Below are 54,809 nucleotides of genomic sequence, written 5' to 3'. Positions count from 1 at the left end.
GTCTCGCCGGCTTTCCGCAACTCTATCTGTTGGACCCTGATCTCAACACGATTGAAGTGAACGCGGCGCCGATGCCGACAGAAACTTGGGGTTCCATCTCTACCGCTACCGAATTGAGCTCGACGTAATCATCCGAGCCATCTGGTCAGATGTCCACGTTGGCGCCGTGAGCCGACAAGGGCGTGGAGGAGCCAGTGCCCGCTCCGCGGGACGGAACTGCCGTTGGCGACTGCGCCCAGTGCTATTGTTTGCCTCCATCTACGGCGGGGCGATTTATCGGATTGTTTCGGCGGTTTCCGGACCGAACGTGTTCTTGATTTCGGAGACGAGGTCGGCAGGGAAACCACCCTCTTTGGCGTGACGATATATGTCTTCAGCGCTGTTCGCTTCGTGAATACAATACAGCTTGTCACCAGCGGCATAGGTGTGATGCCAGACATATGGAACGCCAAGCCCATCGACCACTGAATTCGATTTGGCCGAGATTTTGCACAGCTCTTCACGGCTCAGCTTTTCGGCTCCGGGAACATTTCTTTCGACTATAAATTTGGGCACGTGGGTCTCCTTTGTGTCGAGGGGTTCGATTTTTGTGGCGATGTCGCGCCTTGCGGGTCAGGTTCAGAGGGCTCGCGTTACGCGGCCACCTTGGGAAGGGCATGACTGTTCATTGACTTTTTGTATGCCGGCCGTTCGGAAGCTGACGTGTAAACGACTGTGATCTTCGGATGTGTTGAGAACAGCCTCTCCCTGTCCGCGGGCCATTCAGTGAGCATTGAAAGATAGTAATCCAGTGCTGAAAACCCACTTTTCAGGAACGTTTTCTGACCCGAAATACCGTCTTCCATCAGGTCGAAAAAAATGTTCAGATCGGCCAATCCCTTCTCTTCCACCTCAGCGATGGCAGCATCGGACCTGGCATATCTCTCCGGGTGGTTCCAACGAGAAACGGTTGGATATCCGGTGGAGGTCATCACGTTCAACCAAAACAAAAATTCTGGTCTATCCGCGTCTGTCGACTGCGGCGACAGGCGGGCTTTCGGAAAAGTCTCGCAAAGATAAGTCACAATTGCGCCAGTCTCACCAATGGTTTTTCCATTTGGAAGTGTGAGAGCGGGCACGCGCCCCGTCGGGTTGATGTCGAGGTAAGCGGGCTTCTTGTGGTCGCCGGAACTCATGTCCACGTGGCGCTGCTCAAACTCTGCCTCAACCTCGTGCAGCAGTGCCTGCGCGACAATTGAACCCGCCATGTATTCCCAATGAAGAACGTACATTATGCGCCTTCTCCTATAGAATTTCTTTTCCGCATTCACTGTTCAAAGTCATATTTTAACCATAAATGGCTCGCTTGCACGTCAGAATATCCTTGGAGGAACTAAAGCTTTAATTTAATGGTGCCGAATGTTTTTAACTCATCTGAACGCCTTGCGAGCACTCGAAGCGACACTTCGCCTTGGCAGCTTTTCCGAAGCGGCAACTGAACTTGGCGTAACGCCGGCCGCTGTTGGACAGCGCGTTAGGACATTGGAGGAATACCTTGGCAGGGAGCTCTTCATTCGAACTCCATCCGGACTCAAGGCGCAAGAAGATGTACGAAATGTCGAAACGCTTCTAACAAATAGCTTCTCTGGTTTGGCTGCGGCGCTGAACGAGCTGAAGAACCGTAATCCTGGATCACGCATTTCCGTCACCTTGCCTGCGTCTTTTGTTGAGAACTGGCTGACTTCATTGATCTCAGAGTTCTACCAACGTCACGCGTCAGTCGATATGCGTTTGGATGCCTCCAACCGGGATGTTGACCTCGCGACCGAAAATTTCGATTTTGCGGTGCGCTATGGCGCGCCTCCAGGGGATCAACTGGAAGGGGTTGTATTGTTCGGTGACTATGTTCTTCCAGTCTGCTCTCCAGAGTTCGCCCGACAGCACGCCATTAATCCTTTTTCTCGTTCATTGAAGAACATCCCTTTAATCCATGTAACCGATCGGACCAAGGATCCTAGCTGGGTCGGTTTCGACGGTTGGGGCCAAGCATTCGGCTTCGATGAAGAGCATCTCGGCCAAGGCGTGCATTTTTCAAAAGTCAGTTCCGGACTGCAAGCGGCGATAGCTGGGCAAGGTCTTGTCCTGTGTGGACTGGTTGAAGCCTTCAATTCAATACGCTCTGGCCTGTTGGTCGCGCCATTCGGGCCAAAAATGAGCTGCAAGACAGACGGGATGTACAGGTTGCTTTGGGTGCGAGACCACCCCATGGGCAAGATACAGCGGGATTTCAGGGAGTGGCTTCTGGAGAAAGCTGCGGTACTTAAAAACGAAAGCGAAAGTTTTCTGAACGGCGGCTTCGAATGATTAAATGGTGATAGACCGCTCTGGGCTCAAGGCGGTCATCTGACTCTTTTTATCGGATGACTGGATCACGATGGATACTCCGGCGTCGCTTCCGGTCCGTGCTTCCGGTCCAGCATCGCCTCTACGATGTCTGGCGCCAACAGGGTGAGCCGTCGGCCGCGCGTCATTTAGGACAGCGCAATCCCCTCGCGCTCGGCCAGTTCGAGGATGGTGGCAAAGTCCCCAGATTCCATCATGGACCAGTTTGGTGACAGGGTTGCGCGTTTGTGCGGCGCCTTCCGGCATCTGAGTCGCCTTCAGCCCGCCACGCATTACGAAGTGGAACTGATAGTAAAGCGGGCGACTTTCGGTCGGCCGGAGGTACATATTCTTTCTCGGCATCCCTCAAACCCCCTGCCACACATTCGCCTTGCGTTCCCCGTATGTCCGGCGATCTGCCACACAAAACGGGGTAACGGAAAAGCCGCGAATGTTTTTTATTTCAGTTGGTTAGGGCAAATCAGTGCAGCGATTTGCGCATTGGGTATCCCAGGATCCACCTGCCGCGTCGGGCCGGTCCCGCCGGTTGCCAGCCGCGCCTGTCATAGAACGCGCGCGCGGTTGCCGTGCTGGTCAGCACCCCATCGTTGGCCCCCAGCGCGCGCAACCTTTCCTCCAGCCCGGCCAGCATTGCCGTGCTGGCCCCGGTGCCGCGAAAGCCTGGATCGACATAGTTCAGCGTGATGCGCCCGGTCCCGCCTGCGGGGTCGAGATCCGACAGCGCGCCGACAGCGGCCGTCTGACCGGCCCGGATCAAAATCCAGAACTCCGATCCCTCCACTGTCATCTGGTCGCGCAACCCCCCGGGCGTCTTGTTGGCGGACCACCGCGCGATGGCCTCCTTGTCGCCGCCATGATCGGCGCCGCACAGGTCCGAGATCGACCGAACCAGCACCTGCGACATGTCGAACACGTCAAACGGTGTCGCCCGCCGCAGGATGTCCTCCGTTCGAGCCGGGGAAAACGCCTGGGATATCCCGCGCTTGTTTTGGATCATTCCGAATGCTGCGGCGCGTGGCGCGACGGGGCCAGATATGGCCGCGTGACGTCCTTCAATGTCACGTCCAGCGCCTCGACCGACAGCCGGATCGCCCCGTCCCCGGCAACGGTCAACAAGACCTCGCCGGCACAATCGTCACCAGGCTCGAAGGAGACCGACAACAGCGACAGGATCATGTCCTTGTCGGTGCGGTCGATACCCTGGCTCGCCACGCCCAGAACATTGTCGAACACCAAAATCGACTGCACCCGCTCATAACCGCGCCCGCGCCGCTCGGCCTTGTCGCGATCCTCCCACCGGAACCGGTTCAGTAACAGGGCAAACCGCCGGTCCGAGGCCCGCCATGTCATCTCGGTCACCGGCAGCACGGCATCCTGCACCAGCGACGAAATGATCTTGAGATCGTCGGAATCCTCTGCCCCCAGGTTCAGCGGGGCCTCCCTGCCATCTTCAAAACTTGCGTCCACCATTCGTTCCTGATCCGTTCGATTCTCGCACCCGAGGATTCGAGCCCGTCCAACACATGTTCATATCACCGGTCCCGATGATAGACCCTGCCACCCTGTGTCCCACCTGTTTCGGCCCACCTCGCAGCATCCCGCGCCCTGTCCCAGACCACCCAGCTATCCCGGCCTAGTCCGTGTCCTCTGCCTTTTCTTCCTCCGACGACGACCGGGCCCGCGCCTGTGCCTTGCGCCGCGCCAGATTCGCCTTGAGCGCCGCCTTGAGCCGGTCCTCGCGGGTCTCTTTGCCGCGTTTCGCCTTCGGGTGGGATTTTTCCTCTGCCATGGCCTTTCTCTACAGGAGGCTAAAAAAACCGTCCAGATGCCCTTGCGCGCCGTTTCGTTTGAGTCTAATCACCCGCTCACCCCGCTGCCGTAGCTCAGGGGTAGAGCACTCCCTTGGTAAGGGAGAGGTCGAGAGTTCAAATCTCTCCGGCAGCACCACTTAACACATTGAAAATAAATTTAAAAATTAAACTTTACCCTGTGGATAACTCTGGGAGAATCTGTGGATAAGTGTGCGATTTGCACCTATTTGCACCCATTTTCACCCAAACGTGGTGCAAAATCCGTGCAAGTTATCTTCGATTCTACCTCAAAATTTTTTGATTAGTAGCCTTGCATCGTAGCGTTTTCCGTTTTCCGTTTTCCGCTTGCTAGTGGCTGAAACTACTACGTCCAACCTCGTTCTTTTGTTGCCGCAGCAAATTCCTTTCTAAAAAATGATGTGGAACGTATTGCAAGGCTTGTGTGAAAGACGGTCAACGCAGCTTACTCGGCCTGACCTGCCCTACGAAACAGTGCTCCCTGAGGTAGCCATCGAGGCGTTCGAGCGTGAATTCGTGTTTGTCCATCCACTCGTTGACCTTTTCGCCGGGGTGATACTCCGTCGCGCTGAATTCGATATTGTGCTGACGCAGAAAAACGATTGCGCACAAAAACCCCGTCCTTTTGTTGGCATCAACAAACCCGTGGCTAGTGGAGATGCCGTGCCAATAGTAGGCGGCGATCAAGATGATGTCGGCTTCTTCCTGATAGTCTGCTGCGAGGGCGGGGCGACCTATCGCACCTAGAAGATCGTCCCTTTTTGAAAGACCCTCTAGGCCTCCAGTTCTCAGGGCAACTCTGTCATGGATTCTGATCACGTCTTCCTCGGTGAGGTAGTCTACCTCACCTAGTTCTCGCACCAATGGAAATGGCATTAGGCGAGAAGTCTCATCGTGCCCTTGAACCTCTTTTCAACTTCATCAGCGATATCGTCGATTGCCCTACGACGTTCTTCTGGGTTCATCTTGTCAGAAGAAGGAGCCACGATTTCAAAGTCGATTTGGGGAAGGGATTTGGACATGACAGAATGGTCGTACCCAACACGCTTGTAGGTCACGAAACGCATTTTATTCTTAGATTTTCTGGACTGTGCCATATCAGTTCGTCCTTTTCCCTACTGCCAAGATAGTGGAGCTAGTCCTTACAATCAATCAACGAACGCTTGAAAATCCTATTTGTGGCTCCCGGCGACCTCTTGTGCACTCTGCTTCGGTTTCCCCTAAAGAATCTCTGCGCCTCGTTTGTGCCGGGTTAGATTTCAGCGAACAGCTGACATACATATTGAAATGCAACGCACTTTTTTGTGTGCTTCGATCGCTTTTGGTTCCTCGCGCACAAGTCGTTCACTTGCTGCCTAAAGCCTGCACTAGCCAAGAATACCATACAGCAACCTGTGAAAATTGCGTGCAATCACTCATTTAACTCCCAATAAGGAGCTGATTTTAAAGGAAAATATGAAATTTCCGTTGCCCTTGGTAAGGGAGAGGTCGAGAGTTCAAATCTCTCCGGCAGCACCATCAACCCACCTTGAAATCTAACAAGAAGCCGCGACGCGCGTTTAGTGCGCCTGATTTTTTCGACACGAATGGGCATGCTTGCGGTTGTGACAACGGTGGGTGGTCAGATTCAGTCGGAACAGGTCGCTTTGCAGGATAGGCTTTTGCGGCGAAAGCGCGCAAAGCCCGGCACGCAGGCAGACCTGGCGGTAGGCAAACGGCTGCGGACAGGTGGCCGGGGTCGCTTGCCGCCACTGAATATCTCGCCAAATCCAAAGGAAAATCCTATCGTGAGCCAACACCACAACAACTTTGGCAAAGGGTGGTAAGGAAAGAGATGTGAGACCCGACACCCGGTACGCACTCAGCGGAGATCTTAGCATCGCCTACCAGGTTTTTGGCGAAGGTGACGAGGATCTTGTCCTCGTTCCGGGCTGGGTTTCAAATGTCGATCTGTTCTGGGATGAGCCGGTCGTTGCGCGCTTTCTCACCGAACTCTCAAGCTTTTGTCGCGTCATTCTGTTCGACAAACGCGGTACCGGTCTTTCGGACCGGGGTTCTGGCGCCGCCACCCTCGAAGAACGGATGGATGATGTCCGGGCCGTCATGGATGCGGTCGGCTCGCAAGGCGCCACGATCTTTGGCTATTCCGAAGGCGGCCCGATGAGCGTGTTGTTCGCCGCCACCTATCCGGACCGCACCCGCGCGCTGGTTCTGGCGGGCAGTTACGCCAACCGGCGCGCGCGCGCGAATTACCCCCAAGGCGTGTCCGAGGCCGATTTCTCCATTCTGGTCGAGAGCGTTCGCGCAAATTGGGGCACCCCGCTGGACATCGAGCGGCGCATTCCCAGCCTTGCGGATAACCCCAGGTTCCGCAATTGGTGGGCCCGGTTTCTGCGCGGCGGCGCCTCGCCCGCGGCGGCCCTGGCTTTGCTACGGATGAACCTTGATATCGACGTGCGGCCGATCCTTGCTTCGGTGCAGGCGCCCAGTTTGATTCTGCACGCGGTACGGGATCGGGTCGTTGCCTGTTCGAACGGGCGCTATCTGGCCGCGAACATCCCGAATGCCCGGATGGTCGAGATCGACGCCGACGATCATGTTCCCTTCACCGAGACCTCGGAACGCGTCTTGTCCGAGATCCGGCAATTCGTCACCGGGCAGGCGAGACGCCAGATCGAGGAACGGGTTCTGGGAACCATCATGTTCACCGACATCGTCGGGTCGACCAGCCTCGCACACAAGGTCGGAGACAGGGACTGGACCGACACGCTGGCAGCGCATCATGACGAGGTCAGAAACCAGCTTGAAATCTTTGGTGGGCGCGAGGTCAAGACCACCGGCGACGGGTTTCTTGCGATGTTCGACGGCCCGGCACGGGCGGTCCGCTGCGGGCATTCCATTCAATCCGCCGTGGAGGCGATCGGCCTCAAGGTCCGCATCGGCCTGCATACCGGCGAGTGCACCATCTCAGGCGATGACGTCGCCGGAATAGCGGTACACATCGCGGCCCGCATCGGTGGCATGGCCGAAGCCGGACAGGTCCTTGTGTCACAAACCGTGCGCGATCTGGTGGCCGGGTCCGGCCTGATCTTCGACAATCTGGGCGTGCAGGAGTTGCGGGGCGTTGACGGCCAGTGGTCGATCTGCGCCGCAAGATCGAAGTAGGCCCGGACCGGGCAACCGGTGCGGAATGGCCTCTCAGGGCCTGTACAAAACGGTCAATCCCCCCTTGGAGCCCGGTACAAAACGGTCAAAATGCCGGTTTGCCTCAGTCCTCGAAGGTGGTCTTGTGAGCAGGAAAGACCATGCGCAGATGCGCCATGGTCAGGCGCAACCCTTCCTCGATCGAGAAGCTTTCGGGGGTCAGGTACAATTTTTGCCAGAACCCGTCGGTCAGTGAATCGATGCAGAACGCCACGTCGCGCGCCTCGGTTTCCGAGGCATTCGGTAACAGTTCGCGGCACAATTCATAGAGCGCCGCCCCCCGCTGGACATCGAAATCCCGCGCACTTTCGGCATAGCGCGGGCGGAAACTCGCCTCGCCCCAGAACGAGAACCAGACCGCCAGCGCTTCGCGGTTGCACACCACCGGCGAGAAGTCGGCGCGGATCAGTGCCGCCAGCCGTTCCGCCGGCTCGGCTCCGGCCTCTGCCACCGCGTTGCGCCAGGTGTCGGCATAGATCGAATACTGGTACTCCAGCGCGGCGGCCAACAACATGTCTTTGCTTTTAAAATAAAAAACAGCGACGCCTTGGGACAGTCCAGCCGCATTCGCAACCGTTGCCAGCGTGGTTCGGGACAACCCGTTCTCAACGACCGAACGCAGGGTTGCCTCGATCAACTGCTTGCGGCGGCGGTCGGCATTGTCCTTGCGTTCCTTGCGTTGCCGGGGCGGCGGCGGGGCTTTTGTGGTCATCCTGGCGGCTCCCGGTTTTCCATGTCGCATCTCTATCCTGTCCGTTCGCATGAATAAAGTAGCCTAAAATTTATTTGAGCGCTCAAAAAACTTTACGAAACCCGCGCGCCGGGGTATTCCTTAATCAACAAGAGGGAGCACGCGATGGGGCGTCACGACCGATATGATGCAATAATCGCCGGGGCAGGCCACAATGGCCTGACCACGGCCTGCTACCTGGCCAAGGCCGGGCTCAAGGTTCTGGTGGTCGAGAAAAACGACTGGATCGGCGGCGCCGCCGTCAGCCGCTCGCTGCACCCCGGCTGGACCTATTCGAACTGTTCCTATGTCTGTTCTTTGTTGCGGCGCGAGATCGTGCGCGACCTTGAATTGCCGCGCTTCGGGCTTCAGGTCATCCCTTACGAGGGCGGCGCGACCTTTACCCCCGATGGCGACTATTTCGCCTATTATTCCGGTCACGATGCCCTGCGGCGCGAGATCGCCCGGCACGAACCGCGCGATGTAGATGCCTATGAGCGGTTCAGCCAGACGGTGATGCGGCAATGCCGGTTCATCCGGCCATTCCTGCTCAGAACCGCGCCCGATCCGGCGCGGATGCGTCCGCGTGATATTTCAGAGCTGGCCTATCTGGTGCGCAAGGTGCACGGGCTGGGCGCGCGCGAGATCGGCGAGACGCTGCGGTTCTGGACCATGTCGATCGGCGATTTCCTGGACGAGCATTTCGAGAATGACCTGATCAAGGCGCATCTGGCCGGATCGGGGATCATAGGAACCGGGCTGGGTGTCTATTCGCCAGGGTCCGCCTATGTGCTGCTGCATCATTATATGGGGGATGTCGACGGAACCATCGGCGCCTGGGGGTTTGCCCGGGGTGGCATGGGGTCGATCAGCCGCGCGCTGGGATTGGCGTTTGAAGAGGCGGGCGGCACCATCGTGACCGGCTCAGGTATCGACAAGTTCCTGACCAAGGGCGGCAAGGTAACCGGTGTCGCGCTGGAAAACGGCGATACCTACGAGGCGCCGGTTGTCGCCTCGAACATGGATGTCAAGCGGACCTTCCTGGAACACACCGACCGCGACGACCTGCCGGGCGATTTCCTGCGCGCGGTCGAGCGGTTCAAGATCCGGGGGTCGTCGGGCAAGCTGAACATCGCGCTGGATCGCATGCCCGAGTTTCCGGCCGCACCCGCCGGTGCGCCGTTCCTGCGGGGCGACATGCATTGTTCGACCTCACTGGCCGAGCTTGAGCGTGCCTATGACGACTGGAAGGACGGCCGCTGGTCGCAAAGCCCCTATTTCGACATGCTGATCCCCAGTCAGATCGACCCGACCATGGCGCCGCCGGGCAGCCATATGATGACCGTCTTTGTGCAATACGCGCCCTATGATCTTGAGGTCGACGGCGTGCGCGACGCCGCCAACTGGACCGAGGAACGCCGCCGCGCCTTTGCCGATTGCGTGTTGGACAAGATGTCGATTGCCTGCCCCGACATCAAAGAGCGCGTGCAGCACGTAGAAATCCGCTCGCCGCTGGAGATCGAAAACGAGGTCGGGCTGACCGAAGGCAATATCTTCCAGGGCGAGTTGACCTTTGACCAGTTGCTCTTCAACCGGCCGGTGCCGGGCTATGCCGACTATCGCTCGCCGATCCGGGGTCTCTATCTGGTGGGATCGTCCGCGCATCCCGGTGGTGGGGTCATGGCCGCACCCGGGGCGAACGCCGCGCGCGAAATCCTGATCGACCTGGGCCGCCGCAGCGGGCTGCCGGCCGAAGCCGCGTGAGGAGGCGAGCGATGGAACAGTTCGATGCGATCGTGATCGGGGCGGGGCACAATGGCCTGACGGCGGCGGCGGTTCTGGCGGGCAAGGGCAAAAAGGTCCTTGTGCTGGAGCGCAGTACCTCGCTGGGCGGCATGATGGCGACAGGAACGCTGAGCGGAGTTCAGCTGCCCCGTCTGGCCCATCTTCTTTACAACCTGAATCCGGCCGTGGTCGGGGATCTGGGTCTGAAACTGGATGCAAAACCTGTGCCCACGGTTGCCTTGTCCGAGGATGGTCGGCACGTGGTGATGGATGGAGCCGAGGTCCGGTTCGCCGATGGCACAGCACATCCGGATGCCGCGGCCTTTGCGACCTTGTACCAAAGGCTTGTACGGTTTGGTACCTTGCTGGGCCAGCTTGCACAGGCGGCGCCGCCGGACCTGTCCGGGTCGCTGAGTCTGGCACAGGCGGGTGAACTGGGCGCGCTGGCGCGTCTTGGTTTGCGGTTGCGTCTGATGGGCAAGGCCGAGATGCGCGAGTTCCTGCGGATCGTCCTGTCCAACGCGCAGGATCTGATCTTGGACGAATTGGCTGACGGGCCGCTGGCCGGTGCGCTGGCGGCGGATGCGGTGCGCGGGGCCTGGGCGGGGCCGTCGGCGCCGGGAACGGTGTTTTCGCTGATCTACCGTTTGGCGCAGGGCGGTGGCGCCGCCCTGCCCTCGGGCGGGATGGATGCGGTTGTGTCCGCGTTTGCCGGATCGGCAGAGACCCGGGGCGCCACCATCCGGACCGGCGCCGCCGTCCAGCGGATCGTCGTCGAAGGTGATCGGGTCACGGGCGTCGAGCTGGCCGATGGCACACGGGTATCGGCGACGATGGTCTTGTCGACGGCGGGTGCGGCGCAAAGCATGCTGCTGGCCGGTCACGAGAGCTATGATATCGAGGCAGTCCGCAGGTTGCGCAACTTCCGCACCAAGGGGACGGCTGCCAAGGTGAACCTGGTTCTGAGTGGTGCGCCCGAGTTCAGCGGTCTTTCACGTGAACAGGCATCCGGGCGTCTGTTGATCGCACCGTCTGTTCGGGCGGTTGAGAGGGCCTTCAACCCGGTAAAATATGGCGAAACTTCCAAAGCACCGGTCATCGAGACGGTGGTGCCGACGCTGACCGCGCCGGATGCGTCCGGCAAACATGTTGTCTCGGCGGTTGTTCAATATGTCCCTTATGCCCCCGACGGCGGCTGGACCGGTACCGCGCGCCAGATTGTGATCGATCAAGTCGTCGGCGCCCTGGACCGGTTCGCGCCGGGACTTGCCGGTATGGTCGCGGCCAGCGAATTGCTGACACCTGGCGATATCGAGTCTGAGACCGGTGCGCCGGGTGGGCATTGGCATCATGGCGAGATGAGTTTCGATCAGCTCCTGTCGGTGCGCCCTGCCAATGGGCTGGCCCAATACCGCTTCGGCCCGGCGGGACTGTACCTTGCAGGGGCGGCGGCGCACCCGGGTGGCGATGTCACGGGCGCACCGGGCCGGAACGCCGCGCTGAAGGCACTGAAGGAGATGGCGGCATGAAGGATACACGCCACGATTTTTCGCCCGAACATGTCCCGCTGGGCCTGATCCCGACGCCGTTCCAACCCCGGCTGGAGCTGTTAAGCCGGACCAAGGACTGGATGAATTGGGCGGGTTACATCTCGCCCGCCGTGCTGGACACGATGGAGTTCGAGTATTTCGCGATCCGAAATCAAGCGACGCTGTTCGATATCTCGCCCATGCACAAATACCGGATCTCGGGTCCCGAGGCGCTGGCGATGCTTAACCGGCTTGTGACCCGCGATGTGCGGAAACTGGCGCCGGGGCGCGTCGCCTATGTGATGTGGTGCGACGAGGATGGCATGGTGATCGACGACGGAACACTCTTCCGGCTGTCGGAAACCGAGTTCCGCCTGTGTTGCCAGGAACCGCAGTTCTCGTGGCTGTTGGATGCGGCCTGGGGCTATGATGCTCAGATCGAGGACGAGTCTCACAATGTTGCGGGTCTGTCGTTACAAGGGCCGACCTCGGCCTCGGTGTTGCGCGGCGCCGGGTTCGAGATTGACACTCTCCGCCCGTTTGACCTGGCCGAGGTCGAGCCGGGGTTGGTGATCTCTCGTACCGGGTTTACCGGCGATCTTGGATATGAACTGTGGATCTCGCCGGACCGCGCATTGGCACTGTGGGATCGGCTGTGGGATGCGGGGCAGACCTGGGGCATTCGCGCCATCGGCTATCACGCGCTGAACATGGCCCGCATCGAAGCCGGGTTCATTGCCGCTGGTGTTGAGTTTCAACCGATCCATCATACGTTGCGACTGCATCGCGGGCGAACGCCCTTGGAACTGGGTTTTGCCTGGCTGGTCGATTTCGACAAGGGGCATTTCAACGGTCGCCGCGCGCTGGTGGCTCAAGCCGAGTGTGGCCCACGTTCCATGATCGTCAAGCTCGACATCGGCGGTTTCAAACCGGCTGCGGACGCGCTGATCTATCACCGAAAGAAACGCGAAGTCGGACATGTCACCTCGGCCATGTGGTCACCAACGCTCAAGCGCAATGTCGCGCTGGCCGAGATCCGCACGCCCTTTGGTACCGACAAAACCAACGACCTCTGGGTCGAAATCTATCTCAATCAGGAAGGCGTCTGGCAGCGCCGCATGGCGGGCGCGACCGTTTTGTCGCAGCCGTTCTTCCGCAACCCCCGCGCCCGGGCGACGCCGCCGGCCGCATTTTGAAGAAGCAAGAAGAGCAAATCATGTCTGGAGCTCATTTGAAACCCATCAGCAACAGCCCCTCGGTCGAAGATCTGCACGAGTGGGACCGCCTGCACAACCTCAAACCGTGGTCGATGATGAACACATGGCGCGAGGAAGACGGGCAGATCATCGACCGGGGTGATGGCATCTATATGTGGGACAGCCACGGCCGCCGGATGATCGACGGCCCGGGTGGCATGTGGTGTGTGCAGATCGGCCATGGACGGCAGGAAATGGCGGATGCCATCGCCGACCAGGTGATGAAACTCGCCTATTCCTCTCCTTTCTCGACAGGAACTGAACCAGCCGCGATCCTGGCGCGCAAGCTGGCCGAATTTGCGCCGGGTGACCTGAATACCGTGTTCTTTACCACCGGTGGGTCGACGGCCGTTGATACGGCGCTGCGCGCGATGCATTTCCTGAACAACCGGCGTGGCATGCCGGACAAGAAGATCGTGATCTCGCGCGAACGCGCCTATCACGGGTCGACCTACCTGTCAGCGACCGTATCCGGCAAGGAACGCAATCGCACCCGGTTCGACAAGGAAAACCGGCTGGTGCATTTCCTTCCCGATGTCGACCCTTATCGCCGCCCCGAGGGTATGAGCATCGAGGCGTTCTGTGATCAGAAGGTCGATGATCTGGAACAGGCGATTCTGGAGCTTGGTCCGGAAAACGTGGGCGCCTTCATCGCGGAACCGATCCTGTGTTCCGGCGGTGTGATCGTGCCGCCACCGGGATATCACAAGCGCACGCTGGAGGTCTGCCGCAAGCATGACGTGCTCTATATCTCTGACGAAGTAGTGACCGGTTTTGGCCGCCTGGGGCATTGGTTCGCGTCCGAACCCGTGTTCGACGTTGTGCCCGACATGATCACCTGCGCCAAGGGCCTGACCTCAGGCTACCTGCCGCTTGGCGCCTGCATCATTTCGGACCGGATCATGGAACAGATGACCGGTCCCGAGGAGGTTCTGTTCTCGAACGGGTATACCTATTCGGCGCATCCCGTCAGCTGCGCCGCCGCGCTGAAGAATATCGAGATCATGGAGCGCGAGGATATCCTGGGCCACGTGCGCGAGGTCACGCCCTATTTCCAGGAACGGCTGCGCAGTTTCGAGAATTTCCCGATCGTGGGCGATCTGCGTGGTATGGGTCTGCTGGGTTGCATCGAGGGTAAGGCGGCCGAAGGCCGGTCTTCGTTGGCTCAGGACAGCGATTTCGGCACCCGGTTGGACACGATCTGTGAAGAGAACGGTCTGCTGCTGCGACCGCTTATCAACATGGCTGTATTCTCGCCGCCATTGATCATCTCGAAACCTCAGATTGACACCATGTTCGACATCATCGAGGGCGCGCTGGAACAGGTTTCGCGAGAAATGGGGATTGATGGTTGATCCGCTTGGATTTCGCTTTTGCTCGGACTGCTCAAAAAGCTTGTCTGGGCGCCGCATCGCCCCATTAAGTCGGGGGTGCGGGTGCTTGGCATGCGATTCGGGGCACACCCGAATGAGGTCGTAGAGAAGAATACAAAAGGACCAAAACAGGGAGAAAACTGATGAAACACCTCAGAAATGCATTGCTGGTTTCGGCCAGTTTGGTGGCAGGAGCCGCTTATTCCGGAGACGCCGAACTGATCGTGTTCGACTGGGCCGGTTATGAAGATCCCGAGTTTTACGTCGACTTCACCGAGAAACACGGTGACGCTCCGACTTTTGCCTTCTTCTCGGACGAGGAAGAAGCCTTTCAGAAACTGCGGGCCGGTTTCAAAGCGGATGCGGCGCATCCCTGTTCCCAGTCGGTACCGAAATGGATGGAAGCCGGATTGCTGGCACCCATCGACACGTCCAGGATCACAGAATGGGACAACCTGGAACCCGGGTTCCGGGATATCAAGGCATATTGGAAGGACGGCAAGCCCTATTTCGTTCCGGTCGATTGGGGCAACACCGCCATGACGTATAACACCGAGCTTCTCAAACCCGAGGATGTGCAATCGTTGAAAGCCTTTGCCGATCCCAAACATGCGGGCCGCGTGTCTATCGGCGACAGCGTCGACGATGCCTATGCCCTGGCATTTTTGGCAACCGGTGTGAACGACTGGACCAATGTGACCGACGCGCAGATTGATGCCGCTTCGGATTTCCTGCGGCAGGTTCACCAGAACTTGCGGGCCTATTGGAGCAGCGGATCGGAACTGGCGCAGATGATGCAGAGTGGCGAGGTTTACCTTGCCTGGGCGTGGAACGAGACCTTTGCGACCATGAGTGCCGAGGGCCACCCGATCGCGATGAAGCGAGACACAGACGAAGGGTCGTCGAGCTGGGTTTGCGGATACTCTAAACTGGCAGATGCGCCGGGCAGCGAAGACAAGTTCTATGATTTCGTGAACGCCTGGCTGGCGCCAAGGACTGCTGATTATATCGTGTCGGCCTGGGGTTACGGACATTCCAATGCCAAAGCAATGGACAAGATGAATGTCGAAGATCTGGCCGCTGTCGGCCTGGAAACCTCGGACAATCTTCGGGCCGGTACGCTGTGGCAGGCACCTACAAGCCCGGAAGTGCGGGAACGTCTGATCGCCGATTTTGAGAAAATCAAAGCCGGCTTCTGACCTTTCCAAGCTGAAAAGAGGCCGCCCGGACAGTTTTCGGGCGGCCTTTGTTCATGCAATCGTGCGAAGGTAGGTTTCAACAAACCACTGGGTGTAGCTTTCCATCGGGGCAAAGGGGCCGGGTTCGTAGAACCGCGAATTCACTCCTTCCTGGTTCTTTTCGATGATCAGTTTGTCGCTTTCGGTGGTAACATCCCACAGCCAGGTCAAGCGATCCTTGTCATAATCGCGCCCTTCGACCGCGTCCTCGTGCACCAGCCAGATGATCTCCTGAATCGAGTTGTCCTTGTCCACGGGAACAAAGCGATAAAGAACGGCGTGATCGGCATAGACCAGCATCGGGTTCAGGATGCCGACATAGATGTCCGACGCCGCGTCATCCCACCCGGTGAGATCCCCCAGCAAGGGAGCCAGGGGCTTGCCGTCTTCGCTGCCGGTTTGGTATCCGTCGAACAAGGCATACCGGCGATAGTAGGTGTCGATCGACCCTGCCGGTTTGTTCGGCCCGGTCGCGTCAAGCAGTTCCGCCGGGGCACCTGTTTCCGCCGCTCTTGCGCCGACTTCGGCATTCAGGGGTTCGTGCAATCGGTCGGGCAGATGGATCACGTGGCTGCGCGAGAACTCGGGATGGGCCGATGTGCAGTGGTAGCACTCGTTGTAATTCTCAACGAGCAGCTTCCAGTTGGCGGCCACCGGATAAGAGGCCCGCGCCGCGATCTTTGTTCGGGCCAGACCAAAGGGGGCAACCATCGGTTCCAGCAACGTGCGGGTGGTCGAGAAATCCTCGGGCGTGTCCGACAAGGACACGTAGATCAGCCCGTGGAAGACCTCGACCGAGAACCGCTTCAACCCCAGATCGGCCTTCTTCGTTTCTGCTCCCATCAGGCGGGCTGAGAACAGGCTGCCATCCAGGTTATAGACCCAGGCATGATAAGGGCATGAAAAGCGGCTGACATTCCCGCGGGGCTCCAGACAGACGCGCGATCCGCGGTGGCGGCAGACGTTTGCAAGGGCGTGGAACGCCCCTTCGCGGTCACGGACCACGATCACGCTTTCACCCAATAGGTCGAACAACAGATAGTCGCCCGGATCCGGCAATTCGCTGATGTGCCCGGCAAGATGCCATTCCCGCAAAAAGACGCGTTCGACATCACGCTGGAAGACGGCGTCAGAGGTGTAAAAGGGCTGCTCCAGTGCGTAGCCGGGACTGTATGCCGCGATCAGATCGGTGACCTCATCCTGCCACGGAGTAAGATGCAGTGAGGGTTTTCCAGTCATGCTGAACCTCCTTTGTAGCGGGACGTTGGAAATCTGCCATCGTTTCAGCGAAAAACGATGATGGAGTCGGTAGCGAAACCGACACGCGCGGTCTCGCCCGGGCGCAGGACCGCCCGGCCTGCCGTGTTGCGCATGGAAATCGTGACCGGCGTTTCCAGACTGTTCAGCCTGACCGAATAATAGGTCATGTCGCCGTAATAGGATGTCTCGGTCACTTCGCCTTCGACGATGCGCTCGGCACTTGGGGCGCCGTCGATCAGGATGGTCATCATCTCGGGCCGCACGCCCACGCGGTGTATATCCTCGGGTTTCATGCCCTTGGGCAGGCCCGAGCGGGGAATGTCGATCTTTCCCAATGCCTGGACGTCGAGCGAAACATGGGTATCGGTCGATCCTGTGGCCTGTGCCCCGAGAAAGTTCATCACCCCGATAAAGGACGCAACCCTTTGATTTACTGGGCGGCGGTAGAGCTCTTCTGGCGTAGCCAGCTGCTCGATCTGCCCGTCAAACATCACGGCGATGCGGTCGGACATGATCAGGGCCTCCTCCTGGTCATGAGTCACCAGGATAAAGGTGATGCCGACCGAACGCTGCAACTGTCGCAGTTCCAGCTGCATCTGATCGCGCAGTTTCTTGTCGAGCGCGGACAGAGGCTCGTCCAGCAGAACGACCTTGGGCTTCATGATCAGCGCGCGGGCAAGGGCGACCCGCTGGCGTTGACCACCCGAGAGCGTATGGGCTGCGCGCGGGCCGTATCCGCCAAGATCGACCATCTCCAGCGCCTGTTCCACTTCGCGCTTGTATTCGGCCTTTGGCAGGCGGCGTTTCTTAAGCCCGTAGCCAACATTGTCGGCCACGCTGAGATGTGGAAAGATCGCATAACTCTGGAACACCATGTTGGTGGGCCGGTGGTTGGCCGCGATCCCTGCCATCGGTTTGTCATCTATGGTGATGGTTCCGGTCGTTGGGTCCTCGAACCCTGCGATCATCCGGAGAAGGGTCGTCTTGCCGCAGCCCGAGGGACCCAACAGCGAGAAGAACTCGCCCTCGCGAATGGTTGCCGTGATCCCCTTGAGGGCCTGGACGGAACCGAAACTCTTTGTGACGCCGTCCAGGTCGATGATCGTGCGTGCGTGCGGTTTTTCTGTATCGAGCATTTTCAGATCAGCCCTTCGGTTGTCGAGGCATCAAGACCGCGGCGTGTGGCCGAACGGCGGCGGAAGAATTCGGCAAGGATGAGCAGGACCACGGTCAGAGCCAGAAGGATGGTCCCCAGCGCCATGATGCTGGGCAGTTTTGCCGGAAAGCGCAGCTGGCTCCAGATGTACACGGGCAGGGTGACCTCGGTGCCGGTCAGGAAGAAGGCGATGATGAATTCGTCCAGCGAGATCGTGAAAGTGATCAGCAGACTTGAGATCACACCCGGCATGACCAGCGGAAATGTCACGCGGCGGAAGGTGCCCCAATGCGTCTCCCCAAGATCGAAAGACGCCTCCTCCATGCTTGGATCAAGGCCGCGAAAGGCGGAACTGAGGACTGCGATCGAAAACGGCGTGCAGATCAGGACATGTCCGAGAACGACCGTCCACAATGACAGGCTGAGGCCAAGCTGGATAAGAACGATCAGCAGTGACACAGCGATGATGATTTCGGGCAGGACGAGGGGAAGCATGACCAACCCCATGATCCCCCGTTGAAAGGGGAACGTGTACCGGGCGACGGCACGGGCGGCGAAAAGCCCCAGAACCGTACTGATGATCGCGGTTGAGACCGAAACAAGCATGCTGTTCCGGACCGCATTGTGCAGCGCCTCGGTCGTCCACAGGACCCCGAACCATTCTGTCGTGAAGCCGTTTAGCGGAAAGGCGATGATGGTAGAGCTGTTAAAGGCGAAGATGGGCAGCAGAACAACCGGTGCATAAAGAAACACCATGTAAGCGACCGCATAAAGGTTCAGCCAGTTCAATTTATTTCGACGGTTCGACATGGTCAGTCTGCGCCTCCGCGCCCGATATTGCGTGTCGCGAAGAAGATCAGCAGGCTGATCCCGCCAACGATGAACATCGAGGATACGGCAAGCGCTGCTCCGAGCGGGGCGTTGTTCGCCTTGCCGAACTGCACCTGGATCATGTTCGAGATCATCAGCCCCTCAGTTCCACCAACCAGGCGCGGGGTGATGTAATCGCCCACGGTCGGGATCAGGACGATGATGGTGGCCGCGACGACACCGGGCATCGCCAGCGGCAATGTCACGCGAAAGAAGCTGCGTACCGGCCCGTCGCCAAGATCCTTGGCCGCTTCCAGCAACGAACGGTCGATCCGCTCCAACGCCACAAAGATCGGCAGGATCGCAAAGGGAGCCCAGGCATGGGCGAGCGTGATCACCACGGCGTTCGCGTTGTAGAGGATGAAGGAAAGCGGCTCGTCGATCAGACCAAGCCCAAGCAGCGCCGAATTCAGAACCCCGTTGTACCCCAGGATCACCTTCCACAAGAACACCCGCAGCAGGTAACTGGTCCAGAACGGCACGGTGATCAGGAAAAGCCACAGCGCCTTGCGCTGGTGGACGTGAAACGAGACGTGATAGGCGATGGGAAAGGCCAGCAGCACTGTCACAACGGTGACAATCAACGATATCCTGAGTGACCGCAGCATGAGTTCGCGATACAGCGGGTCGGTCCAGGCTTCGCGGTAATTGGCCAGGGTGATGGTTGTGTCGAGATCCAGATAGTTCTGGGTCCAGAAGCTGAAGGTCACCACCATCGCGAGCGGAGCGGCGAGGAGCAGAAGAGCGTAGGCAAATGGTGGGCCGACGAGTATTAGGCCTTGCCTTTGGTCACGGTCGATCAGTTGCGCAACTCCCTGTTTGTCGGCCCGGCCTTTTTCCGGGGCCCGGTTCCGACAGATTATCGTGTTTCCTTATGTCGGCAATTCCCAGGATTGCCCGGCCTTCGCCCGCAAGACATCATTGCGTTCCTTCAATGTCCCGGGCTCGGGCTCTGCCTCTGTCAGCACGGGAAAGACGTCTCGCAAGTGGTCATGATAACTCATGACCCCACGCTCGAGATCCGACAAAAGAACGCCGTCATACGCAGATGAAAACGCGGCCTCCCAGGTCCATTTCGTCAGCATCTCGTCCTCGCGAGATGTGATGCGGTCGATCCGGCCGGAGAGATACCGTGCCGCGCGCATGCGGCGGTCTTCTTCCGGATGACGATACACAGCCCCGCGCTGGATGGTTCGGCCAACTTCGACCGGGATTTCCTGATAGAAGTAGATCGAGTCCGGGTAGAGCCCGAAAACGAAGTTCGGGAACACACCGATATACAACCATGCTCGCTTGTGATCGGAATCCAGCTCCGGAACATTTGGCAGGATCTTCTTGTAGTTCCGAACGCTCCAGAGACGGCCGTCACCCGCCCGGAAGCCGGAAAAGGAGCGCGAAGTCCCTTTACAGAAAGGCTCGTCAAAGTAGTTTCGGCCGAACAGGTCATCGAGCCCGGGATGCGCCATCGGAACATGATAACCTTCGTTGTCCACGTCTCGAATGCATTTCCAGTTAACTTCGACTTCGGTCGACCAGGCGCCATTTCCGTCTGGCACCATCCGGTCCATCCTGTACTGGGCCAGTTCCTGATCCCACCGGCCAAGCAGCTCTGACACCGAGGGCTGCGGCCCGGGTTGAAAACGTACAAAGACGAACCCGTTCCAGACTTCGAACTCCAAGGGTTTCAGGCCCCATTCGACCGGGTCTAGGTCGGGCAGGCTGTCGGGTTGCGCGGGACTTCTTAGGGTGCCGTCCAAATTGTAGACCCAGCCGTGAAACGGACAGACGATCGAATTGCGGCAATTCCCGTGTTCGTCACCCAGTACCCGACTGCCGCGATGGCGGCACAGATTGTGAAAGGCGCGAACGGTGCCTTCGGAATCTCGCACAATCAGCGCGCGGTCTCCCACAATATCGCAGGTAAAGAAATCGCCCGGATCGGGAATGTCGTTGACGTGGCAGATCACCTGCCAATGACGGCGGAACAGGTCCTCTTTTTCCTGCTCCAGCAAGTCCTGGCTGAAGTATCCCCAGGCCGGCAATCCGCTGCGATCCCGAGCGGTCTCGGCGCCTTGTTGCGGATATTGAGTGCGCCCCGTTGTCATGTCCCTGTCCATTATTTTTTTGAGCGGTTAAATAAATTTTAGTCTAGACTTGCCGTGCAGGCAAGATGAAAGCTGGTGCCAAATGGCGAGCAACGGCTAGATTTGCCGCAGATCAGAAAAGGATCAGAGACATGGCGCAGACGGCGAAAGATGTCGAAAACCCGGATTACGACGAACACGCGATTGCGTTTCTTGAGCTATTGTGGGGCAAAGGTCATCTGTCGCCGGGCGGCACGGATGAGGTGGATCGTATCGTCGCCGATATAGATTTTGACCGTCTGCGGGTGCTGGATATCGGATGCGGATCAGGTGGCAACGCCTTGCATCTGGCGCGAACAAGGTCGTTGAAACACATCACCGGCTTCGATGTTGAAGGTCCGGTGGTCCAAGTTGCGACGCGACGCGCGACAGAGGAGGGGCTTGCCGATCGCACGAGTTTTGTCCGGGCCGATCCCGGACCTTTGCCTTTTGATGATGACGCTTTCGATCTGGTGTTTTCCAAGGACTCGCTGCTGCACGTCCCCGACAAGGATGCGCTTGCCGCCGAGATCCATCGCGTTCTGGCCCCGGGTGGGCAGGTGGCTGTCGGGGACTGGATGATCGGTCATGACGGGCCCATGTCAGCCGAAATGGCAGCCTATGTCGCGGCTGAGGATCTAGGTTTTGCCATGGGTTCCCCGGACCGCTACCGCGCTGCCATGGAGGGTGCGGGGTTCACCGAGGTACGGGTTGTTTCCCGCAACCCGTGGTATCTTGAGCGCGCAAAGGCTGAGTTAAGAGAGCTGAAGGATACCCGCTACGCGGAATTCTGCGCTGCTTGCGGCAAGGATTACATCGACTATCAGATCAACACCTGGACATTGATGATCAGGGTTCTTGAAACGGGCGAGCATTGCCCGTCGCATCTGTTTGCAAGGAAACCATGATGCATTTTGCCTAACCCGCCGAGTGGCAGGACTATCTAAACCGCCACCCCGAGACGCGCTATCTCGACACCGTTGTCATTGACTTGTGTGGCAACGCGATCGGGAAAAGACTTCCGGTCACGCAGGTGGCCGGGATCCTTGGTCGAGGCACTCCGGTGTGCGGTGCGATGCAACTGGTCGATGTCATGGGCAATACGGCCGACCCGATGGGGCATGGCTTCTCAGACGGGGACCCCGATGGTTTGGCGCGCCCGCTTGCCAGTGGTTTCATGCCAATTCCGTGGTCCAATGGCGCCGGGGCGCAGGCGCTCTGCGTCATGTGCGACCCGGAAACGGCATTGCCATACTTGTATGAGCCGAGGGCTGTTCTGGACACAGTCGCCAAGCGTTTCGCAAGCCTGGGGGTAAAGCCCGTTCTGGCGCTGGAATTGGAATTCTATCTGATCGACCAGAAACGCGGTCAATTTAGCGAGCCTTTGCCTGCTGCTTCGCCTTTTGGCGGTCGGCGCGAAGGGAAGGGTCAGGTCTTTTCGCTGGCCAAACTAGAGGAGTTCGCGCCGGTTCTGGGTGCAATCGAAGCGGCGGCGCAGGTGCAGGGTCTGCCGGTCACGACCATCATCAGCGAATACGGCGCTGGCCAGTTCGAGATCAACCTGGCGCATGTCAGCGATCCGCTGGCCGCCGCCGACCATGCCGCACTGTTGCGCCGGGTCGTCCGGGGTGCGGCGCGCGCCGCCGGATACGATGCAACATTCATGTCCAAGCCGTTTGCCGGTCAGACCGGCAGCGGACTGCACCTCCATCTCAGCCTGACCGACGGTGAGGGCAATATATTCGATCCAGCGCGTGCCGATGGCGACGCACGTCTGGGTCACGCGGTCGCCGGATTGCAGGCGACAATGGCCTAAGGGATGGCCATCTTCGCACCAAACCTCAATGTCTATCGCCGGTTTGAGCCCGACGCATTCACCCCGGTCACCCGCGACTGGGGCGAGAACAACCGCTCGGTGGCCTTTCGGCTGCCAGTGGTGAATTCGGGTTCTGACCGCCGCCTTGAACATCGCGTTGCTGGGGCCGAGGCGAATCCCTATTTAGTGACAGCCGCGGTTTTGGCGGGGGTCCACCATGGATTGACTCAAGCGCTGGATCCAGGACCAAAAGCGAGCGGGAACGCGGGCTCGGGAATGGAAGAAAGCCTGCCTTTGACTTTGTGGGATGCCTTGGCTGCCCCGCGCACAGCAACGGTTCTGTCTGATTACCTGCGTGCGAAGTACCTGGAGATCTATGCGGCAGTCAAAGATGCCGAGTTCGCCTCATTTCGCGAAGAGATCTCGCCCCGCGAATACGATTGGTATCTTTGACCGGCAATGGCACTGGCCGGGCAAAAAGGCCCGGCCTTTGGTTAATTGCCCAGTCGTGCCAGAACCCAGTCGTGAAACCGCTTGATGTCAAACTCTTGCGGCATCAGGCGGCCGCCCTGGAATCGGGAAACGCGCAGACCTCTTTGGTTCATCTCGCAGGCGGCACCGTCCTCTTCCAACACGGCGGCTGCAAAATCGACGACATTGTCCAGATCAAAACCGGGTGCGGCCAGGGTCTCGGGCAGGAACAGCCATTCCGCCTTCAGCCGCGTGCGTTCGGGTGAAACCGGCGTCAGCGAGACGATGCGCACGTAATCGACGTGCGCGACGATGAACGCGGTTGGATAGATCGTGACAAAGGTGTGTCCGGCCGCGCGTTCCACCGCGGACAGGTCGGGAAACACAGGCCCGCAGGGTTGACCATTGATCGTCCAGGTTTCTGTGCCGGGCTCCAGAATCGGACCGTCGTAGGGTGTTCCGCTGGCTTCCTCGGCGGACATTATTCCTTGCTTGTAGACCGGAACCCGCTTGCTGAGCGAAGGGTGAATGCCTGGGCAATGCAGGCATTCATTGTAGTTTTCCCAAAAGACTTTCCAGTTGCAGGCCAGTTCGATGTCTCGGGAATGACCGGTTACCAGCTGCTCCATTGGCCAGTTGTCCAGGGCGGCAAGGCCCAGATCCGGTGCGAATTCGGGTGGTGTTTCGTCAAGGCACAGGAACAGGCAACCGTTCCAGACCTTGTGCGAGACCGGGATCAACCCGTGTGCGTCCCTGTCGAAATCATCCGTAGGGGTTGCATATGCGGTCGACCTGAGGCGACCCTCCATGTCAAAGGACCAGGCGTGATAGGGGCAGGAGATGAGCTTGCCGTTATAGGCCCTGTCCTGCACTCCGCAAAGCTCTGACCCGCGATGAGGACAGACGTTCAGAAACGCGGAAATATCGTTGCCTTGACCGCGCGCGACCATGACCGGCTGACCGGCGATCTCGACCCGGCGCAGAGTGTTTTCCGGAAGGTCTGAAAGACGCCCGGCATAGGCCCATTCCCTGTGCCAGATCTTCTCCCGTTCTCTCTCAAACCAGGTCTGTTCGTAATATGCGGACGGAGGCAGCGAAGCCGGGCAATTCTTCAGCAATGGTGACGAGAACACGGGTGGATGAGACATAGTTTACCCCTAAATTGTTCCCCACAGCGTACGAGCTCGCGCCATTCGGCGGCAAGAAAAACTGTACCTGATCTGTCCGGCCTACTGCCGCGCCTCGATGATCCGGCTGGCAAAGCCAATGATATCCGTTTCGCGACCTTGCAACGCTTCGGCCAAGGCTTCGGAAACCGACAAGACACTTTCATCCCTTGGGCGCCGCATGTCAAAAAGAGGTGTCCGGCTAAGGATGGCGATGATTTCACTCTTGCCATAATCCCCTTCGGTGACTTGCATGGCCAGGCGGCTGTTGTCCTCCTGAAACTCAGGGATGGACCAGAGGACTCGGATGTCTCTGAGCCCATTGTTTATCACTCCCAGCCCGTTCAGATCGTGCTCGGTTTGCGAGATGTTGGGCAACACATGAAAGACCTTTCCGGTGTTGTCCACCACCATCACCCACAGCGAGCCTTCGGTTGAGGCTGGAATCCGAACGTCGACCACTGGATTTTCGCCGGTGCGAAAAACCCCGGACAGGGATGTCTGTCCGCTCGCACCATTGGCGAGGCGAATGGACAAGGCCTCGGCCGGTGCCTGAGGGAGAACTGCGCGAATGGCGCACAGATCAGGATTTAGAACGGTTATGTTCAGACGTAAATCTCGGTCGCCAATCCGGGGTTTCAGGAACTCTTTGAGAATGCTGCTATCCTCTGGCTGCTCCAGTTCGCCAGAGAGCGTGATTGCATCGCCCAGCTGATACGTTGCATCCAGCCCAGCCGCTTGAGCGAGCGGGCCACAGGTGGTCAGGGGCGTGATCAGTTCCTGTATCTGTTGCGCAGTCAGGACCACTGGACCGGCGACCAATTCGGCCCGCACAGAAAAGCCTGAGATCTGCTGCCATTCATTAATTCGCGTTTGCAGATCGTCCCTAAGCGCCGCATCCGAAGCAAGGCCCGTCAGTGATGCCTGAGTGTCTTCGACCTTGAGCTGCCATTCATCAAGACGGGCGGAAAGCGCCAGCAGTTCTTCGATTTTGGTGGGCCAGTCCAGTGAAGGCATCCCTTGGGCCAGTGTGATCTCGCTGGTTTTCGGTGTAGTCCCGGCGATCCGGCTGACCGCTGTGTTTAGGGCGGTGCCCGTCTCGGTATCCGGGGCGTTCGCCGCAAGGGTCAACTCTCCATCCGTGAAATTGACGGCTAGGCGATAGGGCGCGGCAATCGGTAATGGCGGTGGAAACAGTTGATCCTTGTATTGGACATACCCCACCACGGCCGCGCTCGCGACCAGACCAAGCACGACAGTGGCGACTAGCCTTTTGCCGCGTTTGCCGCCGTTTTCGTTCCGCTCTTTCCTGGCTTTGGTTTCTGGCTTCAGAACCGCATCCAGGCGCCGGAGTGCGTCGCGTGCCGAGGCGGGGCGGTCCTCCAGCTTGGGCGCGCTCAGCCAGTCGATCACCCCTTTGAGCGGCTCTTGCAGCCGCGAGGTGTCCAATGGTTGCTGCTTGCGTCTAATGATCTCGCCGGGGGTAGTCCCTACATCAGGAATTTCACCCTTGGCTGCTGCCAGGATCGACGCCCCCAGGGCATAAAAATCGGTCCGGAACTCGGACCTGCCGTCCAACTGTTCCGGCGCGGCAAACTCATATTTTCCGGCAAAGTCGTTGCCAACGATGGTACGGGCGTCAGCGGATGTGTCCTTGGCAATCCCAAAGTCGATAATAGTAGCGCGTTCGGCCTCGCCGCCGCGCAGGATGATGTTGTCTGGTGACAGGTCACGATGAACGATGCCTTGCGCATGCGTGGCTTCGAGACCTTCCAGAACCCGATGCACGATGATCATCAACTCACGATCGGTGGGCCGACGTTCGAACATAACATCGTTGAGAGACAACCCATCAATATAGTCCATCACCAGAAAGACCTGACCGCTGTCTGCCCGAGAACAGTCCGAATAACGAACCACAGCGTCATTGACGATGCTGCGCATCTCTTCTTCGCGTTTCATCAGCTCTAGGTAATCGTCATTTCCCGAAAATCGGGCGTTCAACGCTTTGATGGCAAAGCTGCGTCCGGTGATCTGGTTCCGGGCAAGATAAACCTCTCCGGTTCCTCCACGCCCTAGGACACCTTGAATCTCGTAGGTGTTGTTCAGAACCTGCCCTGGGCGGAACATGTCGGAGGGCAGCGGGTCGATCATCTGAAAGTCTCCGTAAGCTGAGGCAGGTTCCAAGAAAAACTGTCGATTCAATTAGAAATCCGGCTTACACTTACCCGAATAACAATGTGTCGATTATTTCACCGGAACGTGGTTCCAACAACATTTTTCAGAAGCGAGGTCTGCCATGGCGGCACGTGCTGCGCAGGAGACAGTCAAGCGCAAGGAACTTGTGGGCAAACTGAACCCGGTTTGTCTAAAAGCGTTTTCAGCTGCGGCACAAGCGGCCAAGAGGCGCGGCAACCCTTATGTCGAGCTGGTGCATTTTGTTACAGCGCTCGCCGACAGCGAAAGATCCGATTTCGCCCTGCTGCTGGAATCAGCAGGTGTGGATCGTGGCAAGCTGGAAGGCGATATGCTGCGGGCAACAGATGCACTACCGCATGGGGCCGGTTCAGTCGAAGAGTTCTCCGATCATATCTTCCGGGCAATTCAAGAGGCCTGGAACTTTGGCTCGCTGGAATTCGGAGACGACCAGGTTCGTTCCGCCTACATCCTGCTTGCGGCTTTGCAGACCCCGGTCCTCGAAGGGTTGCTGTTCAAGATCAGCCTCGAATTCGACAAGCTTGATGCCGGTGCCATGTCGGGGCAACTCGATGATTTGCTGGCGGCCTCATTGGAAAGAACCGGCGATTCAACGGGCGACGCGCCCAAAGCGAAGCCAAAACCAGGTGGGCAATCGGCGTTGTCGCAATATGCGGTCAACCTGACCGAGCGTGCGCGTGGTGGTAAGATGGACCCGGTGGTGGGCCGCGATGCCGAAATCCGCCAGATCATCGACATCCTGATGCGGCGCAAGCAGAACAACCCGATCCTGACCGGCGAGGCGGGGGTAGGCAAGACGGCTGTGGTCGAAGGGTTTGCACAGCGTCTGGCCAAGGGCGACGTGCCCCCACAATTGAAGAACGTCGAATTGCAGATGCTTGATATCGGGTTGATGCAAGCCGGTGCCTCGGTCAAGGGCGAGTTCGAAAGGCGGCTGAAATCGGTCATCGAAGAGGTGCAGAGCTCGGACGTTCCGACCATCCTGTTTATCGACGAGGCGCATACGCTGATCGGGGCAGGTGGGGCGGCTGGTACCGGGGATGCCGCCAACTTGTTGAAACCGCCGCTGGCGCGAGGCGAGTTGCGGACCATCGCGGCCACGACCTGGGCCGAATACAAGCAGCATATCGAGCCTGATCCCGCGCTGACCCGGCGGTTCCAGGTGGTGAAGGTCGAGGAGCCATCCGAGGCCAATGCGGTGCTGATGTGCCGGGGCGTCGCTGGTGTACTGGAAAAACACCATCAGGTCGAAGTGCTGGACGAGGCGATCGAGGCCGCCGTTGCTATGTCGCATCGCTATATCCCGAGCCGGCAATTGCCGGACAAGGCGATCAGTCTGCTCGATACCGCCTGTGCCCGGGTTGCGGTTTCGCAGCATGCGACACCGGCCGAGGTTGAGGATATCGACCGCAGGCTTGCCGCGCTGGAGATCGAACAGGGCATTATCGAACGCGAAGAGGCCATCGGGATCGACGTGAGCGAACGCAAGACGGATGTCGAAGCCGCGTTGGAAGCCGCCCGGACGGACATGGACGCCGCCAATGCGCGCTGGGAGGCCGAAAAAGCGCTTGTCGCTGATATCCTCGACTTGCGCGCCCAACTGCGTCGGGCTGGCGCGGCGCTGGATGACACCGGCGTGGTTGGCGATGCGCCGGTTGTTGAGGCATCGGGGCCCGAGGCCGAAGACGAAGTGACCGAGGCAACGGAAGTAACCCCATTCGACCGCGAGGAAACGCTGACCACCTTGCGGGAACGGATGGTCGAGCTTGCCAAGGCGCAGGGTGAAAACCCGTTGATCCTGCCTTCGGTCGACAGGATGGCAGTGGCCTCGGTGGTGCAGGACTGGACCGGGATTCCGATGGGCCGGATGCTGGCCAGCCAGGCCGAGCGCGCGCTCAATCTGGCATCGGCCCTGACCGAACGGGTCGTCGGGCAGGATCACGCCATGGAAATGATCGCGAACCGGATTCAGACTTCATCGGCGGGCCTGAAAGCGCCCGAAAAGCCGGTTGGCGTGTTCCTTCTGTGCGGTCCGTCGGGTGTGGGCAAGACCGAAACCGCGCTGGCGATTGCCGAGCAAATGTTTGGAGGAGAAGACAACCTAATCTCGATCAACATGAGCGAGTATCAGGAGGCACATACGGTCAGCACCCTGAAAGGTGCGCCGCCGGGATACGTCGGGTACGGAAAAGGCGGGGTGTTGACCGAAGCGGTGCGTCGTCGCCCTTATTCTGTTGTGCTGCTCGATGAAGTGGAAAAAGCACACCCAGATGTGCACGAGATCTTCTTCCAGGTCTTCGACAAGGGGATGATGGACGACAGCGAGGGTCGCCGGATCGACTTCAAGAACACCCTGATCCTTTTGACCTCGAATGTCGGGTCTGAAGAGATCATGGCGATGACAGAGGATGGCGCCAAGACCGCAGATCAAGAGGAGTTGACCGCCTCCTTGCGGGCGCCCTTGCTCAAGGTTTTCCCGGCGGCTTTGCTGGGGCGGGTCGTCACCATTCCGTACTACCCGTTGTCAGATGTGATGATCGAGGCAATCGCAGGGCACAAGCTGCGCTCGATCGCGAAGCGGCTCGAGGCGGGTTATGATGCGGAACTTGTGCTGGGCGCGGGCGCGATGGACCTGATCAAGGCGCGCTGCACCGAAATCGAAAGCGGTGGCCGGATGATCGACGCGATCCTGACCAATACGCTGATGCCGGAATTGAGCCGTCGTTTGTTGCAGGGACGGTTGAGCGGAGAGAGCTTTTCCAAGGTGACGGTCACCGGAGGTGAAAACGGTTTCGACTACGTTTTCGAATAGGTTTGGGTACTGAGACCCGTCATGTGGTTGTTGTTTAACAATACCCCGTTTGCAGCCGAACGTGGCTGGACCCGCGACGAAAGCGGGGCGGAGACCTGGCTGGTGGTGGTCAAGGGCACCTTCGACGTCGCTGCGGACGACGTGCAAACCCCGGCAGCGGACCAGCGTCCGGTGGCGCTGTCCCCGACCTACGATGGGTCGGGCCCCACCGCCGAACTGATCGAGGAAACCGATCTGAACATCTTCAAGCCGCGAACCGACGTGTTTGTCGCCGGGCATGCCCATGCCCCCGGTGGCAGGGCGCAAGAGTGCGAGTTGCGGTTAAAGGTGGCGGATATCGACAAGCGGGTCAGGGTGCTGGGTGATCGGCAGATGGGTGTCGGGCCGGTGGGATTGGCCATTGGGGGGCCGCGAGAGTTTGCCAAGATACCGCTCAGCTGGCGGCGGGCCTATGGCGGCTGGGATCAGGACCCCGATAATCCGGGTTGGGAACCGGCGAACACCATTGGGACCGGCTTTGCGACCGACGTAAATCGTCTGGCCGGAAGGATCGCACCGAACTTCGAATATCCTGATACGCCATATTCCGGACCTGGACGCGGCCGATCCGCCGGTTTTGGCCCTGTTGCGCGGCACTGGTTACCCAGGCTGAAGTATGCCGGAACCTATGATGCGATCTGGGAGAAAACCCGCGATCCGCTGCCACCGCTCGATTTCGACCGGCAATTCTATCAGGCGGCCCCGCGCGATCAGCAAAGCGAAAAACTGCTCGTAGGCTACGAACATGTCCGCATGGCGAACTTCACCTCGGACGGTTTCTGGCAGTTCCTATTGCCGCGCCTCAGTTTTGACATCGTGACCGAGTTCTACAATCGACCCACCCGGCGCAGCGACGTCCAAATACATACTGTATGGCTTTACCCCGACGAACGGCGATTTTCTGTAGTCTGGTTATCCGCACTACCGGTTCCATATGATGAGGAACGGTTGAAATCGACAACGGTATCCTTGCGCACTCGAGTTGGAGTTCCCGACTCGATCCGGCGGACAGGCGTCTGGCTGGGGGCGGCATGATGTCCGGCGAAGTCGTCATCATCTCGGCCGGGGCGCGAACACCATTGGGGTTTTCACTGCCGGCCAGCGCGGCGGCTGTTCGGGCCGGTATCTCAGTGATTGGCGACCATCCGTTCATGATAGACCGGTTCGGCCAGCCGATGAAGGTGACGCGGGATACCGCGCTCGAACCTTTCGCGTCGGGAATTGACCGTGAAGTTGAACTGGCCTGCTCGGCAGCTCTGGAGGCTCTGAAACCGGTTCTTGAAAACCCAAGTAAGCCCGATATGACAATCATGATGTCGACCGGGGAAAACCGACCTGGAAAATCGCTTTCCCATACGGATTTGGTTTACAAAGGCTTGTGTGACCGACTTACCGCCTATGTCGGACCGTCCCGCGGCGGTTCAATCGACGAAGGGCATTCCGGAGGTCTGATCGCGATGCATCACGCTGCACACGCCTTGGCTTCACGACAAGCGGAACTTTGTCTGGTCGGCGGAATTGACAGCTATCTGGTTCCGGAAACGCTGGAATGGTTGGATGAAGGCGAGCGGCTGCATTCCGAAGGGAACAAATATGGGTTTTGCCCGGGCGAGGGAGCCGGGTTCTGCTTGATGGCGCGAAAGGACACCGCAGACAGGTTGGGACTCCCTCCCGTGTTGACGGTCGTGGCGACGGCGACAGCCAAAGAAGAAAACCTGATCGGAACCGAAACCATCTGTCTGGGCGAAGGACTTGGGTCCGTGCTCGCCGCGCTCCGGACATCATTGCCCGACCCCGAGCAATCGGTAGATCGCATTCTCTGCGACATGAACGGCGAACGCTACAGGGGCAATGAATACGGATTTGCAGTGATGCGTAGCTCGGGGCTGTTCCGTGATGCGGCCCGGTTCGAAACCCCGGCGGATTGCTGGGGTGATCTTGGGGCGGCAACCGGGCCAGCCTGCGTCGGGCTGGTCATGCAGGCACACGACCGGGGCTACGCCGGCGGGCCGCTGTCGGTAATCTGGGGAAGTTCCGACAATGGCAGCCGGGCGGCTGTCATGCTGGCTTCGACGACGGGAGGTGCCAATGCCTAGCCATGTGTTAGTCAACGGTCTGGGGCTGACTTACAAGTCGACAATCGGTATTTCGATCGCGACGATACCAGATGTTTGTAAGACACCGTCGCCTGGCGGCCCGATCCCGATCCCTTACCCAAACATTGCCAATCAGGGCACGCTGGGCGGCGGCACGACGACGGTCAAAGCCAAGGGCAAGATGATCGCCATCAAGGGGTCGCAATACAAATCCTCGAACGGAGATGAGCCGGGAACGGCCGGCGGTGTGAAATCCAATGTTAACATGAAGGCGACCGATTGGATCACCTATTCCTTTGACGTCAAGATGGACGGCAAAAATGCCTGTCGTCATACAGACAAGAAATTCCACAACAATCAGAACACTGTAGATCTGGCAGGTAACCTCGATCCCGCCGTCGGTGGTCTGGACGGAGGGGACAACCCCTTCGAGATCAAGTGCCAGGACGCTCCGGCGTCCAGCAAGGACAAGTTGACCGATTGCCAGAAAAAAGAAATTTGCGCCAAATGCGGACGCCTCAACGCGGCGATGAAGGATCCCAAATACGACCTTAGCCGGGTCACTGATGACAAAGCGACCTACAAGGCCACCCGGAAGGAGGGCAACGCTGCCTGCGCCGCCATCCATCGCCAAGCCAAGAAGGGCAAGGGAATTGGTGGCGAAGGCAAGCCCGAGGACATGGGATTTCAGGTCACGGATGAAGAGTGCGAGAAAGAACTGAAACAACAGGCCGCCGACAACGACTACAAGGGCTTTAGTCCGGACCACGTACAGGAATTACAGTTGGGTGGGCACCCAACCAATCCAAGTAACCTTTTGTGGATGACGAGCCGCGCGAATAGTTGGGTGGGCACCACACTCAAAAACTTTGATCCGAAACCAAAGGGCAGCCATACCGGGGTGAAGCCGGACTGCTGCGAATGAAGGCGCCAGAATGCCTGCCACAGATGAAGAAATGCATGCCATGATCGACCGGATGCTCGACCGCAAGGAAGAGTACGAAACTCTACGATTCGACGAACCCTTCGAGCGCCCAGATCCGGGGCCAGCCTCATCTGACGCGTTGCGCCGAGCCGAATCGCAGATTGGCCGTTCGTTGCCTCCCGACCTGCGCCACTTCCTTTCGATCAGGGACGGTTTCGATTACATGGACGGACGGGCAAAGATACTGGGGACCAGCGACTATGGAGCGCCTTGGGTGACCGAAGCCCTCGCAGCCTACGACGAGTTGTTCGTCGAGTTCTCGGCGGTCAACCCGCTGCGAGCGGGAGCGATTCCGGTCATGCTTGGTGAAGATACCCGTCCGATGGTGCTTTTCGAAACGCCTGCCGGTGGGGATGCGGGCGAGTATGTAGAGTATGACTGGGTCGAAGAAATCGATCGATACCCGACCTTGTTCGCATGGCTCGAAGGCGACTTGTCGGTTATCGACACACTGATCGACCGTGAACTCAACGGGACAGGGGAGGGTTGAGGCATGGAGTTGCCGCCGCCACTCGCCAGCCCCGGTTCAATCGAAGGCAAGCCGGCCTTCAAGGTCTTGCATGAGCTGATCTTCTATCACGATGAACTGAAAATCGGGCAATTCGACGCCTTACTGGATCTGTGGCGCTCGATCTGTCCATCCGACCGCCTGACGCTCTTTACAATCTCAGAACTCGATTTTTGGTCTCAGCTCACAAATCCGGTCCTGACGCAATCGGCGCGTGCAGCCGCAGCAGAACGATTGAGCTGGCCGATGTTTGAAGCGACGCGACGACGCATCCAGATGGGTCGTGCTCTTAAGGCGCATATTTGGGATGGGCGGAAGATCGAACAGGCCTCAGGCACTTGGTCAATGGAGATCCGTCGATTGCACCGCAGGGATTCAGGATTGCATGGCTATGTACGGATGCTGTTTCCGATCGACACCGACACTGGTCTTCTGATCGAGACAGCCCGCCAATTGGGTAACCTTCTCCCCGCCTATTCCGGCCATGGAGGCCCGGTTTTCACCTATGAACCGGACCTTCGGTTCCAGGCGTTCCGCGCCATACATTCCGTCGCACGAAGGTTCCATGGCATCGACGTGGAAGATCTGAGGATAACCCTTCCCATGATGCGGGATCGCTGGAAATCGCCCTGTTGGCTCAATTTTTTTGGAATTGGTTCAGCGCCGGAGGGAGATGTCGGCATTCGGCGTATGGACGGGGTCCGGGTGTTCGATCTGACACATGGTACACTCTATGTGCTGGGCGACCGACCTGAAGTGCTTGATGTCAACCGACCGCCAGTTCGCTCCGAAACTTATCAGACTATGGCGCGACTGATGTCCAACCGGTTCATCGAAGAAGTTGGCGAATTCTCTGGCGCAGGTTGGCTGGAGGATGCCGGCAGCGCGGATTCCTGGCTGACAAGGTTCCTACCCGAGTCGGGATGGTTTCCCCGCGACAGGCTCTGACTGGCGGTTTAGTCGACGGTTCCGGCAATTCGGCTCAAAAACTGGGTCACTCTATCCGCAACCGGGAAGGCCCCCATGGTCTCGTCCTCGAAAGCAGCCACGAACTCAGGTCCGTGATCGGCAGGTTCCACGGATGTCAGATCATCCCAAATCTCCCAAGCTTCGGGAAACAGCTCGAGAAACGCGGCCCCGGCTGCAGGGCAGAGGTCGGCAGACCTCATCTGCCGGGCCAGCCAGGGGCCGATGCTACGATCGCCAAGCATCCCCGCTCCTCGGATGGCAACAGGGGCAGTTTCGTTGCTTTTCAACAGTAATGCGAACCAAGCCCTTATATCTTCCGGCGGACTAACACTGACCAGTTTTCTCATGAGATCCACATTGCCGGGATCGACCAGTACTGCCCGCCGGAGCGGCGTGGTCAGAGTATCGTCAGGAGGATGACCCAGTTCTAGCAAACCGATTGCCGCCGCAAGCTCCACCTCGGCCCCGGACGTCTCCAGAAGTTCGCGCAATCGCGGCACCATGTCGTCCCGGCGAGCTTTGGCCGCGGCCGTACAGGTCAGCGCGCGCACTTTATCGTCGGGATCGGACAACAGGCGCTCCAGCCATGTGCCCGGGTCAGCCTTGAGATCAGCGAATGCCGCAACCGCCAGCCATCGCAGTGCCGGTGACGAGGAATCAAGCCATTTGCGAACATATGGTGCGGTCAACTCGGGCTCAACCCAAGCGATTGCACCGCGCAGACCTGCCCGGCCTTCTTCAGTTGCGGCAAGGCTCAGAACTTGTAGCAAGCGGCGTTCATTCGACTGTTCAAAGGCGAGGATAGCGGCAGCGAAGACTTCGCCTCGCTCCTCGTATGTTTCAAGTTGGTCGATCAGGATGGGCCAGGCGGCGGTGCCGGCGATACGCAGACCGTCCAGATGCGCCTCGGTCTCAGTACGAAGCCGATCAATCGCGACCTGGTCAACCGGATCAGCCTGAAACGCCAGGCTGAATTGCGCCCAGCAGAAAGCCACGCCTTCGGCGTGGGCTCGGACGACATCCTGGACGATCCGACCCTCCAACTTTTCCCCTCAGTTAAAATGAATGGATCCGCCGCGTAGGCGGTTAGCCGAAATGGCCTGGGTGGTGACGTTCGTACCCCTGATCGTGACCCGGCCGTCCTGATCAAGGACAATGGACGCTTTGCCAACCCTCAGTTCCAGACGCTTTTCTGCGCTGACACGAACAGTTTCACCGTCATGGATGACCGTCGGTTCGACAGTTTCGCGTACCGCTCTCTGAATTCTTCCCAGTATCAAGGGCCGCCGCAGGTCACCGTCCTCGAACATCAACGCGACTTCGCCGCCAACATCGTCATCTGTCAAACGCGCCAGACTACGCGCCGTCACCGCATGGTCGCATGGATTGCCGGGAAAGACGACAAGGGGCGAGCTTTCTTCGAAGCCCAATAGCAATCCAATGGACACGCCATCTATCTGACGGATTTCATCCATGGCAATCTCCTCAACAATCACTGTCACTATCTCACAACCCCGGCAAATCGCCAAACGCCAAGGTTGGCGACCGCAATGCGAATCTCTGCTAATCTTGCGCCAGAAGAGAACCGGAGGGACAAGAACAGTGATCAAACGGATTGTTACCGCCATCTTGCTGGCCCCGACCTTTGTCGTCGCCCAGGCGTCTGGTCCGCTGACCGTCGAACTGAACAAATTGGAATCGGGTGAAGGCAGCGGTTGTCGCGCGTACTTCTTGTTTCGAAACCAAACCGGCATGAGTTTTGAAGCTCTGGAAATATCTCTGGCACTGTTGGGCGGTGACGGTGTCATTGAACGATTGGTGACCGTCGATGCATCGCCCTTGCCAGCAGCCCGCACAACTCTGAAACTGTTTGAATTCCCAGAAACGGATTGCAAGGGGCTAAGCGAAATCCTGTTGCATGAAATCGGAAGCTGCAAGCCACAGAACCGGGACGAGGCGGATTGTTTTGAGTTGATCGAGCTTGACAGCAAAGCCGCCGTTCCACTGGTCAAATAGCCATGGCTTCTTTCGACCTATCGGCGATTGGGATATCGGGGCCGATCCTGTTGTTGCTTGGGCTTCTTTCACTGGCGTCAGTTTCTGTTCTTGTAGCGCGACTTCTGACGCTTTGGAGCATCGGGTCAGAACGGGCGAAAAGAGACGAGGCGCTTGAAAAGCTGGCGCGAGGTGAAGCCGTTATTGTATCGGGCCAAAGTCCAGCGGATCGCATTCTGCTGCGAGCGGCTGTTCTGATTGAAGCTGAGGTGTCAATCGAGGTTCTGACATCAGAACTGGAGCAACGCGGAAATGCGGAATCCTATGCGCTGTATCGCGGCGTCCGGTTTCTGGAACTTGTAGGGATGATAGCACCGCTTCTTGGTCTTCTGGGCACGGTTCTGGGCATGATACAATCTTTCCGATCACTGGAACTGGCAGAGGGTGCGGCCAATGCCTCGATCCTTGCGGGGGGAATCTGGCAAGCGCTCTTGACGACCGCTGCTGGCCTTGTTGTTGCCATTCCGGCCTTGGTTGGCGCCGCGATCTTGACCGCGCGGGCCGAGACAGGATCGACAGAGATCGAACGCACGATGGTGGGCGCTCTGTCATCGGCAAGCCGACGGATGAAGAAATGAAAACGATGCGGCGCCGCGGTGTTTTGCCGAAGGTCACCCTGGTGCCGCTTATCGACGTGCTTTTCATTTTGTTGTTCTATTTCATGGTGACGTCGGTCTACCTTGATCTCGATATGATCCCTGTTTCACAGGAAACCGAAGAGCCCGGGGTTGCTGTTGACGAGCCCCCCGGCGGCTCGATACTACTGCGTATCGATACCGAAGGCCGGACCGTGATCAGGGGAACGGTGATCAGGGCCACGGAACTTAGCGACTGGTTTCAACAAGGAGACCGCGCCGCAAATACCGTTTTGGTCTTGCCGTCCGGAGAAGCGCCGGTCCAGGCATTGGCCACGGTTATGGACGCGTTGGCCCGTGCCGGTGTCACACGGACGCGACTTGTTCGGCTTGAGGCGCGGCCATGAAGTTGCAAAGACGACCCACCAACCCTCGCGCAGAACCTGTCGTGGCCTTGGTTGATGTCGTCTTCTTTCTGCTGGTCTTCTTCATGCTGGTTGCCCGGCTGGATGCTTCGGCGCCGTTCCGGGTCACTCCGCCCCTGGCAGTTTCGGGAAGAGATATGCCAGGCGGGGGCGTTACTTTATCGGTCGCGGAGGATGGGGAACTAGCTGTGAACGGTCATACTGTCGGAGCGGATTGGCTCGAGCATGTCCGGCGTGCGGCCCTGGTTGAAGACGTGGAACTGATCCGGGTCAATGCGGACGCCGCAACGCCGCTTCGTCATGTGTTGCCATTATTCACAGTAATGGAGGCACAAGGATTGGCCGATGTGGTTCTGGTTGTTACCCCGGGGCGGGGGCAGTGACCCGGCTTGCTCACTCAGCGGCTGGCAGCATAGCTTCAGTGGCGCTGCATGGTGGATTTGTTTTTGCCATTGCCGCCTTTTTGTTGCCTCGACCCATGCCTCAACAACCTATTCCCAAATCCGAACTGACAATGGCCGTGGTTCGCGTCCCCGAGGTTCAGGGCGCTTCCGTAGCGCCAGAAGCATCCAACGCTCTGGCGGCGCGACCTGCTGGGCGAAGGGCTGACGCCGCAATTGTGCCGTCAGGTTTCGCGCACCATATTGCGATACAAAGTTCCATGTTGCGGCCGCAAACGACGGCACAAAGTGTCCTTGCCAAAGCAGACCGGCCAGATTCCCAAAAGGTTACTGCCCTAGATCCGCCAGGGAACGTCTTGACCTCTAGGACCGGTTTGGGGGCGGCCTTGGTCTCTATGTCAGCCGAACCAACATTGGCTGTCTTGGCTCTGAAGAAGGAAACAAGGGTCACGTCGATAGTGCCTACGCTGTCTGAGGCGAAGGCTACAACGCCACAGACAGCAAAAGTGGGGCAGGTTTCAGCCCTTGGCGCACCGTTGTTCCAAAAACACCCGGCAGCTCGGCCCGCAGCCGAGGCAACGGCGCCTGCAAGCACCGCTGCCGACTTGGTTCCACCAAGCGCTCCGATGCGCATCTTACCGCCACCGACCGATGTTGCGGCTTTGTCTACACTCGCCGAAAACCGGTTGACCCCGTCATTGGACTGGAGCCCAGACGGGATCGGCGAGTTGGACGCCGCCACCCTTTTGGCGGTTGAGGCATTTCTGGTTCCCTCTGGCGCCACAGAGATACGCGACGGCATCCGATCTGCAATGGCCGCCTTTGATTGCGCCCGGATGCGAACCGAATTCGACCCCACCACAGGTCGTGTTCACCTGCTAGGCCACGTTCCGGCAGATGAAGCACGCACCACAGCTGTTTCCGCTGTGCGGGCCCAACTTGGTTCGGCGCTTTTGGTCGATGATGGGCTGCGCGTTCTTCCCCACCCACAATGCGATGTTCTGGGGCGAATCGAGGCAAGCGGCCTTCCGCAATCGGAAGAACAATTCAAAGACGCGGCGATGATCGGCGCACAGGGGTTTGCACGGGAATATGCGTTCATGCAGGGAGAGTTGCTGCGAATAGACCTGATAGCACCGGACTATGATGCGTATGTTTATGTTGACTACTTCGATGGAGATGGGCTGGTCCTGCATCTAAGCGCCACTGGCGGTACAGCAGGATTGCGCTCTGCAGGTGAGGTTTTCTCTGTCCCTGGATCACAGGACGGCAGCCCACCGATGAAATTCGAGATCGCGCCACCGTTTGGGCAGGACATCGTTCTGACAATTGCGGTGAATTCGCCCCTGTACTTATCGTCCAGACCATTGGTCGAAACCGCTGAGGAGTACCTGGATTATCTGCAAGATCGGATGAGCCTTCTCATGTCCGAGCCGAGTTTCAAAGGAGAGTGGGCTTATCTGTTTGTCTCCACATCTGCCGCTGACAAACCATGAATGTTGCAAGAATCGTTATCATCTGAAAGACTACTTGCATTGAATTTGCATGATTTTTGTTGAGGTTGCATGAAATGGAGTTCGGCACGCTCCTTACGGGCCCGGAAGGTGGAGATCCAGCAGGCATCGAGTTAAGAAACGAGCCTGCATTTCACGCGATCGAGCGGCTTCTTCAGCCAGCCGCCCGATCTGAACGCGTGAATTCCGATGGCACCGTTAACGAAAGTGCCCCTCAAGTCGATTGGCAAGATGTCTGGAATCAAGTTCAGGATTTGGCAGGCCTTGGGCGTGATTTGCGGTTAATTGTAATTGCGACCCGCGCTGCCGCCAATCTGGAAGGGTTCCAAGGTCTTGCCCAAAGCTTGCAGATGATGGCGCAGGTTATTGCAGATCATTGGGATGCGTTGCATCCGGCTTTGCGCGATCGGGACGACCCCAAGGCGGCCGCACTCCCCCGAATGAACGCACTGCGGCAGTTGGAAAACGATGAAAATGGTCTGTTGGGAGATCTGAAACTCAATGCTGTCTTGAACCCACGCGGAATCGGAAGAGTTTCCGGCAGCGATCTGGCCCAGGGTCTTCTGACTGATTTTGAGGTGCTCAACAGGGCGGCGTCCGGGCTCAATCAGGCGGAAAAGGACGCAATCCTGGCCAGCCATTCCTCTCGGCGCAGCCGTGTGACCTCGGCAGTGCGGGCCTTGGCGGTAGAGGAAGCGGAGCGGGCTGCGGAATTGAGCCAAGAACTATACGCCTCCCTTAATGGGATCGAAGCGATGCGAGCCGCGTTGACGGAAAAAAGTAATGGAGCAGGTGATTTTGGTTTCTCGGTCCCCGCACTCGCTGAATTTCTGGAACAGTGCAAGGCCGCTATCGATTCTGGCATCGCCCATGCCGCCGGCGAAGCACCTCCCACCACTCAAACGGCGGATCCCACACCTGGTCCGACTGCGCCACCGAGTGCATCCGCGGCTGTGACAAAGTCGGCTGCACCGGCGCCCGGAACTATCGGGTCTCGTGCCGATGTAGAAAAAAGTCTGGACGCCATAATTGCGTTCTACGAACGGACTGAACCTTCGAGTCCGATCCCACACCTGGCCCGGCGTCTTCGCCGGATGGTGGCAATGGATTTCGTGCAACTGATGGAAGAAGTCGCGCCATCCGGGCTGAAAGAGTTCAGGTTGGTTGCAGGTATGGAAGAGTCCAAGAAGAAGTAAGGGAAGTCAGGAGAGGTCATTAGAATGAGCGATAGCAAGCAGAAAGTCATAGAACGCAATCGTGCGCCTCGGGTGCAGATTGCATATGACGTCGAACACTACGGCAGCCCCACAACGATCGAGCTACCGTTCGTGATGGGTGTCATGGCTGATTTGGCCGGGGAATCCGAGACGCGAGAAGCCAAGAAGGCTGTCGTTGATCGGGCGTTTGTGGAAACCGACGCCGGTCGGTTTAACAAGTTCATGGAAGCGCTTGCTCCGCGGGTAAAGGCTCGCGTTCCCAACAAGCTGCCCGCTGTCGAGGGCGAGGAGGCGGACGAAGAAATGTTCGTCGACCTGTCGTTCAAAAGCATGAGTGATTTTGCCCCGGACAAAGTGGCGGAACAGGTCCCGGCGCTTGCAGAACTGCTGAAGATGCGTCGGCAGCTCGAAGAACTGCTCAGCTATATGGACGGCAAGGTCGATGCCGAAAAACGAATTGCGCAACTGTTAAACAACGAACCGCTGTTGGCCCAGGTCGCGGACGAGGCGGTCAAGACAAACGCTGGCGGAAGCGAGGACTGAGATGGCCGAAGAACAAAAACAAGGCGCCGCTGGCGCTGCCGAAGCAGAAGCGCTTGACCTGGGTGAATTCAGCGACCTCTTGGAAAAGGATTTTCGCGTCAAGGACAGCGAAGGCGACAAGATCAAGTCGCTGGTTCACAATCTGGCCCTTGCCGCCAAGGAGCGTTCCGGAACGGCAACCATTTCAGGCAACGCAGTCAAGTCGATCAAATCGCTGATCTCTGGTATCGACAGCCTGCTCAGCACGCAGATGAACGAGATTCTGCATTGCGAGGAGGTCCGTCAGATGGAGGGCACCTGGCGTGGACTGCACTATCTGGTGAACAACACGGAAACGGATCAGAAACTCAAGATTCGGGTTCTAAACATCAAAAAAGAGGACTTGGCAGACCATCTGGAGGACTACGAAGGCCAGATGTGGGACCAGTCGCCGATTTTCAAGAAAGTCTACAGCGACGAATATTCGATGTTCGGCGGCGAACCTTTTGGTGCCATCGTTGGAGCCTATGAGTTCAGCCACAAGCCCAAAGATGTGGGCCTGTTGCGCAACCTTTCAGGCATCTGTGCCTCGGCCCATGCGCCGTTCATCGCAGCCGCCGCACCACAGCTTTTCCGAATGGAAAGCTGGCAGGAACTGCCCAATCCGCAGGATCTGGAACAGATCGTTTCGAGCCCAGACTATGCTAGCTGGCAATCACTGCGCGAGAGCGAAGATGCCCGTTACATCGGCCTGACCATGCCACGCGTCCTGGCGCGCCTTCCCTATGGGGCCGATACTGTACCGGTGAAAGGGTTCGATTTCGAAGAGCAGCTCGACGGAAAGCACGATCACTATGTCTGGATGAATGCTGCGTTTGCTATGGGCGTGAACATCAACCGCAGTCACAAGCTGTATGGATGGGGGACCCAAATTCGCGGTGTCGAATCCGGTGGCACCGTCACCAACCTTCCCGTTCACACTTTCCCGACCGATGACGGATCCGTGGCGATGAAATGCCCGACCGAAATTGCAATCGACGACCGGCGGGAAGCAGAACTGGCCAAGCTTGGTATGATGCCAATCCTCCACCGCAAGAACACTGATGTAGCCGCGTTTATCGGTGCGCACAGCCTTCAGGACGATGAAGCACGCGCCGGTCGTCTGGTTGATCCCGACGCACAGGCGAACGAGCGGCTTTCGGCGAACTTGCCCTATCTGTTCCCGGTCAGTCGATTTGCGCATTACCTGAAGGCAATCGCACGTGATAAGGTCGGGACATTCAAGGAACGCTCGGACATGCAGGTCTGGCTTAGCGAGTGGATCAACCGCTACGTTCTGGCCAACCCCGCCATGGCCGACGACAAGGCCAAGGCCAAGCGCCCCCTCGCTGCGGCCGAGGTACAGGTGGACAGCGTCGAAGGACGACCGGGGTACTACAATGCCCGGTTCTTCCTGCGGCCCCATTACCAGCTCGAAGGTATCAACGCGAGCTTGCGGCTGGTTTCGGAACTGCCCTCTGTAAAGAGCTGATTTTTTACTCCAACTTGAGAACAGGGAGACAATACTATGCCGTTGACCGGTTATCTGAAAATCCCCGACATTGATGGGGAATCCCAGCGTGCCGAGCACGAAGACGAAATCGATATCCACGACGTTGAATGGGCCATTGAACAGGCCGCCGTGGCGCAGATTGGCCGGGGTCGGTCGCAGTCTCGCGCGCGTGTAGAGGCGCTGAAGTTTCGCAAATTCTATGACGCTTCATCGCCCTATCTTGCGCTGGCCTGCATGCAGGCCAAATCGTTTGACGAAATCGTTCTGACCGTGCGCAAGGACTCGGGAGAAGCCCATCTCGACTATCTTACCATCACGATGACGAATGTTGTCATTTCGAGCTATCATGTTCTCGGGAACAATAGTGACCGGCACGAGATGATCGAGGAACAGGGTGGCTTTTCCTTCGAGCAAGTGAACGTCAAGTACATTGTTCAGGCCGACGACCATTCGGCGGGTGACGAACACGAAATCGAGTTCGACATCGCCAAGGGCGTATAACTTGAAGAAACGGACGGCGGCGCATGGCTGAGGCCAACGACATTAGAACGTCGAGGCACGAGGCGGTGCAGCCGTCCCTCTGGGACCGGTTGATTGATGATTTACCGGGACTGGCAGCAGAAACAGAGGGAATGCGCGCGGAACTCGCGCGCATTCTCGGCGGCGCGTCAGAGGTTGAAGCATTGGTTTCTGGCGGTCCGCGAGCCATTGAAAAGCGATCAGACTTGCCGGAAAAGACTAGGCTTCTGCTGCATCGCCTCCAACAGAAACTTTCGCAACGAATGCTCCTAGAAGATCGTGGAGTTGTCGTCTCTGCCGACGTGCTGCGCGAAGCGGTTCGGCGCGACATCGAAATGCTGTTCAACGTCGAGCGGCTCGAAGCCGATTTCCTGATGACCGAGCGCGAAAGCTTGTCGGTCGAAACGCCAGCCGTCAAGTTGGAGCGATTTCCCGAAATCCGGCGCAGTGTTTTGAACTATGGTGTTCCATCTTTCGCAGGCCGAATGTCGGGTGCAGATTTCGACAAGGACGCCTTGGCCAAAGAGATTCGAGAAGTCCTCCAAGTGTATGAACCGCGCCTGCGAAAGGAGAGCATCAAGGTCAAGATCAGAGCCGGTGACAAGACCGGTATGCGAATAGATGTGGACGGGGTTTTGTTGTTGTCGCCCGTCCCCGAGCGGTTGAGATTGTCGACAACAGTGGATCTGGACAACGGGCAGGCGCGGACCCAGCTTGAGGATATGTGATGGATCAGGCGTTCCTGGAATACTATGAGGAAGAGCTGATCCAGCTGAGAGCCCTGGCTCAGGAATTCTCGGCGCTGCATCCAAACGTGGCGCGCAACTTGTCCCTGGATAGCGTTCCTTGTCCCGACCCCTATGTTGAACGCTTGCTCGAAGGGGTCGCCTTTCTCGCAGCGCGCACGCGGTTGAAGGTCGATGGCGAAGCCAGCCGGTACGTGCGCAATCTATTGGACATGCTCTATCCGGATCTGGCCGGGCCGGGGCCAGCCATGTCGATGGCGCAGCTGAACCCCGGACCGCAAATTGAAAGCATGCTCGACGGCCATAAGGTCAAACGCGGCACACGTCTGGTTGCTGGTCTCAAGCCGGGCCTCAGTACCCGCGCTGTATACACGACCGCGCAAGACATTCATCTGTGGCCCATCAAGATCAAATCCGCCCGGTACCTTCAGGATACCGGCTCCTTGTCCGAAGCGGGCGTTCCCGAAGGGTTGACCCGGTCGGCCGCTGCAGGCATCAGGCTGGTGTTGACCAGAACCGGCCCGGGTTCACTCTCGGATCTGTCGCTAGATCGTTTGGATTTGTACTTCGGTTCAGCCGGACGAGGGACGCAACTGTTTGACGCGATTTTTGGATTTGGTGGGCCGGTAATTTCCCGACCAACGCAGCCCGACGCGAAGTTCATCAAGTGCGATGCACCTACAATGATCGGCCTTTCGGACGAGCAGGCGTTGTTGCCACGCGTCCGGCCCGCGTTCGAAGGATACAGGTTGCTCAGGGAATACTTCCTGATGCCTGAAAGGTTCCTGGGCCTGACATTGTCAGGGCTGTCGCCGACCGTTCGGAGGGCAAATGAAACCGATGCCGAATTGGTTTTACTTTTGAACGAACCGTTCGACAATCTAAGGGATCTGACAGCGGACGATTTTCGCCTCTTCGTCGCCCCGCTTGTCAACTTGTTCGAACACGAATGCAATCTGGTCGGCCTCGATGCCCATCGGCCCGCCCATATTGTCCATGCTGACCGAACCCGACCTCGGGATTTCGAAATCTACAGGCTGTTGCGGGTCGAGGACGCCGATGTCGATGGTCCCGAAGCCGTCGTTCCTCCACTGTTCTCTTTCGAAGACAAAGCCGACAGTGGCTATGTCTACACCACTGATCGGCGACCTCGGCGCCCTGGAGATGACGAGATCAGGCGTGGCCAAACTAGGACAAGTTACACTGGTGACGACCTGTTCATTTCGGTCGCCCGACCTGCGGGCGCGCGTTCCGGGGCATCCCCGCCGACAAGGTTGGATATTCGGGCGCTCTGCACCAACCGCGATCTACCGATACTGGACGACACACCAGTCCTGACCCTTGAAACCGGTGACCCGGTCGGAAGCGTCAACTTGCTTCAACCGTTTCGCCGACCACGACCCTCGCTTCGCAGCGCGCGCCCGGGAGGGCCTGGCGGTGAAGAGCGGATGAACGATCTGATCTGGCGTTGGATCGCCCAACTGAACATGGGTTTTGTTTCGTTGGCCGAAGACAGCGCCGGTGCCGAGCCGTTGCGCGCGATGGTATCCTTGTATGCAGACCGGGGCGACCCGGTGCTGGCCCGGCATGGCCGCTCGATCACTGCATTGAGATCGCGCCCGCTGATCGAACGATTGCAGGTACCCGGGCCGATTTGCTTTGGCAACGGAATGGAGATCACGCTTGATGTCGACGAAAGCCAGCTTTCCGGGGGGAGTTCTCTTTTGTTGTCAGCGCTGCTGGCCCAGATTCTGACCCGGGCCGCTGCTACGAACTCCTTTGTCCGGACAAAAACCCGGCTGCTGCAACAACAACAGGAGGTGACATGGCCGATGAAGCCGGGCAGCCGGGTTCTGATCTGACCAGGCAAGCCGAAACTGTGCGTCAAATGAACTTCTTCCAGCTGCTGCGCCTGCTGGAACGGGATGGCGCGCGGTTTGGCAGAGCGGGTAGCCCAGGGACCGAGCCCGCGCGGCTTGGTCAGTCTCCGCGCCTGGTGTTTGCAGCGTCTGATGTGGCGGAGATGGTGCCGGGAACGGCGGAAAAGCCGCCCCAGGTTGCCGTCAATGTCCTTGGGTTGATTGGCCCTGAAGGCCCGTTGCCACTGCATCTCACACGCTGGATCATGGAGCGGATGTCCAATCGCTGGTTCGCAGGCGATACCGCGGGTGCAACCGCGGATACGTCTTTCCTGAACTTCATCAACCTGCTGCAACACCGTCACATCGCCCTTTTCTGGCGCGCCTGGGCGGATGCACGGGCGGATGTTCAGGTAGCCTATTCTGGCGGTGGTAATGTCAGCGCAATGATGCGAGCGCTGGCAGGTATCGGGCTTCCCGGAACACCCAGTGGTGACGGTCGTCTGGACAACGGAAAACTACGGCAGGCAACGGCACTTGTGCAGCAAGTCCAAAGCCCCGGTCGGCTGGCAGCTTTCCTGTCCACGGTTCTGGGACTGCCGGTGGCTGTGCAAGAGTTCGTAGGCCATTGGATCGTCTTGCCGGATCACCTTCAGACAAGGCTGGGAACTGCCCACTCTGACCTTGGACAAGGCGCCGTGGCCGGAGCACGGGTTTTCGATCGCCAATCCCGGGCCGAAATCCGTATTGGGCCGCTGACGCTTTCTGAGTTTTTGGCGTTCCATGACGATGACGCCACATGGCGTCGCTTGCAACACGCGGTGGTGTTCGCCCACGGGAAAGCCATTGAATTTGATCTGCGCCTTATCCTGGCCGCGGGCGAAGTTCCCGCGGCGCGGCTCGGGATCTCACGCCTAGGGCGTACATCCTGGTTGTCACCTGATGAAAACCAGGAATCGGAGGATATGTGTTTCACCCATTTCACCGCCCGTGACCGGCAGAGGGCTTCAGCATGATGTTGCGACTGGTTCTGGAAAACGCGCCTAGACCGCAAGATTTTACGGAGATCCCGTATTCTGGCGGGCAGGTGATAATCGGACGCAGCGACGAAGCTGATTGGCGCCTTGAAGACCCTGATATGTTCGTCTCGCGCCGTCACGCCATTCTTAGTGAAGAGAACGGCACGGTCATGGTGACCGATGCGTCAAGCGGGGGATTGTACATAGACAACTCTGCCAATCCGCTGGGTGCCGGCAACTCCGTGCCGCTAGATCAAGGCATGCGCCTGCGTCTGGGTGATTTTGTCTTCCGTGTTGAAACCTCCATGGCGGGTAGCCCGGCGGCCGAACCTACGCTTTCGGACAGTCCATTCGATTTCGGCCCGGCTGAAAAGGCCCAAGAACCAGCCGCGCGACCCGATAGCCTTCCGGATCCATTTGGCATACGCCGCGAAGATCGAGTTTCCGTGCGTCGGGAAACACCGGCTGCGCCCCGCCCTTTCGCACAGGAGGATCCTTTCGGATTGGACATGCGCAAAGCACGGGAGGCGCCGAAACCGGATGATCTGCTTTCGGGTCCGTCGCCAATGCGCGGTGGATACTTCGACACGCCGGCACCTGCTCCCGATCCTGTGGACCAGACGATGACATCGGAGCCTGTTCAACCAATGCTACCGCCTGAGCCGGTCCAATCTATGCCATCTCCTGAACCGATCTTTCCGGCCCCCAAGAGCGAACCAAGCCGGCCACAGGCAAATGCCGAAGATGCAGACATGATCCGGACCGCGCTTTATCGCGGCCTCGGTCTCGACCCGGATCGTTTTCCAGTGGGGGATTTGGCCGCCGAGGTTGAAGAGGTTGGTTCACGCCTCCGCGAACTGGTCGACGGGCTGATGTTGCTACTGCGCACACGTGCGCAGGAAAAACAAAAGGTGCGCGTGGCACAGACCCTAATTTCCAACGCCGACGTCAACCCACTCAAGTTCCTGGCATCGACGGATGAAGCCATCGCTGCGCTGATCCATCCGCGCGGTGCCGGGTATCTGCCGCCCGACAGGGCTGTAGCAGAAGCATACAGCGATCTTGTGGATCATCAGCTAAGGACCTGGACGGCGCTGCAAACATCGCTGAGGCGGATGATCGACAGGTTTGATCCCGAAGAAATCGAAAAGGACCTGGACGAAACCGGTCTGTTGGAAAAACTGATCGCAGGTGGGCGCAGCGCCAAGATGTGGCAACTCTACCAGGATCGGTATCGCGAAATTGCGCGATCTGCCGAAGAGCAGTTTCTTGGAGAAATCGGGCAGGATTTCAGAGACGCATATGAAAACCAACGGAGGAACTGACATGGCACTTGCACGCAGAGAATTCGTGATATTGGGCGGCATAACTACCGCAGCTGGACTTTCCGGATGTTTGGGCCCCTCGGCTGCGAACCTGACGGTAAAAGCTGCCGGAACACCCGGTATGAACCCAGGCCCCGACGGCGCGGATCGACCGCTGACCCTGACAATCGTACAGATGACTGGCACAGGAGCCTTTGACAGCGCGGACTATTTCGCGTTGCAAAACCCCTCGGCCGCGCTTGGCACGGATTTCGTGCGCGCGGATCAGATCGTCGTTTCGGGGGCAACCCCGGTGACCAAGGTCATTTCCGTCCAGCCGGGGGTGGCTGCGATCGGCGTCGTTGCCGGGTTCCGCGATCCGGCGGGGAAATCGTTTCGGAGCCGCGTCTCGGCTCCAAAAAGCAGTGGTGGCATGACCATCACGGTGGGCTCCAGCGGGATTTCCGTGGCCTGAAGACAAAGAAGGGAACGGCAGGCATGTCGAATTCGAACAGGGTGGTTTGGTCCGAGGGGTTGTTTCTCAGGACCCAGCACTTTCAGCAGCAAGATCGACATGGCGAATGGCTGGTCCGGGCAGCACTCGGGGCCATGCCACGGCAAGGTTTCGGTTTCACGAAACTGGAGCTGGACCCGGCCGCCCTCTCGGCGGGTATGGTCAGCCTCTTGTCAGCGCAGGGGGTCTTTCCCGATGGAACGGTGTTTTCCCTGCCTGAAACAACTGCCGATGTGGAACCCATGCCGGTCACTGCCGGAATGAAATCCGGCCTTGTTTCCCTTGCAATTCCGGCGGAACGGGCCGGGGCGGCGCAAATCGACCCGGCCCATGCCGCGCCGTCAGGGGCGCGGTATCGCGGCGAGATCCACGAAGCGCGAGATGTGATCCGCGATGGAGCGGATCCCGCCGAGATCGAGACTGCGCGGCTGGCCCCACGTTTGCTGCGTCCTGACGAAGAAGCCAAGGGTTTCGTCGTGCTTCCAATCGCCCGCATCGAAGGGTTGGGGGCCGACGGTGGGGTGGCCCTTGTGCCTGGGTTCCTGCCGCCGGCTCTGCGGTTGTCGGCGGTTTCGTGGTATCGCGATTTCTTGCGAGAGCTGGTGACCGGCCTTGATCGCATCGCCGAAGCCCATGCCAGCTTGGTTGTTGGTGGGGCAGGGGCTTCGATGGAGAACCTGTTGATCCTGGAACTGGCGAATTCGGCGCGGCCCAAGATCGCCCACCTGCTGGGCCAGAACGATATTCATCCCTCCGAACTATACTGCGAACTTGCGGAATTGGCGGGGCGAATGTCGACCTATGGCGCATCCGCACGGCGCATGGCCGTGCTACCAGAATACGACCATATCGACCCGCAACCAGCCTTTGACGAGCTGGCAAACACGCTCCGCTCGCTGGTTCTGTCCTTGCGGCATGTCGAGCCCAAAACACGGGCGCTGAGGGTTGCGCGCCACTCGGATAATATCTGGACCATCAGGATCGACAATCCCGAGATACTGAGCTCGTCCCGGATTGTCCTCCGGATCGGTGGCGACATGTCCGAGGCGATGCTGCGCAAGATTTTCGTCGATCAGGCAACTGTTGGGGCGGCCGACGAGTTTGACGCGCTCTGGAAATCACGCTTGCCCGGTATCCCTTTGCGACCACTGCATTCGCAACCGCGTGAAATTCCATATGATGGCGAGCGCCTCTGCCTGGAACTGGATCGCGGGTCTGAACACTGGGCAGCGCTGCGTGACGCGCCTGGATTTGTGCTTGGGGTGGCCGGAAAGCTGGACCGCGAGCCGGAAATCGACTGCTATGCCGTAACACGGTGAGAATATGACCAAGGATGATCCATTTGGGTTGAAGAACGACGCAGGTCGCACACGGGTGCGGCCGGTCAGGCGCGGCGCGTCTGGCCCGTCTGATCGACAACCGCAACAACCGGCGAGCGGACAGCCAGCCGCCGACCCGGGCTATTCGCCCAGATTGCGAGAAAGCCGTGCGGCTCAGAACCCCTTGATAAACGCGTTTGCACCGCTCTTGGGCTTGGCGCCGGAACTCGAGCGGGCCAATGCCCCGGAAAACCCAGAAACCCTGCGCACGCGACTGCTCGACAATCTCACTTATGCCCGTGACAGCGCGGTTGCGGCCGGGGTGCCGTTGAGCCGGGCGGACCAGGGCGCGTGGTTCGTTGCAGCCCTGCTTGATGATATCGCCATCAATACGCCGTGGGGCGGCTCTTCGGGGTGGCCGCGTTTACCCTTGGTCGTATCGCTCTATGGAAACGTGGACGTGGGCGACCGGTACTTCGAGTTGGTCGAAGAGTTGATGCGTCACCCGGAACGTGACCCCGATATGCTAGAACTGGCTCAGGTCTGCACTGCACTTGGCTTTCGTGGAAAATACCGTGTCCAAGGCAGCAACGGAGAAGCGGCATTGATGCAACTTCGGGCACAACTGGACAGACTCAACCGCGATCGCGAGGCCCTAGAACGCCCCTTGTCACCGCACTGGCAGGGTGTCCTGGCGCAGGACGAGGACAAGGGCTTTATCCTTCCAATCTGGACAATTCTGCTTATCGCGGCAGCAGTGATCGCGGCAACCTACGTCGCGTTGGGCGTTCGCCTGTCCGCCCGGGGCGAAAACCTGTTTACGCTGGCCGCTGTCCTCCCACCGCCCGAACGCGCGGATATCTACCGGCCGATCATCGAGACGACCCAGCCAGAACCGGTGCTGCTTGAACCCGTTATGATCGAACTATTGCCACTTGTGGCCGAGGCGGCGCCCAAGGACCGGGTGACTGCCTTAACTGGCCGCGAAGATGTATCCGTAGCCGTTGTCGTCGTACAATCCACTGACCCCGAGGTATTTAAGTCCGCAAAGGCAGATCTGAACACCGAATACGACGAGCTGATGCGGTCGATCGCCGGGGTGATCCTGGACAACATCGAGTTCATTGGTGCGGTAAAGGTCATAGGTCACACCGACAGCGTTCCGGTTCAACGATCGAACCCATTTCAATCGAACCAGGGGCTCAGCGAAGCGCGAGCAAGAACGATTGCCGATTTCCTGACCGAAGCAGGCGTTCCTCCCGAACTGATCACTTCCGAAGGCCGTGCGGCGACCGAGCCGATAGGTGACAACAAGACCCGCGACGGGCGCGCCAGAAATCGCCGTGTCGAGATCATCCTCCAAAAGAAGGTTTAGGAGATGAAAGCACTGAAGTCCGTCTTTCGCTTCTTCCTGTCCCGTCTCTTCTGGACCGCGATTGGTTTGTTGACCCTGTGTGCCTTGATCTGGTTCTTTGGGCCTTTGATCAGCATCGGCGATGCCGATCCGTTGGCCAGTGAGATGGTCCGGCTGGTCGTGATCGGTGTCATTCTGGTTCTGTGGTTGCTTTCGCTGCTGATCGGTCAATTGCGCGCCGCGCGTGCAAACCGGGATTTCGTAGCGGACCTGTCTGCGGCCGAACCTGAATCACGCCCAGGCGAAGAGAATGTGGCCGAAGTTCAGGCAAAGTTCCGCAATATCCTCGACCAGATGAAACGGTCGAAACTGGGCAATCGAAAGTTTCTTCGGGACATGCCCTGGTATGTGATCATTGGTCCGCCGGGTACTGGCAAGACGACCGCCTTGCGGCAATCGGGCCTGCACTTTCCCATTGATCTTTCCGACGACATCAAAGGCGTGGGCGGCACCCGGAACTGTGATTGGTTCTTTACCGAGGATGCGGTGCTTGTCGACACGGCCGGTCGTTATGTTCAACAGATGAGTGATCCCGAAGTCGACGCGGCCGAGTGGAGGGGCTTTCTCGGTCTGTTGAAAAAACACAGAGGCCGCCGAGCGTTGAACGGCGTAATTCTGACGTTGTCGGTACAGGAATTGTCAATGAACGACGCGGCCATTCGCGACTATGGCCGCGAAATCCGCAAACGACTAGCCGAACTGCGCGATGAACTTGGAATCAGGCTGCCGGTCTACCTGATGATCACCAAGACCGACCTTGTTCCGGGGTTCGAGGATTTCTTTGGCGATTTGTCGTCGCGCGGTCGTGAACAGGTCTGGGGCGCAACTCTGGGCATCGAAGACCGGGTGGATGGGGTCACCGTCGAGCGCGAAATGCGCGCTTTGCAAGAGGCGCTGGAATCCCGACTAGTGGCTCGTTTGGGTGCCGATCTGCCTTTGTCCAAGCGGGCGGAACTGTTCCGGTTCCCGGGGCAATTCGCGGCGCTGACAGGCCCGATGAAATCGCTCATCGACGCGGTGTTTGGCGAAAGCAGATACGAAGACAGCCCTTGGTTACGGGGGTTCTACTTTACCTCAGGCACACAAGAAGGCTCGCCGATTGATCGCATGCTGTCCGGCATGGCCCAATCCCTGGGATTGGCTCCGCCCCCGCCCGAACGCCGTGCACATGGGGAAAGCCGTTCTTACTTCCTGCGCAACCTTCTGACTGAATTGATCTTTCCCGAGGCCGGGATCGGCCGGTTTGATCCGCGCGCCGAAGATCGCAGGCGTTGGATCTGGCGGGGAACACTCGCAACCTCGGCATTGGTGGCCGTGGTGGCGGGGATCTTCTTCCTGTTTTCCTTCATCCGCTATTCGGCGGGTATTCGCGCGCAAGAGACCGAACTGACCCAATTGTCGGCGCGCCTGTCAAACGTGGCCTCACGACAGGCGCCAACCGATCCTCTGGATCTGAACCTAGCATTGGAAGCCGCCAACGAGACATTGAACGCCGCCTCTGTTGTGCCAGAGAGCTTCTTTACGGTTCTGGGACCGACGGCCGAGGCTGAACTGGAACGTGCGCAGGCGATCGCATATGATCGCACGCTGCGGAACATCCTCGAACCGCGTATGGTGGCGACGCTCGAAGCAACCATGTGGCGCCACTCGCGCGATCCCGATTTCCTGATGGGAGCCCTCAAGGCCTATCTCATGTTTACCGGGCGTTCGCCATATGACAGCGAATACATTGCTGAATGGTGGCAATTGGCGCTACCGGAATACGCCCCGATCGACCCGTTCCCGACCGAAGAGGCGCTGGTTCACCAACTCGCCGCGATCGAGCGGGCAGGGTCGGAAACCGACCGGATCGCGCCCGATCCGGAACTGGTCAGCATCGCTCTGGAAAGCATCTGCACCATTCCTCTTGCAGTGCGCGCCTATCGCAACCTGGTGACCCTGCCGGACATCAGCGGTCTGCCCGAATGGATACCTGCAGAACACACAGGTCCCAACGGCGCGCGTGTCTTGACGCGCCTGTCGGAAAAAACCCTCCGGATAGGTTTGCCCGGTGCGTTCACATATGACGGGTTCCACCAGACTGTTCTGCCGCTTGTACCCGAGGTCGCGGCGCAGGCTGTGCTTGACCGGGAAGTATTCGCCGGCGGGTGCGCCGAAAGCGCCGAGGCCTCGGTGGCCGTGCTCGAAGCCGATATCCTTAAACTCTACTACGATGACTTCATCGCCCAATGGGACGGTTTCCTGCGCGATGTACGGCTGGCCCCTATTTCGGACTTGCCGCAAGCCCGCCAGAACCTCAAAGACCTGTCCTCAACCGATAGCGCGCTGAAACGGCTGATCCTGGCCGTAGTGGCGGAAACGCACCTGACCCGGGTTCCCGAAGAAGGAGGCGGCGCCGGTAATGATGCTGCCAAGAAAGGGGCGTTGAAAGCTGCGCAAAAGAAGCTGGGTAAAATAGGAGGGTTGCTTAAGAAAGGGTCCAAGATCGCAGGAAAATCCGGCGGATCCAATGCGCCTGAAGCCCTGCCCGGTGAACCTGTGGCACAGCATTTCGCATCGATCCGCGCCACGGTGCAGGAGGTCGACGGTGTGCCACCGCTGCTTGACGATGCGGTCGCCGCGTTGACTGCGCTGTCTAACGAATTGCAGACCGTCGCGGCCAGCCCCGATCCGGAACAGGCCCTGTTGGCGCGTGGCGGTCTGCCCTTGCTCACTGGTGCAATCGTCAACGAGGCCGCTGGGTTGCCGGACCCGATTGACGATTGGATCGGTGGTATTGCGGGGGATACGATCGCGGTCACCCGGGACGCCATTGTCGACCAGTTGAACGCGCGATGGAAGGCGGATGTCTTGCCTTTCTGCCTGTCGGCAACGGCCGGACGCTATCCGTTTGATCAGCGCAGTGCGATTGACGTCAACACCCAGGACTTTGCCCGGTTGTTCGGCGCAGGCGGTCTGATCGACAGCTTCACCAATGATCACTTGCAGACCTATGTCGACAATTCTGTCCTGCCATGGCGGTGGCGCGCTGACCTGGGATTGGATGATGCGCTGCTCAAACCGTTCGAAAATGCGCGCATGCTCCGAAATGCACTGTTCCCGGGCGGGTCGGGTCCGGTCATGGCGTTCAACCTGATGCCCCTGGATTTGAGCGCATCGGCGGTTCGGGTGACGCTCAACGTGGATGGGCAGGTGCTGAGTTACTTCAACGCAGCGGCCCGGCCGATGCCGATGACCTGGCCAGGACCGGATGGCACCAACATGATCACGATCAGTTTCACCCCCGTGGACGGCACCGGCGATCAGATAACTTCGCAAACCGGGGCCTGGGCGTTTCTGAGGTTGATCCGGTCGGGTAGGCTCCAATCTACAAACCTGCCAGAGGTGTTCAAACTGGGGCTTGCGGCAGGCGGTCACAGTGCGCGGTTCGAATTGCGGGCCAATTCCGTCGAAAACCCGTTCGACCTGACGGTCTTTTCCGGCTTTGCCTGCCCCCGAGGGTTCTGAGTTGACTGGCTTTTTTGGAAAACTACCCAGTCACGGGGACTTTGTCGCGCGCGGTCTTGGTTCTGGCGTGCGGGGATATCTGGACCGTTGGCTTAGCCAGGGATTGGCTTTGGCGCTGCGTGACGGTGTCCCTTGGCCGCAACGCGGAGTGCGGGGTCTGCTTCAGAGCCCGGCGGGCCCCCTTGCAATCCTCGTATTGCCCAGTTGCGACACCCCTGGCAGGGTCTTTCCCCTTACTGCTTGCGCTATGGGAGTTTCCGACAGGCAGGGCGTCGATGAATGGGCCGACCAGGTGTTTCCCTTGCTGTCTCAAACAGCCAGCAACGGGGCCGATTTGGAAGACCTGGCGGCCAACCTTGGCCCGATAACGCTGCCACCTTCGGCGACCCCACTGGATCCTCCGCTGCTGTGGAGCGACGAGCGACAGCCTGGGCATCCGGACAGTTATTTCAGCGCGTTCTAGGGTCTGTTGAGATTCAGGATTCCCATCTGGTCTAGGTTCTGATTCAAACTCCCAAAAGGGAGGTCTGAAT

At 58.8% G+C, this 54,809-nt stretch carries 49 protein-coding genes, 2 tRNA genes and 1 pseudogene; 35 read left to right on the top strand and 17 right to left on the bottom strand.

All coding sequences use genetic code 11. From position 1 onward, the window contains the following. Positions 1–273 precede the first annotated feature (273 nt). Positions 274–555, bottom strand: a complete 282-nt coding sequence (locus tag OEZ49_RS20160) for a DUF4242 domain-containing protein (protein WP_263389975.1) — start codon at positions 553–555, stop codon at positions 274–276. Positions 556–632: 77 nt separating this feature from the next. Next, positions 633–1,271 carry a glutathione S-transferase family protein gene (locus OEZ49_RS20155; RefSeq protein ID WP_263389974.1) on the bottom strand — a complete coding sequence of 213 codons (639 nt, stop codon included), beginning with the start codon at positions 1,269–1,271 and terminating at the stop codon, positions 633–635. A gap of 127 nt (positions 1,272–1,398) precedes the next feature. Between OEZ49_RS20155 and OEZ49_RS20150 the strand changes: the two genes are divergently transcribed. Then, on the top strand, positions 1,399–2,343 hold the full coding sequence (locus tag OEZ49_RS20150) for a LysR substrate-binding domain-containing protein (RefSeq protein ID WP_263389973.1): 945 nt from the start codon (positions 1,399–1,401) through the stop codon (positions 2,341–2,343). Between the two features lie 499 nt (positions 2,344–2,842). Here OEZ49_RS20150 and OEZ49_RS20140 read toward each other — a convergent pair whose 3' ends face one another. The 3 genes from OEZ49_RS20140 to OEZ49_RS20130 form a co-directional block, all read right to left on the bottom strand. Beyond that, on the bottom strand, positions 2,843–3,379 hold the full coding sequence (locus OEZ49_RS20140; RefSeq protein ID WP_263389972.1) for a GNAT family N-acetyltransferase: 537 nt from the start codon (positions 3,377–3,379) through the stop codon (positions 2,843–2,845). Next, the gene (locus tag OEZ49_RS20135) at positions 3,376–3,852 is read right to left on the bottom strand and encodes a DUF2948 family protein (RefSeq protein ID WP_263389971.1); all 477 of its coding nucleotides are present in this window, start codon (positions 3,850–3,852) and stop codon (positions 3,376–3,378) included. Before OEZ49_RS20135 ends, OEZ49_RS20140 begins: the two co-directional genes overlap by 4 nt. A 163-nt stretch (positions 3,853–4,015) precedes the next feature. Then, positions 4,016–4,171 carry a hypothetical protein gene (locus OEZ49_RS20130; RefSeq protein WP_263389970.1) on the bottom strand — a complete coding sequence of 52 codons (156 nt, stop codon included), beginning with the start codon at positions 4,169–4,171 and terminating at the stop codon, positions 4,016–4,018. A gap of 83 nt (positions 4,172–4,254) precedes the next feature. On the opposite strand from OEZ49_RS20130, the gene OEZ49_RS20125 reads away from it, so the two are divergent. Then, positions 4,255–4,329, top strand: a tRNA-Thr gene (locus OEZ49_RS20125). A 317-nt stretch (positions 4,330–4,646) separates the two neighbouring features. On the opposite strand, the gene OEZ49_RS20120 is transcribed toward OEZ49_RS20125, so the two are convergent. Further along, positions 4,647–5,087 (bottom strand): type II toxin-antitoxin system death-on-curing family toxin, encoded by a 441-nt coding sequence (locus tag OEZ49_RS20120; RefSeq protein WP_263389969.1) that lies wholly within the window; start codon positions 5,085–5,087, stop codon positions 4,647–4,649. Further along, positions 5,087–5,308, bottom strand: coding sequence for a hypothetical protein (locus OEZ49_RS20115; protein ID WP_263389968.1), 222 nt, complete (start codon positions 5,306–5,308; stop codon positions 5,087–5,089). The genes OEZ49_RS20120 and OEZ49_RS20115 overlap by 1 nt, the downstream gene beginning before the upstream one ends. 339 nt (positions 5,309–5,647) lie before the next feature. Between OEZ49_RS20115 and OEZ49_RS20110 the strand changes: the two genes are divergently transcribed. Further along, positions 5,648–5,729, top strand: a tRNA-Thr gene (locus tag OEZ49_RS20110). A gap of 318 nt (positions 5,730–6,047) precedes the next feature. Next, a complete protein-coding gene (locus OEZ49_RS20105) occupies positions 6,048–7,376 on the top strand; it encodes an adenylate/guanylate cyclase domain-containing protein (protein ID WP_263389967.1) in 1,329 nt (442 codons plus the stop codon). Positions 7,377–7,479: 103 nt separating this feature from the next. Here OEZ49_RS20105 and OEZ49_RS20100 read toward each other — a convergent pair whose 3' ends face one another. Further along, entirely contained in the window at positions 7,480–8,127 is a 648-nt protein-coding gene (locus tag OEZ49_RS20100; protein WP_263389966.1) for a TetR family transcriptional regulator C-terminal domain-containing protein, read from the bottom strand. Between the two features lie 144 nt (positions 8,128–8,271). Here OEZ49_RS20100 and OEZ49_RS20095 point away from each other — a divergent pair, with 144 nt between their 5' ends. The 5 genes from OEZ49_RS20095 to OEZ49_RS20075 all read left to right on the top strand — a co-directional run bounded on the left by OEZ49_RS20095 (position 8,272) and on the right by OEZ49_RS20075 (position 15,287). Further along, positions 8,272–9,909, top strand: coding sequence for a phytoene desaturase family protein (locus OEZ49_RS20095; RefSeq protein WP_263389965.1), 1,638 nt, complete (start codon positions 8,272–8,274; stop codon positions 9,907–9,909). Between the two features lie 11 nt (positions 9,910–9,920). Next, entirely contained in the window at positions 9,921–11,459 is a 1,539-nt protein-coding gene (locus OEZ49_RS20090; protein WP_263389964.1) for a phytoene desaturase family protein, read from the top strand. After that, positions 11,456–12,655: an aminomethyltransferase family protein gene (locus OEZ49_RS20085; protein WP_263389963.1), complete on the top strand. Its 1,200-nt coding sequence runs from the start codon at positions 11,456–11,458 to the stop codon at positions 12,653–12,655. The genes OEZ49_RS20090 and OEZ49_RS20085 overlap by 4 nt, the downstream gene beginning before the upstream one ends. A 20-nt stretch (positions 12,656–12,675) precedes the next feature. After that, the gene (locus tag OEZ49_RS20080) at positions 12,676–14,070 is read left to right on the top strand and encodes an aminotransferase (protein ID WP_263389962.1); all 1,395 of its coding nucleotides are present in this window, start codon (positions 12,676–12,678) and stop codon (positions 14,068–14,070) included. Between the two features lie 161 nt (positions 14,071–14,231). Continuing rightward, a complete protein-coding gene (locus OEZ49_RS20075; RefSeq protein WP_263389961.1) occupies positions 14,232–15,287 on the top strand; it encodes an ABC transporter substrate-binding protein in 1,056 nt (351 codons plus the stop codon). Positions 15,288–15,338: 51 nt separating this feature from the next. Here the strand turns inward: OEZ49_RS20075 and OEZ49_RS20070 are convergent, their stop codons facing one another. The 5 genes from OEZ49_RS20070 to OEZ49_RS20050 all read right to left on the bottom strand — a co-directional run bounded on the left by OEZ49_RS20070 (position 15,339) and on the right by OEZ49_RS20050 (position 20,717). Continuing rightward, entirely contained in the window at positions 15,339–16,565 is a 1,227-nt protein-coding gene (locus tag OEZ49_RS20070) for an aromatic ring-hydroxylating oxygenase subunit alpha (RefSeq protein ID WP_263389960.1), read from the bottom strand. A gap of 44 nt (positions 16,566–16,609) precedes the next feature. Continuing rightward, positions 16,610–17,722 (bottom strand): ABC transporter ATP-binding protein, encoded by a 1,113-nt coding sequence (locus OEZ49_RS20065; RefSeq protein ID WP_263389959.1) that lies wholly within the window; start codon positions 17,720–17,722, stop codon positions 16,610–16,612. A gap of 2 nt (positions 17,723–17,724) precedes the next feature. Next, on the bottom strand, positions 17,725–18,552 hold the full coding sequence (locus OEZ49_RS20060) for an ABC transporter permease (protein WP_263389958.1): 828 nt from the start codon (positions 18,550–18,552) through the stop codon (positions 17,725–17,727). A gap of 2 nt (positions 18,553–18,554) precedes the next feature. Further along, the gene (locus OEZ49_RS20055) at positions 18,555–19,322 is read right to left on the bottom strand and encodes an ABC transporter permease (protein WP_263389957.1); all 768 of its coding nucleotides are present in this window, start codon (positions 19,320–19,322) and stop codon (positions 18,555–18,557) included. A 162-nt stretch (positions 19,323–19,484) separates the two neighbouring features. After that, on the bottom strand, positions 19,485–20,717 hold the full coding sequence (locus tag OEZ49_RS20050; RefSeq protein WP_263389956.1) for an aromatic ring-hydroxylating oxygenase subunit alpha: 1,233 nt from the start codon (positions 20,715–20,717) through the stop codon (positions 19,485–19,487). 131 nt (positions 20,718–20,848) lie between these two features. Between OEZ49_RS20050 and OEZ49_RS20045 the strand changes: the two genes are divergently transcribed. Next, on the top strand, positions 20,849–21,643 hold the full coding sequence (locus OEZ49_RS20045; protein WP_263389955.1) for a class I SAM-dependent methyltransferase: 795 nt from the start codon (positions 20,849–20,851) through the stop codon (positions 21,641–21,643). Positions 21,644–21,810: 167 nt separating this feature from the next. Beyond that, a pseudogene (locus OEZ49_RS20040) lies at positions 21,811–23,004 on the top strand (glutamine synthetase family protein). 41 nt (positions 23,005–23,045) lie between these two features. Here OEZ49_RS20040 and OEZ49_RS20035 read toward each other — a convergent pair. Both OEZ49_RS20035 and OEZ49_RS20030 read right to left on the bottom strand, forming a co-directional pair. Beyond that, the gene (locus OEZ49_RS20035; RefSeq protein WP_263389954.1) at positions 23,046–24,170 is read right to left on the bottom strand and encodes an aromatic ring-hydroxylating oxygenase subunit alpha; all 1,125 of its coding nucleotides are present in this window, start codon (positions 24,168–24,170) and stop codon (positions 23,046–23,048) included. An 81-nt stretch (positions 24,171–24,251) separates the two neighbouring features. Then, positions 24,252–26,342 carry a serine/threonine protein kinase gene (locus OEZ49_RS20030; protein WP_263389953.1) on the bottom strand — a complete coding sequence of 697 codons (2,091 nt, stop codon included), beginning with the start codon at positions 26,340–26,342 and terminating at the stop codon, positions 24,252–24,254. A gap of 145 nt (positions 26,343–26,487) precedes the next feature. Here OEZ49_RS20030 and tssH point away from each other — a divergent pair, with 145 nt between their 5' ends. Genes tssH through OEZ49_RS20000 form a run of 6 tightly spaced genes read left to right on the top strand, consistent with a single transcriptional unit; the run spans position 26,488 to position 33,793 of the window. Continuing rightward, positions 26,488–29,217, top strand: coding sequence for a type VI secretion system ATPase TssH (gene tssH / locus OEZ49_RS20025; RefSeq protein ID WP_263389952.1), 2,730 nt, complete (start codon positions 26,488–26,490; stop codon positions 29,215–29,217). Between the two features lie 21 nt (positions 29,218–29,238). Continuing rightward, a complete protein-coding gene (locus OEZ49_RS20020) occupies positions 29,239–30,291 on the top strand; it encodes a DUF2169 family type VI secretion system accessory protein (protein ID WP_263389951.1) in 1,053 nt (350 codons plus the stop codon). After that, positions 30,291–31,352 (top strand): beta-ketoacyl synthase N-terminal-like domain-containing protein, encoded by a 1,062-nt coding sequence (locus OEZ49_RS20015; protein WP_263389950.1) that lies wholly within the window; start codon positions 30,291–30,293, stop codon positions 31,350–31,352. The genes OEZ49_RS20020 and OEZ49_RS20015 overlap by 1 nt, the downstream gene beginning before the upstream one ends. Further along, the gene (locus tag OEZ49_RS20010) at positions 31,345–32,277 is read left to right on the top strand and encodes a DUF4150 domain-containing protein (RefSeq protein WP_263389949.1); all 933 of its coding nucleotides are present in this window, start codon (positions 31,345–31,347) and stop codon (positions 32,275–32,277) included. The genes OEZ49_RS20015 and OEZ49_RS20010 overlap by 8 nt, the downstream gene beginning before the upstream one ends. A gap of 40 nt (positions 32,278–32,317) precedes the next feature. Next, complete coding sequence (locus tag OEZ49_RS20005) at positions 32,318–32,827, top strand: SMI1/KNR4 family protein (RefSeq protein ID WP_263389948.1); 510 nt, start codon at positions 32,318–32,320, stop codon at positions 32,825–32,827. A gap of 3 nt (positions 32,828–32,830) precedes the next feature. Next, positions 32,831–33,793 carry a DUF3396 domain-containing protein gene (locus tag OEZ49_RS20000; RefSeq protein WP_263389947.1) on the top strand — a complete coding sequence of 321 codons (963 nt, stop codon included), beginning with the start codon at positions 32,831–32,833 and terminating at the stop codon, positions 33,791–33,793. An 8-nt stretch (positions 33,794–33,801) separates the two neighbouring features. Here OEZ49_RS20000 and OEZ49_RS19995 read toward each other — a convergent pair whose 3' ends face one another. Beyond that, positions 33,802–34,857: a HEAT repeat domain-containing protein gene (locus OEZ49_RS19995; protein ID WP_263389946.1), complete on the bottom strand. Its 1,056-nt coding sequence runs from the start codon at positions 34,855–34,857 to the stop codon at positions 33,802–33,804. 9 nt (positions 34,858–34,866) lie between these two features. Further along, positions 34,867–35,289, bottom strand: coding sequence for a DUF6484 domain-containing protein (locus tag OEZ49_RS19990; protein ID WP_263389945.1), 423 nt, complete (start codon positions 35,287–35,289; stop codon positions 34,867–34,869). Between the two features lie 127 nt (positions 35,290–35,416). Between OEZ49_RS19990 and OEZ49_RS19985 the strand changes: the two genes are divergently transcribed. The 18 genes from OEZ49_RS19985 to tagF all read left to right on the top strand — a co-directional run bounded on the left by OEZ49_RS19985 (position 35,417) and on the right by tagF (position 54,739). Further along, positions 35,417–35,830 carry a hypothetical protein gene (locus tag OEZ49_RS19985; protein WP_263389944.1) on the top strand — a complete coding sequence of 138 codons (414 nt, stop codon included), beginning with the start codon at positions 35,417–35,419 and terminating at the stop codon, positions 35,828–35,830. A gap of 2 nt (positions 35,831–35,832) precedes the next feature. Continuing rightward, positions 35,833–36,447 carry a MotA/TolQ/ExbB proton channel family protein gene (locus OEZ49_RS19980; RefSeq protein WP_263389943.1) on the top strand — a complete coding sequence of 205 codons (615 nt, stop codon included), beginning with the start codon at positions 35,833–35,835 and terminating at the stop codon, positions 36,445–36,447. Then, on the top strand, positions 36,444–36,851 hold the full coding sequence (locus tag OEZ49_RS19975) for an ExbD/TolR family protein (protein WP_263389942.1): 408 nt from the start codon (positions 36,444–36,446) through the stop codon (positions 36,849–36,851). The genes OEZ49_RS19980 and OEZ49_RS19975 overlap by 4 nt, the downstream gene beginning before the upstream one ends. Next, complete coding sequence (locus tag OEZ49_RS19970) at positions 36,848–37,252, top strand: ExbD/TolR family protein (RefSeq protein WP_263389941.1); 405 nt, start codon at positions 36,848–36,850, stop codon at positions 37,250–37,252. The genes OEZ49_RS19975 and OEZ49_RS19970 overlap by 4 nt, the downstream gene beginning before the upstream one ends. Positions 37,253–37,998: 746 nt before the next feature. After that, positions 37,999–38,766 carry a hypothetical protein gene (locus tag OEZ49_RS19965; protein ID WP_263389940.1) on the top strand — a complete coding sequence of 256 codons (768 nt, stop codon included), beginning with the start codon at positions 37,999–38,001 and terminating at the stop codon, positions 38,764–38,766. A gap of 74 nt (positions 38,767–38,840) precedes the next feature. After that, positions 38,841–39,980, top strand: coding sequence for a type VI secretion system protein TssA (locus OEZ49_RS19960; RefSeq protein ID WP_263389939.1), 1,140 nt, complete (start codon positions 38,841–38,843; stop codon positions 39,978–39,980). 24 nt (positions 39,981–40,004) lie between these two features. Beyond that, on the top strand, positions 40,005–40,544 hold the full coding sequence (gene tssB, locus OEZ49_RS19955) for a type VI secretion system contractile sheath small subunit (protein WP_263389938.1): 540 nt from the start codon (positions 40,005–40,007) through the stop codon (positions 40,542–40,544). A gap of 1 nt (position 40,545) precedes the next feature. Continuing rightward, entirely contained in the window at positions 40,546–42,054 is a 1,509-nt protein-coding gene (gene tssC / locus OEZ49_RS19950) for a type VI secretion system contractile sheath large subunit (protein ID WP_263389937.1), read from the top strand. 36 nt (positions 42,055–42,090) lie between these two features. After that, positions 42,091–42,576, top strand: a complete 486-nt coding sequence (locus OEZ49_RS19945; protein WP_263389936.1) for an Hcp family type VI secretion system effector — start codon at positions 42,091–42,093, stop codon at positions 42,574–42,576. A gap of 23 nt (positions 42,577–42,599) precedes the next feature. Next, a complete protein-coding gene (tssE, locus tag OEZ49_RS19940; protein WP_263389935.1) occupies positions 42,600–43,322 on the top strand; it encodes a type VI secretion system baseplate subunit TssE in 723 nt (240 codons plus the stop codon). Beyond that, positions 43,322–45,202, top strand: coding sequence for a type VI secretion system baseplate subunit TssF (gene tssF, locus OEZ49_RS19935; RefSeq protein ID WP_263389934.1), 1,881 nt, complete (start codon positions 43,322–43,324; stop codon positions 45,200–45,202). The genes tssE and tssF overlap by 1 nt, the downstream gene beginning before the upstream one ends. Then, a complete protein-coding gene (gene tssG / locus OEZ49_RS19930; protein WP_263389933.1) occupies positions 45,166–46,215 on the top strand; it encodes a type VI secretion system baseplate subunit TssG in 1,050 nt (349 codons plus the stop codon). Before tssF ends, tssG begins: the two co-directional genes overlap by 37 nt. Continuing rightward, positions 46,212–47,543, top strand: coding sequence for a type VI secretion system-associated FHA domain protein TagH (gene tagH / locus OEZ49_RS19925; RefSeq protein ID WP_263389932.1), 1,332 nt, complete (start codon positions 46,212–46,214; stop codon positions 47,541–47,543). The genes tssG and tagH overlap by 4 nt, the downstream gene beginning before the upstream one ends. Continuing rightward, complete coding sequence (gene tssJ / locus OEZ49_RS19920) at positions 47,521–47,997, top strand: type VI secretion system lipoprotein TssJ (protein ID WP_317853190.1); 477 nt, start codon at positions 47,521–47,523, stop codon at positions 47,995–47,997. The genes tagH and tssJ overlap by 23 nt, the downstream gene beginning before the upstream one ends. A gap of 23 nt (positions 47,998–48,020) precedes the next feature. Then, positions 48,021–49,355: a type VI secretion system baseplate subunit TssK gene (gene tssK, locus OEZ49_RS19915; RefSeq protein ID WP_263389930.1), complete on the top strand. Its 1,335-nt coding sequence runs from the start codon at positions 48,021–48,023 to the stop codon at positions 49,353–49,355. Positions 49,356–49,359: 4 nt separating this feature from the next. Then, a complete protein-coding gene (icmH, locus tag OEZ49_RS19910) occupies positions 49,360–50,730 on the top strand; it encodes a type IVB secretion system protein IcmH/DotU (protein WP_263389929.1) in 1,371 nt (456 codons plus the stop codon). Between the two features lie 3 nt (positions 50,731–50,733). Further along, positions 50,734–54,276, top strand: a complete 3,543-nt coding sequence (gene tssM / locus OEZ49_RS19905) for a type VI secretion system membrane subunit TssM (protein ID WP_263389928.1) — start codon at positions 50,734–50,736, stop codon at positions 54,274–54,276. Then, positions 54,254–54,739 carry a type VI secretion system-associated protein TagF gene (tagF, locus tag OEZ49_RS23090; RefSeq protein ID WP_397545689.1) on the top strand — a complete coding sequence of 162 codons (486 nt, stop codon included), beginning with the start codon at positions 54,254–54,256 and terminating at the stop codon, positions 54,737–54,739. The genes tssM and tagF overlap by 23 nt, the downstream gene beginning before the upstream one ends. The last annotated feature ends 70 nt before the right edge of the window (positions 54,740–54,809 follow it).

This window comes from Ruegeria marisflavi, from assembly GCF_025673445.1.
GTDB classification, from domain to species: Bacteria; Pseudomonadota; Alphaproteobacteria; order Rhodobacterales; family Rhodobacteraceae; genus Ruegeria_B; species Ruegeria_B marisflavi.
The sequence above is the reverse complement of the archived record's forward strand: the minus strand, read 5'-3'. Positions and strand labels throughout refer to the sequence as shown.

What these genes read in the sequence shown, in the direction of transcription:
- OEZ49_RS19980 (WP_263389943.1), top strand. Translation starts at nt 35,833, where the DNA reads ATGGCTTCTTTCGACCTATCGGCGATTGGGATATCGGGGCCGATCCTG.
- OEZ49_RS20045 (WP_263389955.1), top strand. Translation starts at nt 20,849, where the DNA reads ATGGCGCAGACGGCGAAAGATGTCGAAAACCCGGATTACGACGAACAC.
- OEZ49_RS20035 (WP_263389954.1), bottom strand. Translation starts at nt 24,170, where the DNA reads ATGTCTCATCCACCCGTGTTCTCGTCACCATTGCTGAAGAATTGCCCG.
- OEZ49_RS19975 (WP_263389942.1), top strand. Translation starts at nt 36,444, where the DNA reads ATGAAAACGATGCGGCGCCGCGGTGTTTTGCCGAAGGTCACCCTGGTG.
- tssK (WP_263389930.1), top strand. Translation starts at nt 48,021, where the DNA reads ATGTCGAATTCGAACAGGGTGGTTTGGTCCGAGGGGTTGTTTCTCAGG.
- OEZ49_RS20130 (WP_263389970.1), bottom strand. Translation starts at nt 4,171, where the DNA reads ATGGCAGAGGAAAAATCCCACCCGAAGGCGAAACGCGGCAAAGAGACC.
- OEZ49_RS20150 (WP_263389973.1), top strand. Translation starts at nt 1,399, where the DNA reads ATGTTTTTAACTCATCTGAACGCCTTGCGAGCACTCGAAGCGACACTT.
- OEZ49_RS20080 (WP_263389962.1), top strand. Translation starts at nt 12,676, where the DNA reads ATGTCTGGAGCTCATTTGAAACCCATCAGCAACAGCCCCTCGGTCGAA.
- OEZ49_RS20060 (WP_263389958.1), bottom strand. Translation starts at nt 18,552, where the DNA reads ATGTCGAACCGTCGAAATAAATTGAACTGGCTGAACCTTTATGCGGTC.
- OEZ49_RS20100 (WP_263389966.1), bottom strand. Translation starts at nt 8,127, where the DNA reads ATGACCACAAAAGCCCCGCCGCCGCCCCGGCAACGCAAGGAACGCAAG.
- tssM (WP_263389928.1), top strand. Translation starts at nt 50,734, where the DNA reads ATGAAAGCACTGAAGTCCGTCTTTCGCTTCTTCCTGTCCCGTCTCTTC.
- OEZ49_RS20070 (WP_263389960.1), bottom strand. Translation starts at nt 16,565, where the DNA reads ATGACTGGAAAACCCTCACTGCATCTTACTCCGTGGCAGGATGAGGTC.
- tssC (WP_263389937.1), top strand. Translation starts at nt 40,546, where the DNA reads ATGGCCGAAGAACAAAAACAAGGCGCCGCTGGCGCTGCCGAAGCAGAA.
- tssB (WP_263389938.1), top strand. Translation starts at nt 40,005, where the DNA reads ATGAGCGATAGCAAGCAGAAAGTCATAGAACGCAATCGTGCGCCTCGG.
- OEZ49_RS19945 (WP_263389936.1), top strand. Translation starts at nt 42,091, where the DNA reads ATGCCGTTGACCGGTTATCTGAAAATCCCCGACATTGATGGGGAATCC.
- OEZ49_RS20020 (WP_263389951.1), top strand. Translation starts at nt 29,239, where the DNA reads ATGTGGTTGTTGTTTAACAATACCCCGTTTGCAGCCGAACGTGGCTGG.
- OEZ49_RS20095 (WP_263389965.1), top strand. Translation starts at nt 8,272, where the DNA reads ATGGGGCGTCACGACCGATATGATGCAATAATCGCCGGGGCAGGCCAC.
- OEZ49_RS20085 (WP_263389963.1), top strand. Translation starts at nt 11,456, where the DNA reads ATGAAGGATACACGCCACGATTTTTCGCCCGAACATGTCCCGCTGGGC.
- tssH (WP_263389952.1), top strand. Translation starts at nt 26,488, where the DNA reads ATGGCGGCACGTGCTGCGCAGGAGACAGTCAAGCGCAAGGAACTTGTG.
- OEZ49_RS19970 (WP_263389941.1), top strand. Translation starts at nt 36,848, where the DNA reads ATGAAGTTGCAAAGACGACCCACCAACCCTCGCGCAGAACCTGTCGTG.
- OEZ49_RS20090 (WP_263389964.1), top strand. Translation starts at nt 9,921, where the DNA reads ATGGAACAGTTCGATGCGATCGTGATCGGGGCGGGGCACAATGGCCTG.
- OEZ49_RS20005 (WP_263389948.1), top strand. Translation starts at nt 32,318, where the DNA reads ATGATCGACCGGATGCTCGACCGCAAGGAAGAGTACGAAACTCTACGA.
- OEZ49_RS20000 (WP_263389947.1), top strand. Translation starts at nt 32,831, where the DNA reads ATGGAGTTGCCGCCGCCACTCGCCAGCCCCGGTTCAATCGAAGGCAAG.
- OEZ49_RS20010 (WP_263389949.1), top strand. Translation starts at nt 31,345, where the DNA reads ATGCCTAGCCATGTGTTAGTCAACGGTCTGGGGCTGACTTACAAGTCG.
- OEZ49_RS20140 (WP_263389972.1), bottom strand. Translation starts at nt 3,379, where the DNA reads ATGATCCAAAACAAGCGCGGGATATCCCAGGCGTTTTCCCCGGCTCGA.
- OEZ49_RS20030 (WP_263389953.1), bottom strand. Translation starts at nt 26,342, where the DNA reads ATGATCGACCCGCTGCCCTCCGACATGTTCCGCCCAGGGCAGGTTCTG.
- OEZ49_RS20050 (WP_263389956.1), bottom strand. Translation starts at nt 20,717, where the DNA reads ATGACAACGGGGCGCACTCAATATCCGCAACAAGGCGCCGAGACCGCT.
- tssE (WP_263389935.1), top strand. Translation starts at nt 42,600, where the DNA reads ATGGCTGAGGCCAACGACATTAGAACGTCGAGGCACGAGGCGGTGCAG.
- OEZ49_RS20155 (WP_263389974.1), bottom strand. Translation starts at nt 1,271, where the DNA reads ATGTACGTTCTTCATTGGGAATACATGGCGGGTTCAATTGTCGCGCAG.
- tssJ (WP_317853190.1), top strand. Translation starts at nt 47,521, where the DNA reads ATGAAAACCAACGGAGGAACTGACATGGCACTTGCACGCAGAGAATTC.
- tssG (WP_263389933.1), top strand. Translation starts at nt 45,166, where the DNA reads ATGGCCGATGAAGCCGGGCAGCCGGGTTCTGATCTGACCAGGCAAGCC.
- icmH (WP_263389929.1), top strand. Translation starts at nt 49,360, where the DNA reads ATGACCAAGGATGATCCATTTGGGTTGAAGAACGACGCAGGTCGCACA.
- tssF (WP_263389934.1), top strand. Translation starts at nt 43,322, where the DNA reads ATGGATCAGGCGTTCCTGGAATACTATGAGGAAGAGCTGATCCAGCTG.
- OEZ49_RS19990 (WP_263389945.1), bottom strand. Translation starts at nt 35,289, where the DNA reads ATGGATGAAATCCGTCAGATAGATGGCGTGTCCATTGGATTGCTATTG.
- OEZ49_RS20015 (WP_263389950.1), top strand. Translation starts at nt 30,291, where the DNA reads ATGTCCGGCGAAGTCGTCATCATCTCGGCCGGGGCGCGAACACCATTG.
- tagH (WP_263389932.1), top strand. Translation starts at nt 46,212, where the DNA reads ATGATGTTGCGACTGGTTCTGGAAAACGCGCCTAGACCGCAAGATTTT.
- OEZ49_RS20115 (WP_263389968.1), bottom strand. Translation starts at nt 5,308, where the DNA reads ATGGCACAGTCCAGAAAATCTAAGAATAAAATGCGTTTCGTGACCTAC.
- OEZ49_RS19960 (WP_263389939.1), top strand. Translation starts at nt 38,841, where the DNA reads ATGGAGTTCGGCACGCTCCTTACGGGCCCGGAAGGTGGAGATCCAGCA.
- OEZ49_RS20120 (WP_263389969.1), bottom strand. Translation starts at nt 5,087, where the DNA reads ATGCCATTTCCATTGGTGCGAGAACTAGGTGAGGTAGACTACCTCACC.
- OEZ49_RS20075 (WP_263389961.1), top strand. Translation starts at nt 14,232, where the DNA reads ATGAAACACCTCAGAAATGCATTGCTGGTTTCGGCCAGTTTGGTGGCA.
- OEZ49_RS20065 (WP_263389959.1), bottom strand. Translation starts at nt 17,722, where the DNA reads ATGCTCGATACAGAAAAACCGCACGCACGCACGATCATCGACCTGGAC.
- OEZ49_RS20135 (WP_263389971.1), bottom strand. Translation starts at nt 3,852, where the DNA reads ATGGTGGACGCAAGTTTTGAAGATGGCAGGGAGGCCCCGCTGAACCTG.